The sequence below is a fragment of the Streptomyces sp. NBC_01384 genome (assembly GCF_045040035.1).
Taxonomy (GTDB): Bacteria; Actinomycetota; Actinomycetes; order Streptomycetales; family Streptomycetaceae; genus Streptomyces.
Genome location: NZ_CP109559.1, coordinates 6,588,409 through 6,646,079, shown reverse-complemented (window position 1 = coordinate 6,646,079; position 57,671 = coordinate 6,588,409). Strand labels below are relative to the sequence as shown.

The window sequence follows — 57,671 nt, the reverse complement described above, 5'->3', positions numbered from 1 at the left end:
GGTCTTCGTCATCGCCCCGCTGCTCGGCGCCTGCGGGGTACTCGGCCTGGTCGGCATCTGGTTCGCCCTGCGCTGGTATCTGCGCCGCGCGCGCACCGCGTATCTCGCCGAGGGCGCCGCCGCCTCGGAGGTCGCCGAGATCCTCGCGGCCACCGCGTCCGGTGCCCGTACGGTGGAGGCGTTCGGGCTGGGGCAACGCCGGGTCGCCGCGAGCCGGGAGGCACTGGAGACGTCCCGGCAAAAGCGGATGCGGACCCTGTACCTGCGCTCGGTGTTCTTCCCGGCCGTGGAGGTGTCGTACGTCATTCCCGTGGTCGCCGTCCTGCTGGTGGGCGGTGCCCTGCACGCGCGAGGCTCGATGAGCCTGGGGGCGGTGGTCGCCGCGACCCTGTATCTGCGCCAGCTCGCCGAGCCGCTCGACCAGATCCTGATGCAGGTCGAGCAACTGCAGAGCAGCAGCGCCTCGTTCGCCCGGGTGGAGGGGCTGGGGCAGGCACCACGGGTGGTCCCGTCCGGCTCCCCCACCCCGGTGGACGACCGGATCGACGTGACGGGCGTCCGCTACTCCTACGACCGCGGGGGCGAGGTGCTGCGGGGGGTCGATCTGACGGTGCGGCCGGGGGAACGGCTGGCGGTCGTCGGGCCCTCCGGCGCCGGGAAGACCACCCTGAGCCGACTCCTCGCGGGCGTCGACGCGCCACGGTCCGGCACGGTGACGGTCGGGCGGGTGCCGATCGCCGACCTCGATCCCGAGCAACTGCGGCGACAGGTCGTCCTCGTCACCCAGGAGCACCATGTGTTCCTCGGCAGCGTCCGCGACAACCTGCTGATCGCCGAACCGGGCGCCGGGGACTCCGAGTTGTGGACGGCCCTGGCCGCCGTCGGCGCCGACGACTGGGTCCGGGAGCTGCCGGAGGGCCTGGACACCGAGCTGGGCCCCGGGGGCCACCGGACGGACGGGTCGCGCGCCCAGCAGCTGGCCCTGGCCCGGGTGGTGCTGGCCGACCCGCACACCCTCATCCTCGACGAGGCGACCGCGCTGCTCGACCCGACGACCGCGCGCCACACCGAGCGGGCGCTGGCCGCCGTGCTCGAAGGGCGCACCGTCATCGCCATTGCGCACCGGCTGCACACCGCGCACGATGCGGACCGGGTGGCCGTGATGGAGGAGGGGCGGCTGACGGAACTCGGGACGCATGAGGAGCTGGTGACCGCCGGGGGTGCGTACGCGGCGCTGTGGCGGACGTGGCACGGGGACCGGGACTAGGAGGCGGCGAATCGGGTCGCGTCCAGCGTCGGCCACTGGTACGCCTCGTTCGCCGTTCCCGCCCCAAAGCCAACGTCATACACACTCCAGCAAACAGTCCGCATGCCGAACATGAACTCCCGGACAACGGACGAATTCCGGCCAAGTTTCTGACGCGGTCCTGACAGAGGGCGACATCTCCTGCCACTCTTCCCACGGCCACTTCACAGCAATCCCACAGCATTCCGCTGTGTCGCGGCCCTCGACCCTCCATGCAACTGGTTCCGTTCCACCCTGTTCTGCCTGTTCTGCCCGGACGGGTACCCCCCGCCCGGATCCCCACTGGCCGCGCGCGCCGTGGCCACGCAGAAGGAGTCAGTGTTGAGCAGCAGTTCCCTCCACAGACGCACCTCCCACACCACCCAGCGCCGCGTCGCGGCCGTCGCCCTCGTCGGCGTCTCCGCCCTGCTGGCCGCGGCCGTCCAGTCGGGCGCCGCGAGCGCGGCTCCCCAGAAGCCCTCCCTGGGCAAGATCGACCGCGGCTCCCTCGCCGTCCAGCTCACCCCCTCGCAGCGCGCCGAGCTGATACGCGACGCGGACGCCGCCAAGGCGGCCACCGCCAAGGACCTCGGCCTCGGAGCCAAGGAGAAGCTCGTCGTCCGTGACGTCATCAAGGACGCGGACGGCGCGGTCCACACCCGCTACGAGCGGACGTACGACGGACTTCCGGTCCTCGGCGGCGACCTGGTGGTCGACACCACCAAGGCCGGAAAGACCGAGCGCGTCATCAAGGCGACGCGGGCCACCCTCAAGGTCGCCTCGCTCACGCCCACCATCGCCGCGTCGAAGGCGGAGAAGCAGGCCCTCTCCATCGCCAAGGCCGACGGTTCGAAGAAGACCGCCGCCGACCGGGCGCCCCGCAAGGTGATCTGGGCGGCGGACGGCAAGCCGACCCTGGCGTACGAGACGGTCGTCGGCGGGTTCCAGGACGACGGCACGCCGAACCAGCTGCACGTCATCACCGACGCGGCCACCGGCAAGAAGCTCTACGAGTACCAGGGCATCGAGACCGGTATCGGCAACACCCAGTACAGCGGCCAGGTGGCGCTGACCACCACGCAGTCGGGCTCCAACTTCACGCTGACCGACGGTGCGCGCGGCGGCCACAAGACGTACAACCTGAACGGCGGTACGTCCGGCACCGGCACCCTGTTCTCGCAGACCAGCGACACCTGGGGCAACGGCACCACGTCGAACGCCGCGACCGCGGGCGCCGACGCACACTACGGCGCCGCCGAGACCTGGGACTTCTACAAGAACACCTTCGGCCGCAGCGGCATCAAGAACAACGGCGTGGGTGCGTACTCCCGGGTCCACTACGGCAACGCGTACGTCAACGCGTTCTGGGACGACACCTGCTTCTGCATGACGTACGGCGACGGCTCGGGCAACACCGACCCCCTGACCGCGCTGGACGTGGCCGGCCACGAGATGAGCCACGGCGTCACCTCCAACACCGCCGGCCTCAACTACAGCGGTGAGTCCGGCGGCCTGAACGAGGCGACCTCCGACATCTTCGGCACCGGCGTCGAGTTCTACGCCAACAACGCCTCGGACCCCGGTGACTACCTCATCGGCGAGAAGATCAACATCAACGGCAACGGCACCCCGCTGCGCTACATGGACCAGCCCAGCAAGGACGGCGGCTCGGCGGACAACTGGTCCTCCAGCGTGGGCGGCCTCGACGTCCACTACTCGTCCGGTGTCGCCAACCACTTCTTCTACCTGCTGAGCGAGGGCAGCGGCGCCAAGGTCATCAACGGCGTCAGCTACAACTCGCCGACCGCCGACGGCCTCCCGGTCACCGGCATCGGCCGCGACAAGGCCCTGCAGATCTGGTACCGGGCACTCACCACGAAGTTCACCTCGACCACCAACTACGCGGCGGCCCGCACCGGCACGCTCGCGGCGGCGGGCGAGCTGTACGGCACGACGAGCGCCGAGTACACCGCGGTCGCGAACGCGTGGGCGGCCGTGAAGGTCGGCTCGCGTCCGGGCGGTGGCGGCGGCACCGGTACGTCGTACGAGAACACGACCCACGTATCGATTCCGGACAACGGCCCCGCGGTCACCTCGTCGATCTCGGTCACCGGCCGCACCGGGAACGCGCCGTCGAACCTCCTCGTCAACGTGGACATCACCCACACCTGGCGTGGTGACCTGGTCATCGATCTGGTGGCCCCGGACGGCTCGACGTACCGCCTGAAGAACTTCAGTTCCTCCGACTCGGCGGACAACGTCCAGGAGACCTACACGGTCGATGCATCGTCCGAAGTCGCCAACGGTACTTGGCAGTTGAAGGTCCAGGACCAGGCGGCGCAGGACACCGGCACCATCAACAGCTGGAAGCTGACGTTCCCGTAGACCACGGGTGAACGCGCGGCGATGACAGGGTGCCGCCCCGGGGGTTCGACTCCCCGGGGCGGCACCCTCCTTGCTCTGCCATGACCCCTCTTTTGTTGCCGCTTGACCGTGATCGAAATCCACTCAACGAACAGCGATCTTCGTTCAACGGACGCTTTTCAGCCAAGTTTTAGTCCCCCTCCTGACATGTACGCGTCCCAGATGTCACTCTTCCACCGCACGGCTCACCCGCACCGCAACTTCACACCTTCCGTACGGCCACCCCACGCCGTCCGGTTGCCCCCACAAGAGGAGATTGCGTGACCCCCCTCTACGCGCGTCACAAGCGCACCACTCTGGCCATCGCCACCACTGTCGCGGCCGGAGCACTGCTCACCACCGGGCTGACCACCGGTGCCTCCGCCCAGACCGAGTCGGCCCCGGCGAGTAAGGCCACCCTGGCCGCCGCCCCGGCCGCGCTCTCCGCTGCCGCCCGCACGAGCCTGTTCCAGCAGGCGCAGACGGCGGCGCCCGAGACGGCGCGGCAGATAGGTCTCGGCGCCAAGGAGAAGCTGATCGTCAAGGACGTCGTCCAGGACAAGGACGGCACGACTCACACGCGCTACGAGCGCACGTACGCGGGCCTGCCGGTCCTCGGCGGCGACCTGGTCGTCCACGAGAAGGCCGGCAAGACCGAGGGCGTCACCAAGGCGACGAAGGCCACCATCAAGGTCGCCTCCCTGAAGCCGCAGGTCACCGTCGCGAAGGCGGAGAAGCAGGCGCTGACCGCCGCGAAGGCCGCGGGCTCCGCGAAGTCCCAGGCCGACGGCGCCCGCAAGGTCATCTGGGCCGGCTCCGGCAAGCCCGTCCTCGCCTACGAGACGATCGTCGGCGGCCTCCAGGACGACGGCACCCCGAACCAGCTGCACGTCATCACCGACGCCGCCACCGGCAAGAAGCTCTTCGAGTACCAGGGCATCGAGAACGCGACCGGCACCGGCAAGACCCTGTACTCGGGCACGGTCAGCCTCACCACCACGCTGTCGGGCTCGACGTACTCGCTGACCGACGCCTCCCGCGGCGGCCACAAGACGTACAACCTGAAGCACGGCACCAGCTCCGGCACCGGCACCCTGTTCACCAACACCACCAACACGTGGGGCACCGGCACCGCCTCCAGCTCCTCCACCGACGTGACCGCGGCCGCGGACGCCGCCTACGGCGCGCAGGAGACCTGGGACTTCTACAAGAACACCTTCGGCCGCAGCGGCATCAAGAACGACGGTGTCGGCGCCTACTCCCGCGTCCACTACGGCAGCTCGTACGTCAACGCGTTCTGGGACGACAGCTGCTTCTGCATGACGTACGGCGACGGCTCGGGCAACACCGACCCGCTGACCTCGCTGGACGTGGCCGGCCACGAGATGAGCCACGGCGTCACCGCCAACACCGCCGGCCTGGACTACAGCGGCGAGTCCGGCGGCCTGAACGAGGCGACCTCCGACATCTTCGGCACCGGCGTCGAGTTCTACGCCAACAACGCCTCGGACCCCGGTGACTACCTCATCGGCGAGAAGATCAACATCAACGGCGACGGCACCCCGCTGCGCTACATGGACCAGCCCAGCAAGGACGGCGGCTCGGCGGACAGCTGGTCCTCCAGCGTCGGCAACCTGGACGTGCACTACTCGTCCGGTGTCGCCAACCACTTCTTCTACCTGCTGAGCGAGGGCAGCGGCGCCAAGACCATCAACGGCGTCAGCTACAACTCACCGACGTCAAACGGCTCGACGGTCACCGGCATCGGCCGCGCCAAGGCCCTGCAGATCTGGTACAAGGCGCTGACGACGTACTTCACGTCGACGACCGACTACGCGGGGGCCCGCGCGGGCACGCTCTCGGCGGCGTCGGACCTGTACGGCTCCAGCAGCACGGAGTACAAGACGGTGGCGGCGGCCTGGTCCGCGGTCAACGTGAGCTAGTGCCCGCAGAGTCCTTCGGGCTCACTTAGGCGCCTGGGGCGGTACCCGGAGAGAAGACACTTCCGGGTACCGCCCTACGCTGTTCCCCATGGTCTCCCGGGGCAATCCCTTCACATACGAGGACGTGGGCGCGACGCGCGACGGCCGCTGCCCGCCGGGGTTCCACCCCCTGCACGTACGCACCCGCGTCGGCGAGGGCGAGGCCGCCTTCCGGACAGCCTCCGAAGCGGTCATGACCTGGGAGATGCACCGCGCGATGGGCGTGGGCATCACCGCCACCGCCGACAAGGCGGCGCCCGGAGTCGACGTGACCGTCGGCCTCGGCCCCCTCAAGGCGCCCTGCCGGGTGGTCTGGACGGTCGAGGAGTACCGCCGGGCCGGCTGGGCCTACGGCACCCTGCCCGGCCACCCCGAGTGCGGCGAGGAGTCGTTCGTGGTCGACCGCACGGGCGACGGCACGGTCTGGCTGACCGTGACCGCCTTCAGCCGTGCGGCCAAGTGGTACGCCCGCGCGGGCGGGCCGGCGACCCGGGGGCTCCAGCAGGCGTACGCGCGGCGGTGCGGGGCGGTACTGCGCCGGTTGTGCGCGGGGCTTGAACCGTAGCCCGCGCCCTCAGCGCAGCAAGACCCCGGCCTCCTCCCCCACCTCCTCCGAAGGCACCGTCACCAGGCCCAGCTCGGCGCCGGACGCAAGCAGTGGGTGCGTGGGCAGGATGCGGACCGTGTAGCCGAACGGGCCGGTACGGTCGAGGGAGAGCGGACCCTCGTACACCCAGCGGCCCTCCAGGTCAGGACCGCCCGCCGGTTTCAGCGGGACACAGACCGCGTCCGCGATGCGGTCCTGGGAGTCGACGCGGCCGGAGACCGCCTGCACCTCGACGTCCTCCGGGGCGAGGTCGGCCAGGGCGACGCGGACGCGCAGGGAGAGGGTGGTGCCGAGTTCGGCGGTCGTCGTGGCGGCGGAGGCCTCCACGTGGTCGACCGTGACCCGCGGCCAGGCCGCCCGGACGCGCGACTTCCAGCCGGCCAGTTCGCGGGCCGTGTCCGGGGAGAGGGAACGATGGGCGCGGGCGGCGGGAGCGTACAGACGCTCCACGTATTCACGCACCATCCGGCCGGCCAGCACCTTCGGGCCCAGGTGGGTCAGCGTCTGGCGGACCATCTCGATCCAGCGGTCGGGCAGGCCGCCCTGGCCCCGCTCGTAGAAGCGCGGCGCCACGCGCTGTTCGAGGAGGTCGTAGAGGGCCGCGGCCTCCAAGTCGTCGCGGCGGTCGTCGTCCTCCCCCACTACCGAACGCGTGGGGGGACCCCCATCCGTGCCGTCCGCCGTGGGAATCGCCCAGCCGAAGTCCGGCTGGAACCATTCGTCCCACCAGCCGTCCAGGACGGAGAGGTTGAGGCAGCCGTTGAGCGCCGCCTTCATCCCGGACGTGCCGCAGGCCTCCAGCGGGCGCAGGGGGTTGTTCAGCCAGATGTCACAGCCGGGATAGAGCTTCTGCGCCATCGCCATTCCGTAGTCCGGGAGGAAGACGATGCGGTGGCGTACGCGTGGGTCGTCGGCGAACCGGACCAGCTCCTGGATCAGGCGTTTGCCGCCGTCGTCCGCGGGGTGTGCCTTGCCCGCGACCACGATCTGGATCGGACGCTCGGAGTGCAGGAGGAGATCCATGAGGCGGTCGCGGTCGCGCAGCATCAGGGTCAGGCGCTTGTAGGACGGGACACGCCGCGCGAAGCCGATGGTGAGGACATCAGGGTCCAACACCCCGTCGATCCAGCCGAGCTCGGCCGTTCCGGCGCCGCGCTGGCGCCAGGAGGCGTCCAGACGTTCCCGTACCTCCAGGACCAGCTGCTCGCGCAGCACACGCCGCAGGTCCCAGATCTCCTGGTCGGCGATGTCCGCCACCGCGTCCCAGCGGTCCGAGCCGCCCACCGTCATCGCGTCCTCGGTGCGCTGCGCGCCGACCTGGCGGGCGCCGAGCCGGAAGACCTCCGGTGCCACCCAGGTCGGCGCGTGCACGCCGTTGGTGACGGAGGTGATCGGAACCTCGTCCGGGTCGAAACCCGGCCACAGGCCCGAGAACATCTCCCGGCTGACGTGCCCATGGAGCAGCGACACCCCATTGGCCCGCTGGCCGAGCCGGAGCCCCATCACGGCCATGTTGAAGACGTTCGGGTCGCCGCCCGGGTAGGTCTCCATGCCGAGGCCCAGAATCCGCTCGACGTCGATGCGCGGGAGTTCGGCGTCCTGGCCGAAGTGGTGGGCCACCAGTTCGCGGTCGAAGCGGTCGATGCCGGCGGGGACGGGGGTGTGAGTGGTGAAGACGGTACCGGCACGGACGGCTTCGAGGGCGGCCTCGAAATCCAGCCCTCCGTCGCCGTCGGCGAGTTCGGCGATCCGTTCCAGACCGAGGAAGCCGGCGTGGCCCTCGTTGGTGTGGAACACCTCGGGCTGTGCGTGGCCGGTCAGCCGGCAGTACGTCCGCACGGCGCGCACTCCGCCGATACCGAGCAACATCTCCTGCAGCAACCGGTGTTCGCTGCCACCGCCGTACAGCCGGTCGGTGACCCCACGTTCGCCGAGGTCGTTCTCCTCGACATCGGAGTCCAGCATGAGGAGCGGAACGCGACCGACCTGGGCCAGCCAGATGTGGGCCCGCAGTGCGCGTCCGCCGGGGAGGGCGAGGGAGACCTGCGCGGGGGTGCCGTCGCTCTCGCGCAGCGGGACAAGGGGCAGTTCATGGGGGTCGAGGACGGGATAGTGCTCCTGCTGCCAGCCGTCCCGGGAGAGGGACTGGCGGAAGTATCCGTGCCGGTAGAGGAGTCCTACGCCTATGAGGGGTACGCCCAGGTCGCTGGCGGCCTTGAGGTGGTCGCCGGCGAGGATGCCGAGGCCGCCGGAGTACTGGGGCAGGGCCGCGGTGATGCCGAACTCGGGTGAGAAGTAGGCGATGGCGGCGGGCAGGTCGGGAATCTGCGTCTGGGTCTGATACCAGCGCTCGCCGGTCACATAGTCGCGCAGGTCGTCGGTGGCGGCGGTGAGGCGGCGCAGGAAGCGGCGGTCGTCGGCGAGCTCGGCGAGGCGCCGGGGCGGGACGCTGCCGAGCAGGCGTACGGGGTCGCCGTCGGACGCGGTCCAGCGTTCGGGGTCGACGGACTGGAAGAGGTCGCGGGTCTCGGCATGCCAGGACCAGCGCAGGTTGCGTGCGAGGTCGCTGAGCGGGTGAAGGGCTTCGGGGAGTACGGGCCGTACGGTGAATCTGCGGATTGCCTTCACGGAGTTCCACCTTCACGAAGGACGTAGTGCGGCAGGACGTATGCGGCGGGACGTACGCGCTGAGGCACGCGGCTGAGGGACGCACATCCTTGTGCGCCCTTCGTCACCCACGACGGTAGCGGCGAGGGTGCCTCCGCAACACGGCGCATCGTTGAACTCCGGTCCGGCGGGTCGGGACGGGTGTGATCCGACCACGCGGTGCCCGCGTCCCCGGCGGCCGGGGCTACGCCCCGAATCCCCGGCCGCCCTGGATTGCCCGGCTGCGGGTGGGTGGGGGCTGATCGCGCAGTTCCCCGCGCCCCTGAAAGCCCCGCCCGTCCGGCGTTTGAGGACGGGCCGTTCAGGCCGAAGCGGGGGTCCAGGGGGCGGCGGCCACCGGCGGGGTCCAGGGACTGAGCCCCGCCGGGGTGCAGGAACGAAAACCCGCCGGGGTGCAGGGGGGCGCAGGCCCCCGGGGGGGGACGGGGGCGCAGGCCTCTGGAGGAAATCGGCCGGAGACTGGCGCAACCTTTTCGCGTGACCCCCGGCGGGTATGGCCGATTCTGCCCGCATAGGCGGCCTTGTGGGGCTTCGCACCGCACGAGAGGCTGCCAAGTGGCGTACGGGCGGCGGCGGTCGCGCACCGGTCGGCCGTGGTCGGCGTGCGCCGAGTCGAGGAGGGGAACTCACGTCATGGCACAGACGAGACAGTGGCGTCTGCGCTGGGCAGGAGGCCTCACCGCGGTCACGACGGCCGCGGTGCTTTCGGCCATCGCCCTGCCCGCGCACGCCGCCCCGGAGGGGCAGATACTCGGCGCCGGCGACCCCGGTTCCGTCAGCGGGAGTTACATCGTCACGTTCAAAGGGGGAACGAAGGCTCCGTCATCGGAGGGGAAGGGCATCGCCCAGAAGTACGGGGCGAGAATCAGCCACACGTACGGTGCGGCGCTCAACGGTTACGCGGTGAACGTGGGCGAGAAACAGGCTCGGCGGCTCGCGGGGGACTCGCGTGTGGCCTCCGTCGTCCAGGACACCCGGGTGGCACTCGATCACTTCGAGAAGAGCCCGCCGTCCTGGGGGCTGGACCGGATCGACCAGCCCGGTCTGCCGCTCGACAAGGGCTACACCTGGCCGGAGTCGGCGGGCGCGGGCGTGACGGCGTATGTGATCGACACGGGGATACGGATCACGCACAAGGACTTCGGGGGGCGGGCCGCCTACGGCTGGGATTTCGTCGGGAACGACAAGAACGCGAGCGACGGCAATGGGCACGGGACCCATGTCGCCGGCACGATCGCCGGGACGACATATGGGGTCGCCAAGAAGGCCGAGGTCGTTTCCGTGCGCGTTCTCGACAACGCCGGGTCCGGCACCACGGCGCAGGTCATCGCCGGCATCGACTGGGTGACCCGGCACGCGCACAAGCCGGCGGTCGCCAATCTGAGCCTCGGCGGCTACGCGAACGCCCAGCTGGACGCCGCCGTACGCAACTCCATCGCCTCCGGGGTGACGTACGCGGTCGCGGCGGGCAACGACGGTCTGCCCGCCGGGCTGTACTCTCCCGCCCGCGTCAAGGAGGCGCTCACGGTGGGCGCCAGCGACAAGGCGGACACCCGGGCGAGTTTCTCCAACTACGGCGCCGCGCTCGACCTGTTCGCCCCTGGTGTGGCGATCACCTCGGCGTCGTACACGAGCGACACCGGGAAGGCGACCTTCTCCGGTACGTCGATGGCGAGCCCGCACGCCGCGGGCGCGGCGGCGCTCTATCTCGCCGGCCATCCCAAGGCGACCCCGGCCCAAGTGGGAAAGGCGCTCGTGCAGCGGGCGGTGTCCGGGAAAGTCGGCGGCGCGGGGCCCGGTTCGCCGAACAAGCTGCTGCAGGTCGACAATCCGTAGCGAGGTGTCCGAACCGGCACCGGCCTCGCCCGCACGGACGAGGCCGGTCTTGTGCGCAGGTAAAGGCATGAGTAGTTAACAAAGCGCCGGATTGCCCACCCGAATAGGGTGGGAAGGCTCCCCCGGTACACCCCGCAGGCCCCACCTCCCCACACCCTCATCCGCCCACCCACGTTGACGCGGACAGGAGCGGTCATGCCCGCCACGCACCACACGTCGCCACCCCCGACGAGCACCTCCGACACACCCCCCATCCGCAAGGCCTACGCCGGTCCCCGCGCCCCGGAGAAACCCTCCGCCAAGGCCGGCGGAAGCAGCGCAAACGTCGGACGCATCCCCGTCCTCGACGTACGGCCCGTCGTCCTCCAGGGCCGCCGGCCGGCCAAGGCCGTCGTCGGCGAGGCCTTCGAGGTCACCGCCACCGTCTTCCGCGAAGGCCACGACGCGGTCGCCGCGAACGTCGTCCTGCGGGACCCGGAGGGCCGCGCCGGCCCCTGGACCCCGATGCGCGAACTCGCCCCCGGCACCGACCGCTGGGGCGCCACGGTGTCCGCCGGGAAGACCGGTCGCTGGACGTACACCGTGGAGGCGTGGAGCGATCCGGTCTCCACCTGGCGCCACCACGCGGGGATCAAGATCCCGGCGGGCATCGACAGCGAACTGGTCCTGGAGGAGGGCGCCCGGCTGTACGAACGCGCGGCCGCCGGGGTACCGAGGAGCAAGGGCAGAAGGGACGCCGTCCTCGCCGCCGCGGAGGCGTTGCGCGACTTCGACCGTCCCACCGCGGCCCGGCTCGCCGCCGCCCGCACCCCTGAGGTGGACAAGATCCTCGCCCGCCATCCGCTGCGCGAACTCGTCAGCTCGTCGGAGCCGTTGTCCCTGCTCGTGGAGCGTGAGCGGGCGCTGTACGGCTCCTGGTACGAGTTCTTTCCGCGCTCGGAGAGCGGGCATCTCGACCCGCCGGTCCACGGCACCTTCCGCAGCGCCGCCGAACGGCTTCCCGCCATCGCGCGGATGGGCTTCGATGTCGTCTATCTGCCGCCCATCCACCCCATCGGGACCACCTGTCGCAAGGGGCCCGACAACACCCTCTCCGCGGGGCCGCACGACGTCGGCGTGCCGTGGGCGATCGGCTCCCCGGAGGGCGGGCACGACGCCGTGCACCCGGATCTCGGCACGATCGACGACTTCGACGCGTTCGTGGGACGGGCGGAGCGGGAAGGGCTGGAGATCGCCCTCGACTTCGCGCTCCAGTGTTCCCCGGACCACCCATGGGTGGAGAAGCATCCGGAGTGGTTCCATCATCGGGCGGACGGCTCGATCGCGTACGCGGAGAATCCGCCCAAGAAGTACCAGGACATCTATCCGATCGCCTTCGACAAGGACATGCCCGGTCTGGTCCAGGAGACGCTGCGGGTGCTGCGGTACTGGATGAGCCACGGCGTGCGGATCTTCCGCGTCGACAACCCGCACACCAAGCCGGTGGTCTTCTGGGAGCAGGTCATCGCGGACGTCAACCGCACCGACCCGGACGTGATCTTCCTGGCAGAGGCGTTCACCCGGCCGGCGATGATGCACACGCTCGGGGCGATCGGCTTCCAGCAGTCGTACACGTACTTCACCTGGCGCAACAGCAAGCAGGAGCTGACCGAGTACCTGACCGAGCTGTCGGGGGAGGCCGCCTCTTACATGCGGCCCAATCTCTTCGTCAACACCCCTGACATCCTGCACGAGTTCCTGCAGCACGGCGGCCGGCCGGCCTTCGAGTCGCGTGCGGTGCTCGCCGCGACCCTGTCTCCGACGTGGGGTGTCTACAGCGGGTTCGAGCTCTGTGAGAACACCCCGCTGCGGAAGGGGAGCGAAGAATACCTGAACTCCGAGAAGTACCAACTGCGTCCGCGTGACTGGGAGTCGGCGGAGCGTGACGGACGTAGCATCGCGCCATTGCTGAGTGCGCTCAACACTGTCCGGCGGCGCAGTCCGGCGCTGCGCCAGTTGCGCAACCTCCACTTCCACCACACGGACAAGGAGGCGGTGATCGCCTACTCGAAGTCGGCAACCGACGCACGCGGATCGAACACGGTTGTGGTGGTGGTCAACCTCGACCCGCACCACACCCAGGAGGCGACGGTCTCGTTGGACATGCCGCAACTCGGCCTGGACTGGCACGAGTCCGTGCCGGTGCGCGACGAGCTCACCGGCGAGACCTACAACTGGGGCAGGGCCAACTATGTGCGTCTTGAGCCAGGGCATAGCCCGGCGCACATCCTCACCGTCCTGCGACCGTCCTCACCGCAGATCGGAGGGTCACCCACCATATGATCGTCAACGAGCCCGTCCCGGACACTTTCGAGGACACCCCGGCCAGGGACCGCGACCCCGATTGGTTCAAACGCGCCGTCTTCTACGAAGTCCTGGTCCGCTCCTTCCAGGACAGCAACGGCGACGGCGTCGGCGACCTCAAGGGCCTCACCGCGAAACTCGACTACCTGCAATGGCTGGGCATCGACTGCCTGTGGCTGCCGCCGTTCTTCAAGTCCCCCCTGCGGGACGGCGGCTACGACGTCTCCGACTACACCGCCGTCCTCCCCGAATTCGGTGACCTCGCCGACTTCGTCGAATTCGTCGACGCCGCCCACCAGCGCGGCATGCGCGTCATCATCGACTTCGTCATGAACCACACGAGTGACCAGCACCCGTGGTTCCAGGAATCCCGGTCGAATCCCGACGGGCCCTACGGTGACTACTACGTCTGGGCCGACGACGACAAACAGTACGAAGACGCGCGGATCATCTTCGTCGACACCGAAGCCTCCAACTGGACCTTCGACCCCGTGCGCAAGCAGTACTTCTGGCACCGCTTCTTCTCCCACCAGCCGGATCTGAACTACGAGAACCCGGCGGTGCAGGAGGAGATCATCTCCGCGCTGCGGTTCTGGCTGGACCTGGGCATCGACGGTTTCCGGCTGGACGCGGTGCCCTACCTGTACCAGGTGGAGGGGACGAACTGCGAAAACCTTCCGGCAACGCACGAGTTCCTGAAGCGGGTGCGCAAGGAGATCGACACGCACTACCCGGACACGGTGCTGCTGGCCGAGGCGAACCAGTGGCCGGAGGACGTGGTCGACTACTTCGGCGACTTCCCGTCGGGTGGCGACGAGTGCCACATGGCGTTCCATTTCCCGGTCATGCCGCGCATCTTCATGGCGGTGCGGCGGGAATCCCGCTACCCGGTGTCGGAAATCCTGTCCAAGACCCCGGCGATCCCGTCCGGCTGCCAGTGGGGCATCTTCCTGCGCAACCACGACGAGCTGACCCTCGAAATGGTCACCGACGAGGAACGCGACTACATGTACGCGGAGTACGCCAAGGACCCGCGGATGCGCGCCAACATCGGGATCCGCAGGCGGCTGGCGCCTCTCCTGGACAATGACCGCAATCAGATCGAACTGTTCACGGCGTTGCTGCTGTCGCTGCCGGGGTCGCCGATTCTGTACTACGGCGACGAGATCGGGATGGGCGACAACATCTGGCTCGGTGACCGCGACGCGGTGCGCACCCCGATGCAGTGGACGCCCGACCGCAACGCGGGCTTCTCGTCCTCCGACCCCGGCCGGCTGTTCCTGCCCACGATCATGGACCCGGTCTACGGCTATCAGGTGACAAACGTCGAGGCGTCGATGTCCTCGCCCTCGTCGCTGCTGCACTGGACCCGCCGCATGATCGAGATCCGCAAGCAGAACAAGGCCTTCGGCCTCGGCTCCTACACGGAACTCCAGTCCTCGAACCCGGCGGTCATCGCGTTCCTGCGCGAGGCCCCCTCGACCGAGGACGAAGGAGACGACCTGGTCCTCTGCGTCCACAACTTCTCCCGCTTCGCCCAGCCCACCGAACTGGACCTACGGGCCTTCAACGGCCGCCACCCGGTCGAACTCATCGGCGGGGTGCGATTCCCGGCCATCGGGGAGCTGCCGTACTTGCTCACCCTCGCGGGTCACGGCTTCTACTGGTTCCGGCTCCGCAAGGACGCCGTCTAGAACCCGGGCGGCGGGGCGGTTTCCACCGTCCCGCCCTGGGCACGCATCAGTAACACCCCGACGCCCCCGGTCTCCGGGCCCCTGGGGAAAGGACGCGACGCCATGTCGGAAGCCGCAACCCACTCTGTCACGGCCCCCGTCGCACGCCCCGAGTTGCTCGCGTCGCTCGATCCGCTGCTGCGGCAATGGCTGCCACGGCAGCGCTGGTTCGCGGGCAAGGGGCGCCCGGTGACGGGATTCTCCCTGGTGACGGCCAACGAACTGCTGCCGTCGACGGGACAGCTGGGCCTGCTCCACCTGCTGGTCCGGGCCCACCAGCCGCTCACCCCCGCCCAGGGGGCCACCACCCACCCCGGTGACTGCTACCAGCTGCTGATCGGCGTGCGCGAGGCACTCCCGCCGCACCTCGCGCCCGCGCTGATCGGACATGTGCAGGAAGGACCACTGGCGGGACACACGGTCTACGAGGCGCTGCACGACCCGCGCCCCGCCGACGTACTCCTGGAAGCCCTGCGCACCCGGGCCCGCGTGGGCGAGCTGCGCTTCGAGCGGAACCGCGGCCAGGAGATCCGGGGCGATCTGGTGCCGCGCCTGGTGACCTCGGAACAGTCCAATTCGTCCCTCGTCTACGGAGATACGTTCATCCTGAAACTGCTGCGCCGAATAGTTCCGGGGGTGAACCCCGACCTGGAGCTGCCGCTGGCCCTGTCCCGGGAGGGCTGCCCGCGGGTACCGGCGCCGACGGCGTGGATGGTCGCGGAGCTGGGCGAGGAGACGTACGTCCTCGGGGTGTTGCAGCCCTACGTCCAGGGCGCGGTGGACGGCTGGGAGCTGGCGCTGAGCGAACTGGCCAAGGACGAAGAGCACGATGGCGCCCGCCTCGATGGCAAGGGTCTTGTTGGTGAGGGTCTCGGTGGCGAGGCCTTCGGCGGCAAGGGCTTCGGTGACGAGGCGCGGGCGCTGGGCCGGGCCACCGCCGAGGTCCACACGGCGCTCGCCCGCGCGCTGCCCACGGTCACGCTGGGACGCGCGCGGATGGAACCGCTGGTGGACGGAATGGTCAAACGTCTGGAGTCGGCCGCCCAGGCGGTGCCGTCCCTGCGTCCGTACACGCCCGGCCTGCGGACCGCCTTCGAGGCGCTGGCCGACCTGGCCGCCGAGGGGCAGACCTGGACCGCCCAGCGCATCCACGGGGATCTGCACCTCGGCCAGTGCCTGCGCTCGCCCTCCGGGGAGTGGTCGCTCATAGACTTCGAGGGCGAGCCGTCGAAACCGCTCGCCGAGCGTCGCATGCCCCAGCCACCCCTGCGGGACGTGGCGGGGATGCTCCGCTCCTTCGACTACGCGGCCCACGCGCTCCCCCTGGCTCTCGGCTCCGCTCGGGCAGGGGGGACCCCCATCCCGCCGGTGCCCGGCTGGGCCGACACCTGCCGGGCCGCGTACTGCACCGGATACGCGGAGGTCGCGGGTCGCGACCCGCGCACCGATCCCGTACTCCTGCGTGCCTACGAGACGGACAAGGCGGTCTACGAAGTGCTGTACGAAGCCCGGCACCGGCCCGACTGGCTGCCGGTACCGATGGCGGCGATACGCCGGCTCGCCGCATCCGACTGACCTTCCCCACCTCACCCCGCCGAGGAGGCCCTGCCCGTGACGCCCCGCCCCCCGTCCGACGACAGTCCGAAGAAGAACGGTGCCAAGAAGACGGCGACCGAGGCAGCAGCCAAGAAAGCCACCGGCAAAAAGGCGGCGGCCAAGAAGACGACGGCCAAGAAGTCCGCAGCGCAGAAGCCTGCCGGGAGCAAGGCCACGAAGGGCGCGAAGAAGGCTGCTGAGCCGCGGGGTTCCGTGCCGGAGGTCGCCGTGCCGGAGGTCGCCGACCCCGCCGCCGTCGAGGGCCTTCCCGTCTTCGCCGGCGTCGAACCCGGTGACCGGGAGCGGCTGCTCTCCGGCACGCACCACGATCCGCACGGGGTGCTGGGCGCCCATCCGGTGCCGGGCGGGGTGGCCTTCCGGGCCTTCCGGCCGTACGCGCTCGCAGTGACCGTCGTGACGGACGACCTGCGGGCCGAGCTGCGCGACGACGGGGACGGGTTCTTCTCGGGGCTGGTGCCGCTGCGCGCGGTCCCGGCGTCGTACCGGCTGCTCGTGACGTACGAGGGGACGGTCCAGGACACCGAGGACGCGTACCGCTTCCTGCCCGCGCTCGGCGAGTTCGACCTGCACCTGCTCGGCGAGGGCCGCCACGAGGAACTGTGGCGGGCCCTGGGCGCGGAGCCGATGGTGCACCAGGGTGTGACCGGCACCCGCTTCACGGTCTGGGCCCCGAACGCGCGTGGCGTCCGCCTCGCCGGCACCTTCAACTTCTGGGACGGTACGGGGTATCCGATGCGGTCGCTCGGCTCCTCCGGGGTGTGGGAACTGTTCGTGCCCGCGATCGGCGAGGGCGAGCTCTACAAGTTCGAGATCACCCGCCCGGACGGCTCCCGTACCCTGCGGGCCGACCCGATGGCCCGGCGCACCGAGGTACCGCCGCGCACGTCGTCCGTGGTGCACTCCTCGCACCACTCATGGCGGGACGAGGAGTGGATGGCGCGGCGGGGGGACCGTCCGGTGCACGAGGCGCCGTTCTCGGTGTACGAGGTGCATCTGCCGTCCTGGCGCCCCGGGCTGACGTATCGGCAGTTGGCCGAGCAGCTTCCCGCCTACGTCTGTGACCTGGGCTTCACGCATGTGGAGCTGATGCCGGTGGCCGAGCATCCCTTCGGCGGGTCGTGGGGCTACCAGGTCACCGGCTTCTACGCCCCGACCGCGCGGCTGGGCACCCCCGACGACTTCAAATACCTCGTCGACGCCCTGCACCGGGCCGGGATCGGGGTCCTCATGGACTGGGTGCCGGCCCACTTCCCGCGCGACGACTGGGCGCTGGCGGAGTTCGACGGGCGTCCGCTGTACGAGCACGCCGACCCCCAGCGAGCCGCGCACCCCGACTGGGGCACGCTGGAATTCGACTTCGGGCGCCGCGAGGTACGCAACTTCCTGGTCGCCAACGCGGTGTACTGGTGCCAGGAGTTCCACATCGACGGGCTGCGCGTGGACGCCGTCGCCTCGATGCTCTACCTCGACTACTCACGCGAGCCGGGCCAGTGGACACCCAACGAACACGGCGGCCGGGAGAACCTCGACGCCGTCGCCTTCCTGCAGGAGATGAACGCCACCGTCTACCGCCGCGCGCCGGGTGTGGTGACCATCGCCGAGGAGTCGACGGCCTGGGACGGCGTCACCCGGGCCACCCACCACACCGGTCCCGGTGGCTTCGGCGGGCTGGGCTTCGGGCTGAAGTGGAACATGGGATGGATGCACGACTCGCTGGGATACGTGGCCCACGAGCCGATCCACCGCAAGTACCACCACAACGAGATGACGTTCTCGATGGTGTACGCCTACAGCGAGAACTACGTCCTGCCCATCTCCCACGACGAGGTCGTCCACGGCAAACGCTCCCTGGTGTCGAAGATGCCGGGCGACTGGTGGCAACAACGCGCCACCACCCGCGCCTACCTCGCCTTCATGTGGGCCCACCCCGGCAAACAACTCCTCTTCATGGGACAGGAATTCGCCCAGGGCGCCGAATGGTCCGAGACACACGGCCCGGACTGGTGGCTGCTGGACCCCGCCTACGCAGCCGAACCCGACCACCGGGGTGTACGCGACCTGGTCCGCGACCTCAACACCGTCTACCGCGACGAACCCGCCCTCTGGCAGCGCGACACCGACCCCGCCGGCTTCACCTGGACCGCCGGGGACGCCGCCGACGACAACGTCCTCGCCTTCCTCCGCCACGACGCCGACGGCACACCCCTCCTCGCCGTCTCGCACTTCTCACCCGTGGTCCGGCACGACTACCGGCTCGGTGTCCCCGAGGACATCCCCGCCTGGCACGAAATCCTCAACACCGACGCCGCGCGCTACGGCGGCAGCGACGTCCGCAACCCCCACCCCGTCAAACCCGAACCCCACCCCGCCCACGGCCGCCCCGCCAGCCTGCGGCTGACCCTGCCCCCACTCGCCACCATCTGGCTCCGCCCCGCCTGACCACGCGGCGGAGCCACACCATGTCACAGCCCCGCGCCCCCAGGTGCCGGTCACCGGGCTCGGGGGTCAGACCGCGTGCGTCCGCAGTGCCTCCGGCAGCTCCCCCGCGTACACGATCCCCAGCGCCTGCGTGGCCCGCGTCAGCGCGACATACAGGTCGCTCGTCCCGTACCGCGCCGGTTCGACCACCAGGACGGAGTCGAACTCCAGGCCCTTGGCCTGACGGGGATCGAGGAGGACGACCGCGCGGGTCAGGTCGGGTTCCTCGCCCGCCGTCACGCCGTCCAGGCGGGCGGCGAGCGAGGTGTGCAGTTCGCGGGGTGCGATCACCGCGAGCCGCCCCTCGGTGGGGGTGAGTTCGGCGACGGCCTTCGCGACGGTGCCGGGCAGGTCCTCCCCGGCGGGGCGCGCCCAGGGCCGTACCCCTGTCGACCGCACGGAACGCGGCGGCTCGAAGTCCGGGTGCTCGGCGCGCAGTACGCCCGCGGCCACGTCCATGATCTCGGCCGGGGTGCGGTAGTTGACGGCGAGCCGCGTGTGCTCCCAGCGGTCCTCCACGTAGGGAGAAAGAATCTCCTTCCACGATCCGACGCCCGCCGCCTCCGCCGTCTGCGCGGGGTCGCCGACCAGCGTCATCGAACGGGTCGGGCTGCGCCGCATCAGCAGGCGCCAGGCCATCGGCGAGAGTTCCTGTGCCTCGTCGACGATGATGTGGCCGAACGCCCAGGTCCGGTCGGCGCCCGCCCGCTCGGCGGCGCTGCGGTGGTCCTCCTCCTCGTGCCGTTCGGCCATCCGCTCGGCGTCGATGATGTTGTGCGCGGACAGAACCTCGGAGTCCTCCTCGTCCTTGTCCTCGAACTCGTAGGTACGGGAGGCGTAGGACACGTCCAACACGCCCTGTGCGTACGCCACTTGGGCTCGGCGTTCCTGGTCGGCCAGGGCCCGGGCCACCCGGTCGTCCTCGCCGAGCAGTTCGGCGGCCTCGTCGAGGAGGGGGACGTCGGCGGTGGTCCAGGCCCGGGTGACCGGGCGGCGGATCGCGGCCGCGTCCTCGTCCGAGACGTATCCGTCCGGGTCCGCGAGGAAGTCGGCGACCAGGCGCTGCGGGGTCAGTCGCGGCCACAACTGGCCGATGGCCGACCAGACCTCGGGGTTCTCGGCCAGGTCGTCGCGGATCTGCGTGATGTCGCTCGCGTCGAGCAGGTTCGTGCCGTCGAAGGGATCGGTGCCGATGCGCTCGGCCAGCATGTCGGTGAGCGTGTTGAGGATGTGGCCCTCGAAGTACTCGCGGGCCACGTTGTGCGGCAGCTTCGCCTCGCGGGTGCGCTCACGGGCGACCTGGACGAGCCCCGCGTCGAGCATCAGGATGTCCCGGTCGTGCTCGATCGCGATGACCGGGTCGGGCAGCACCTGCCGGTCGCGGACCACGGCGGCGAGCACCTCGGCCATGTCGGCACGGCCCTTCACCGCCGCGGCCCGCGGGGTGTCGATGGCCGTCGCCTTCACGCCGGGGAACAGTTCGCCGACGGTCGCGAGCAGCACGCCCGTCTCGCCGAGCGAGGGCAGCACCTCGCCGATGTAACCGAGGAATGCCGGGTTCGGGCCGACGATGAGGACGGCGCGCTTGGCGAGCAGTTCCCGGTACTCGTAGAGGAGGTACGCGGCGCGGTGCAGTGCCACGGCGGTCTTGCCGGTGCCGGGGCCGCCCTCCACCACCAGCACGCCCTTGTACGGGGCGCGGATGATCTGGTCCTGCTCGGCCTGGATGGTCTGCACGATGTCGCTCATGCGGCCGGTGCGCGCCGAGTTGAGCGCGGCCAGCAGTACGGCGTCGCCGGTCGGGTCCTCGTGGCCGGTGCGTTCCTGGTCGCCGAGGTCGAGGATCTCGTCGTGCAGGTCGGTCACCCGGCGGCCGTCGGTGGTGATGTGCCGGCGGCGGCGCAGGTCCATCGGTGTGTGGCCGGTGGCGAGGTAGAAGGGGCGGGCGACCGGGGCCCGCCAGTCGATGAGGATGGGGGTGTGCTCGGTGTCGTCGGCGCGGATGCCGATGCGGCCGATGTGGTGGCTGACGCCGGAGGTGAGATCGATCCGGCCGAAGCAGAGCGAGCCGTCCACGGCGTTCAGCGCGGCGAGCAGGCCTGAGCGCTCGGCGACGAGTACGTCCCGTTCGAGCCTGGCCTGCATGGGCGTGTTGCCCTGCGCGAGCGCGTCGCCGACGGAGGCTTCGGTGTCGCCCCGCAGCACGTCCACGCGCGCGTACAACCCGTCGATGAATTCCTGCTCGTGCCGCAATTCATCATCGGGAAATTCTGCGTTTGCGCCCCTGTTTGACAATTCCACTCCCGCCCGGATATACTGTGCTCAGTGAACTTCTTCGCGACCATATTCCCTCGAAGTCGCGAACCACTCAATATACGCAAGGAAATCCCCCGAGCGCAATTGCTCGGGGGATTTCCTGTGTCATCAGCGCCTGCGACGAGCAGTTACAGCACGTCGGACAGTTCCTCCAGCAGCCGCCGCTTGGGCCGGGCGCCCACCATCGACCTCACCGGCTCGCCGCCGCGGAACACCATGAACGTGGGCATCGACAGCACCCGGTAGGCGTTCGTCGTCAGCGGGTTCGTGTCCACGTCCAGCTGGACCACCTTGAGCCGCTCGCCCTCCTCCGCCGCGAGGGCGCTCAGTACCGGCCCCATCTGCCGGCACGGCGGGCACCAGTCGGCCGTGAACTCCACCAGCACGGGCAGCTCCGCGCCGATCACCTCCGTCTCGAAGTCCGCGTCCGTCACCGAAGCCACGCCTGCCACCTTCATCACCGCGTCCGCCCTCCCAGTTCGCATACGGGGTCCGGGCCGCCCGGAACCTCCGCCTCGGCCGCCAGCTCCTCACGCGCCCGCTCGGCCCGCGCCAACTGCGCGCCGACCTCGGCCCGTACGGCCCGCAACTCACCGATCAGCGCGTCGAGCTCGCCCAGCTTGCGCCGGTAGACTGCGAGCGAGGCCGGACAGGAGTCCCCCTCCGGGTGCCCCGCCCGCAGGCACTCCACGAAGGGCCGCGTCTCCTCCAGGTCGAACCCGAAGTCCTGCAGCGTCCTGATCTGCCGCAGCAGCTTCAGGTCGTGCTCGTCGTACGTCCGGTACCCGTTCTCGCCCCGCCGCGCGGGCAACAGTCCCCGCGACTCGTAGTAGCGCAGAGTCCGCGTGGTGGTCCCGGCCCTCGCCGCCAGCTCGCCGATTCGCATGCGTTGACGGTATTCCTTGACGCCGACGTCAACGCAAACAGTTCCGCAGCACTTCGAAGCGCTCCGGAGCGCTCCGGAGCGCTCCGAAGCACCCCGTTCGCATTCCCCAACGCACCGTCAGGCGACACCGCTACTCGGGCTCCCCGAGCGTCCGGACCTTCGTGCGGCCAAACCAAAGACGAGACCACCGACCATGAACCAGGGATTCCACAGCAGCAGCGTCCACAGCCGCTGTTCCGGGCTTACGTCTATTTCCGAGCCCGCAGCGTCGGTCAGCAGCAGCACCTCGAGGGCGATGCCACGTATTAGCAGCACAGCGCAGACACACCACCCCAGGGCCTTGACCACTCGTCCTGCCAGACCATGAGGCCGCGGCCTGGCGAGAAGCCATCCCAGCACACCGCCGACAAGGCACAGCAATCCCACGCCCCACAAGCCCACCGCCACGAACCACCCGGGGCGTTCCTCGGCCAGGGGCCCCGCCGAGACACTGAGGCCCCAACTGCCGCCCAGCGCCCAGTAAAAATGGAGCACGGCGAAAGCGACCGCCCAGGCACACGCGATGCATCCCCATAACCCCGGCGTTGTCCTGTCATGCGGATCTTCATACATAGCGAGGAGCATGTCACTGCTGCGGCACGCCGCCACCAACGTCGCGAGAAACCAGCACGCCCACCTTCCAGTCGGCCACAACGTGCGACCGAACACATCGGACTTGGACGTCGACATGAACGACTCGCTGCTGGGCGCCACCGCCCAGGCCCTGCTGTGGATGTCGGTCGCCCCGGCGTACCTCGACGAGGTCGCGCGCACGCTCGCCGGCCATGCCGAACTGGCCTTCGTGGCCGCGACCACCGGCCCGACCAACCTGGTCGCCCAGGCCCTGTGTCCCGACCCGGCCGCCCTGCACACCTATCTGACCCGCCGCCTGGGCGCGCTGGAGGCGATCCGTACGCTGGAGACGGCCCCTGTCCTGCGCACCCTCAAGGCGGCGGGCCCCGTGATCAGAAACAGCGGCGGTAGGCGCTGACGCCGCGTAGGGCGCCGTCAGACGTGGGCCACCACGCCCGCCGACTCCTCCACCTCCAGCAGCGACGCGCTGTGCCGCTCCTCGTCGAACGCCTTGCGCCCGCCGCGCAGCCCGAAGAGACGTTTGGCGAGGGCGATGTAGAGGACGGCGAGGATGTTGAGGACGAGGGTGACGATCTTCAGATAGCTGACGTGGTCGGTGAGTTCGTAGATCTCCAGGGGCAGGAAGGCGGCGGTGGCGACCACTGTCAGGTACTCCGCCCAGCGCTTGGCGTACCAGAGGCCGCCCGCCTCGACGAGTTCGATCAGCGCGTACGCCAGCAGCAGCGCGGCCACCAGGACCAGCGTGGAGTGCTTGTAGCCGAAGGACTTCTGGATGGTGCCGACGACCGGTGAGTGGTCGAGGTCGTAGTGGAAGTGCTTGAAGACCGGCCGGAAGACGTTGAGGTTCTCGTCGAAGAGCCGGCGTACCGAGTCCTGGCTGTTGCTGAACTTCCACACCGCCGCCGCGACCAGCACGATGAACACCCCGCGCACGGCCCGCTCGACCGCCAGGAAGCGCAGGATGAACAGATCACGCAGCACCTTGCCGCGCGGCACCAGCGGCGCCTCGTCCGCCGGACCCGATCCATGCGGTTCGCCCAGCGCGAAGTCGCCGCAGCGCAGACAGCGCCAGGCCTCGCCGAGGCTTGTCCCGGCGCGCAGCCGCTCGCGCAGTTCCGGCTCGTCGGGCACGTACGTCACATGGCCGCGCCGCGCGCATGTCCGCCGGTCCCAGTCGATCTTCATACTCCGTGCCCTCCGCAGAACCCGCCGCCCTGCCGTGCCGGTCAGTCCGGCGCGGCACGGTAGTGCATGTTCTACGAGACGGGGGCCCGAGGGTCACGGTTCCGAGGGTCCCGAAGGCTCACGCCTTTCCTCAGGTCGCCTCTCGCGCCACCGAACTGGTGACCAAGCTGAGCGATTGAGTTTTTGAGCTTCTTCGTCGCACTTCTTCGGCAATACGTCGCGCTTCTTCGGCAATACACCGAGCGGCCAGGTCTACGGGGGGAGAACCTGGCCGCTCGGCGGCTTGAGGGGGCGCCCCGCAAGGGGCGCGGGGCTGTGTCATCATGCGGCTCCGCCGCGTGGGCGCGACCGGCCACAGCGAACCCGCGGTTTACGCACGGCGCCCAGCGGGGCGCTTACGCCTTCGCGAGCTCCTTCTCCCCGCCCTGCTCGGGCACCTCCGCACCGACGACATCGGCGTCATCGGCGTCATCGTCATCGCTGTCCAACAGCGTCGTCTCGTCGAACGGCAGCTCACCGGCCAGAACCCGGTTCACCCGCTCCTTGTCGACCTCACCCGTCCAGGTACCGATGAGGAGCGTCGCGACCGCGTTGCCCGCGAAGTTGGTGACCGCACGCGCCTCGCTCATGAACCGGTCGATACCGATGATCAGACCGACACCGTCGACCAGCGCGGGCTTGTGCGACTGCAGACCGCTGGCCAGGACGGCGATACCGGAGCCGGAGACACCCGCCGCGCCCTTCGAGGCGATCATCATGAAGAGCAGCAGACCGATCTGCTGACCGATGCTCATCGGCTGGTCCATCGCGTCGGCGATGAACAGCGAGGCCATGGTCAGGTAGATCATCGTGCCGTCGAGGTTGAAGGAGTAGCCGGTCGGCACGGTGATGCCGACGACCGGGCGGCTGACACCCAAGTGTTCCATCTTGGCGATGAGCCGCGGCAGCGCGGACTCGGACGACGAGGTGGAGACGATCAGGATGAACTCCCGGCCGAGGTACTTCAGCAGCTGGAAGAGGTTGACCTTGGCGACCAGCTTCGTCAGCGTGCCGAGCACGATGACGATGAACAGCGCACAGGTGATGTAGAAGCCGAGCATGATCGTGCCCAGCGCCTTCAGCGCGTCCATGCCGGTCTCGCCGACGACGGCCGCCATGGCACCGAAGGCGCCGACGGGCGCGGCCCACATGATCATGCCGAGGATGCGGAAGACCAGCTTCTGGATGTGCTCGACCCCGCGCAGCACCGGCTCACCCGTACGGCCCATGGCCTGCAGCGCGAACCCCACGAGCAGGGCGATGAGCAGCGTCTGGAGCACCGAGCCCTCGGTGAAGGCCGAGACGAAGGTGGTCGGGATGATCCCGAGGAGGAAGTCGACAGGACCCTCGGCGGCGGCCTTGGCCTGCGTGTGTCCGACGCCCTTCACGGCCTCGGTCAGGTGCATGCCGCTGCCCGGGTGGATGATGTTGCCCACGACCAGGCCGATGGCCAGCGCCACGAACGACATGCCGATGAAGTAGCCGAGCGCGAGCCCGCCGACCTTGCCGACCTGGGCGGCCTTCCGTACCGAGCCGACGCCGAGCACGATCGTGCAGAAGATGATCGGGGAGATCATCATCTTGATGAGGCTCACGAAGCCCGTGCCGATCGGCTTGAGCTCCTTGGCGAAGTCCGGCGCGGCGAACCCGACGCCGATGCCGAGCAGAACCGCGATGATCACCGCGATGTAGAGATAGTGGGTGCGGTCCCGCTTGGCGGCGGGTGCGGCAGGTGCCGTTTGGCTGCTGGCCACGGCTGCCCTCCTTGACGACGTCATCGGCATCATCCGGCGTGCGGCTCACGTCCGGCGGAACCCGGTGTGCGGCTCACTCCGGGGGATCCGACCGGGAGCCTGACTCCCTGGCCGGAACCGGGAGGCGTGCTCCCGGGGGTGTGGTGACTATCTCCCGCCCTGTGAGGGCGGTCACCCTTCCGTTCATTTAGTTCACGTTTGTAAGGAGAGGCAGACTGACGACATGCGCTTCCCCCCTGTCCCGCGACCCCGCAGCCTGGCCGGCCAGCTCTTCGCCATGCAGGCCGTGCTCATCGCGGTGCTCGTCGCCGGGTACGCGCTGTTCACGTACGTCAGCGACCGCAGCCAGGCGGAGGACGCGGCGGGCCGCCAGGCCATGGCCGTCGCCCGTTCGGTCGCCGACGCCCCGTCCGTCCGCACCGCCATCCGCACCACGAACCCCACGAAGGACCTCCAGCCGTACGCCCTCCAGGTGCAGCGGGACACCGGCGTCGACTTCGTGACGATCATGAACCCGCAGGGCATCCGCTGGACCCACCCCGACGAGACGCTGATAGGCAAGCACTTCCTCGGCCACATCGGCCCCGCCCTGAACGGCAGGTCCTTCACGGAGACGTACACCGGCAGCCTGGGCGCGTCCGTCCGCGCCGTCACCCCGATCCTGGACAACGGCCACATCGTCGGCCTGGTCAGCGCGGGCATCAAGGTCGAGGCGATCACCCAGCGCGTACAGGACCAGGTGACGGCGCTGGTAGGTGTCGCGGGCACCGCCCTCGCGCTCGGCGGCATCGGTACGTACGTCATCAACGCCCGGCTGCGCCGCTCCACCCACGGGATGAACGCGGCCGAGCTCAGCCGTATGCACGACTACCACCAGGCCGCGCTGCACGCCGTACGCGAGGGGCTGCTGATGCTGGACGGGCAGTACAGGGTGGCGCTGATGAACGACGGCGGGCGGGAGCTGCTGGGGGTGACGGACGAGGTGGTCGGCCGTTCCGTGGCCGAGCTCGGCCTGCCCGCGCCGCTCACGGGCGCGCTGCTGTCGGCGGAGCCACGGGTGGACGAGGTGCACCTGACGGCCTCGCGCGTGCTGGTCGTGAACACCTCCCCGGTGTCCGGCGGCGAGCGCCGCGGCACGGTGGTCACCCTGCGCGATGTGACCGAACTCCAGTCCCTGATGGGCGAGTTGGACTCCGAGCGCGGCTTCACCCAGGCGCTGCGCTCACAGGCGCACGAGGCCGCGAACCGACTCCACACCGTCGTCTCGCTGATCGAACTGGGCCGCGCGGAGGAGGCGGTCGAGTTCGCCACGGCCGAACTCGAACTGGCGCAGGCACTCACCGACGAGGTGATCTCGGCGGTCAGCGAACCGGTCATCGCCGCCCTGCTGCTGGGCAAGGCGGCGCAGGCGAACGAGCGGGGCGTGGAGCTGGTGGTGTCGGAGGAGAGCGGCATCGACGACGATCTGCTGTCGACCGGCCTTCCGGCCCGTGACCTGGTGACCGTGCTGGGCAATCTGATCGACAACGCGATGGACGCGGCGCAGGGCACGGTCGGTGCGCGGGTGACCGTCACGGCCTTCACGGACGACTCCGGGCTGGTGCTGCGGGTCGCCGACACCGGCGCCGGGGTGGACCCGGCCCACGCGGAGGCGGTCTTCCAGCGCGGCTGGTCCACCAAACCGGCGGGACCCGGCGGCCGGGGCCTCGGTCTGGCTCTCGTACGCCAGGCCGTGAGCCGTCACGACGGCACGCTGACGGTGGCGGAGGCGGCCGGGGGCGGGGCGGAGTTCGAGGTACGGCTGCCATTGCCTACGGTGGCTTCGGACACCCCTGCCCCATCCGTGTCGGGGGCTGCCGAAGGATCGGCCCCGGCCACCGCCGAAGGGGCCCCCGCCGAGCCCGAGTCCGCCCAGCACGCCTTGCCTGGAGGCGACGTATGACCGCCGACCCCGCCGACCCCATCCGCGTACTCGTCGTCGAGGACGACCCGGTCGCCGCCGACGCGCACGTCATGTACGTCGGCCGGGTGCCCGGCTTCACGGCGGTCGGCAAGGCGCACACGGGCGCGGAGGCGCGCCGCGCCCTGGACCGTACGCCGGTGGACCTGCTGCTGCTCGACCTGCACCTGCCCGACGTGCACGGACTGCAGCTCGCCCGCTCCCTGCGCGCCGCCGGCTACCACGCGGACGTGATCGCGGTGACGTCCGCGCGGGACCTCGCGGTCGTACGGGAAGGGGTCTCGCTCGGCGTCGTCCAGTACGTCCTGAAGCCCTTCACCTTCGCCACCCTGCGCGACCGCCTGGTCCGGTACGCCGAGTTCCACGCGGCGGTGGGCGAGGCGAGCGGCCAGGACGAGGTGGACCGCGCCCTGGCCACCCTGCGCGCCCCGGGTCCGGCGGCGCTCCCCAAGGGTCTGAGCGCACCGACGCTGGAACGGGTCACCCGGGCGCTGCGGGACCGCGCCGAGGGCCTGACGGCGGCCGGGGTCGCGGAGTCGGTCGGCATCTCCCGGATCACGGCCCGGCGCTACCTGGAGCACCTGGTGGACTCGGGCCGGGCGGCGCGGGCCCCGCAGTACGGGCAGGTGGGGCGGCCGGAGTTGCAGTACCGGTGGGTGAAGGCCTGACCGGAGGCCGCGGGATCAGCGGCGACTCCCCGCGTACGACACGATCTGGCTCCCCAGCCCTACCACCGCAAGCCCTTCGACCACCGAGAGCACGAGCAGCCCCAGCCCTGCGACCTCGCCGCCGCTCCAGTACACGACGAGCCCGGCGAGCGGCACGAGGCAGAAGGCGAGCAGGTCGACCACGCACTGGACGGCTTTGCGTGATGCCCGGCGGGTATCGCCGCGATGGGCCGGCGCCCCAAGCCGAGGGTCTCCAACGCTGGAACAACAGCCGCCCCGCCCCACGCCTCACCCCCTCCCGACCCCCACCCCCGCAAACTGGGTCTTCAAAGTTGAGCGGTGCAGTCCTCTGCCGGCGCCTGCCTGGGTGCACCTCGACCACGAGAATGTGACACTTCAGCGCCGAGTGTCACATCCCTGCGAGTCACACGCCGGGCTCCGGCGCTCCTCGCACACCGCTCAACTTCGAGGACCCCGCAAACTCCCGAGCCCCCCACCCAGGCAACACCGCCCACATCCGCGTCCCACCCCCGGGTTCCCGAGCCTCCCCAAACCCCCACTCCCCACCACAAACCCGCACCACGCACCCCAACACCCGCAGCGCCGCCCGCCTCCGCGCATCGCAAGCCGCCGCCAGCCGCGGATGACCGTGCCGAGGATGCCCGTCGAAGAGGACCACCCTCAACGCCCCCTCCCGATAACGCAGCGACACATACACCTCGACATCCGGAGTGAACCGACAAGCACAAGCCGCCAGTTCAGCCACCACTTGAACCGCCGCCTCCGCCATCTCCTCCAGCTCATGCGTCTGTAGAACCACCCGCGTCGCCGCCCGCGCAACCCGCGAACTCGCCGCCCCGGCGGGCAACGTGAAGCTGTACGCGAGCGTGTCCGGGGTCGGCGGCGCCGACACCCCCATGTCGGTCGAGAGGGGACAGGCCGAAGCGGCCAACGATGCGGACATGACGAACTCCCTTGATCTACAGCGGTCTTGACGCGTGCGTACGGCCCAACCAGTGGCCTGTCTCCCTGGCACGACCCCGCCCCTCCCAGGGGAGGAGAACGCAGGCAGGCTCGCGCGATGCACTTCCGACGACGTCGGGCCGTAAGCGACTAGTCACTGACTGTAGAGCATGGTCGGAGTACATGTACTACTCTTTGAGGAAGATCCCGGTGGACCGATCACACACCCCGACGGCAGACTGACCCCGCCACACATCCGACCGGGAGGGGACACATGCCGCCCAGGAGCACGCCGACAGAGCGGCAGCGGCGACTCGGCGCGGAGTTGCGCAGGATGCGCGCCGCAGCCGGGATGACGACGGAGCACGCCGCCGGACTGCTCGGCGTCCCCCGCACGAACGTGCCCAACATGGAGTCGGGCCGCTCCGGCATCAGCGCCGACCGCGTCCGCACCCTGGCAAGCAACTACGGATGCACGGACGAGGAGTTCGTCGAGGCGCTGGCCACCATGACCGCCGGGCGCGAGAAGGGCTGGTGGGAGGCGTACCGGGGTCAACTCCCCGACGGCTTGCTTGATATCGCCGAGATGGAATGGCACGCGCGGCGAATGCGGATCGCGGTCACCGTGCACCTGCCGGGGCTGCTCCAGACCGAGGAACACGCCCGCGCCGTCTTTGAAGCCGTAATCCCACCCCTGCCCCAGTCCGACGTCGACGCACGCGTCGCCCACCGCGTCGACCGGCAACAGGTACTCGACCGCCCCGAGCCCCCACACCTCGACGTGATCCTCCACGAGGCCGCCCTCCGCATGGAGTTCGGCGGACCGGCCGTCGCGCGACGGCAACTGGAGCACCTGCTGCACATGTCCGAGCGCGAGACCGTGACCGTACGCGTCATCCCGTTCAAGGCGGGCAGCTTCCCCGGCGCCGGGCAGTCCGTCGTCTTCGCCGAGTCGACCGTCCCTCGCCTCGACACCGTGGAACTGGACAGCACACATGGCCCGGAGTTCATCGACACCGAGGCACAGTTGCACAAGTACCGGGCCCAGCTCGACGCCGCCGAGTCCGTGGCCCTCGCCCCCACGGCCTCAGTCGACTTCATCCGTACCCTCGCCGACGATCTCTAGGAGAACCCGTGCCCGACATCACCTGGGAAGACCCCTACTGCGGTGAAGGCGCCAACTGCTTCCGCATAGGCACCGACCAAAACAACAACGCCTACATCGCCATCGCCGGCCAAGAAGACCAGTACGTCACCGACACCCTCGAAGCCCTCCGTACCCTCATCCAGGACATCAAGGCCGGAAAGGCCGACCACCTCCTCTAGTACTCCAGCCGGACTTCTAGATTTTCCCTGGTCAACGGCCTGGCGGCAGGGAGTTCAGCGGGTGCGCGGCGGGTGCGGGACGGTCTTGCCGGGGCCGTCCCGAAAGCCGCTGCATCGGCCCTGGGCGGGCATGGCCGGCCTGTTCGGCCAGCCGCCAGCAATTCTTCCGTTCGATACCCGACAGCAGCCCGAGCGCGAAGGCGCGGGCGGTCGCGCGCGGCTCCACCTGCCGGAACCGGCCCGCGATCCGGGCCATGGCCTGGTCGAACATCGCTCGCCAACGGGCTGCGTCTACGCTGCGGCCCGCGGCCACGCACGATCTTCAGGAGTCCACACAACCCCCGATGATCCCGCGGTGGCCGTTCCCATTCTCACGCGGACCCAGCGCAAGATCGCGAGGTCACAACTCGGCTGGAGGCCCCGTGCCCCGGGATTTCCGTTTGACAGGAGGATGCCGGAGGTTTCCGCTTGATGGGAGGGCGCCGGCGCGCTGCGCTGCGCCTGTGTGTCGAACCGAAAGAGGCCGTTATGCAAACGGATCCGTCGCACTCGACTTCCGCACAGGTGGAGGGCGGTTCGGTTGTGGGGCTGTGGCGCTACCCGGTGAAGTCGATGCTGGGGGAGGAATTGAACGCGTCCGAGATCACGGAGTGCGGGCTGGTCGGGGATCGGCAATTCGCCATTGTCGATGCAGCGACGGGAAAGGTTGCGGGCGCGAAGAATCCGCACAAATGGGGCAATTTCTTCGATTTTCGCGCCGCGTACGTGGAGCCTCCGCGGGCGGGATCGAAGTTGCCTGTCGTCCGACTGACCTTGCCCGACGGGACTGCCGTGACGAGCAACCAGCCCCACCTGGCGCAGATCCTCTCCAAAGCACTCGGCCGGGAGGTCACGCTTGTGAGGGCGCGGGGCGAGGGAGAGTTGTCGGGCGCGACGGCCGAGGAGTACTGGCCGGACGTGGAGGGTCTCGACCACAGAGACACCGTGACCGAGTGGGAACTGCCGACGGGGACGTTTTTCGATCTCGCCGTCGTGCACTTGGTGACGACGGCGACGATCGACCGGCTGCGCGTGCTGTATCCCGAGGGGCGGTTCGAGGTTCGGCGGTTTCGGCCGAACATTGTCGTGGCAACCGACCCGGACGAGCAGGGCTTCGTGGAGAACGACTGGATCGGTCGCACGGTGGCGATCGGTGGCGAGGTCCGCTTGCGGATCACCGGCCCCTGCCCTCGCTGCGTCATGACCACGCTGCCGCAGGGCGACCTGCCGCGGGACGTCGGCATCCTGCGTACGGCAGCGCAGCACAATCAGGCGAATGTGGGGATCTACGCCGACGTTATCGCGGGCGGCGCAATCCGGCGTGGCGATCACGTCACGCTCGCGTGATTCGGATATGAATCACCGTAAATCCGGAGGAAGCGAACATGGGAGTGCGATCGGCTTCGCTCTACGAGCGGCTGGGTGGCATTTACAGCATTGCCACCGTCGTTGACGATTTCATCGATCGGATCATGGTTGACGATCGACTGAACGTGAATCCTCGCGTCGACGAGGCGCACCATCGCGTGTTGCCGCCGGGGTTCAAGTACCTGGTGACGGAAATGGTCGGTGAAGCGGCCGAGGGGCCGCAGCGATACTCGGGGCGCACGATGGAAGAAACCCATCGTGACCTGCTGATCACGGGCGACGAGTGGGAGGCGTTCATCGACGACCTCAACCAGACGCTCGACAAGTTTGAGGTGGCGCAGCAGGAACGGTCGGAGTTGCTCGCCATCGTCGAGAGCACCCGGGACGCCATCGTTGTCGGACCGGCGTCCTGAGCCGGAGGAAGCACCGGCCCTCGCCGCTGACGCCGAACCGACGCGGTACACCCAGCCTGCGGCGCCGACCCGATACGCCTGTGCGCCCCGGAGGTCCGCCACCTCCCCGGGGCACTGCTGAACCCGCCGAGCGCGTCCCCGAGCAGATGCCTTCACCGCCCCGGCCGCCGACCACTGCGGCCCTCTCGGCAAGCTCGTCAACAACCGGCTCGGCCTCCCGGCGACGACCGGAAATGCCTTCACCATGTCCGCGTACTACACCTTCAAGACCTACGACCAGCTCCCACCCCGCTGACCCGGCTCACCCACTTCTCACCCACCTGAGAAGGAACTCATCAGCCACACCTTGGTGTGACCATGCCGCTTAACTAGCTTTTACCCGCATGAGCCGCAGACCTCTCGCCGCCCTCTCGGTCACCGCCCTCGTCGCCGGCGGCCTCTGGTTCGCCGTGGCGCCGCAGGACCGGGCAGCCGCGACCGAATCAACCACCAGCGGCATCAACGCCCCCTACCTCTACCTCGGTTGGGGCAATCCCCCGTCCCCCACCAGAGTCATGTCGGCCACCGGCGCCACCCAGTTCACCCTCGCCTTCGTCCTCTCCGACGGCACCTGCACCCCGAAGTGGGACGGCGAGCGGGGGCTCAAGAACGGGACCGACGCGGCCGCCATCAAGGCCATCCGCAAGGCCGGCGGCGACGTCACCGTCTCCTTCGGCGGAGCCGGCGGCGCCAAGCTGGGCGAGAAGTGCTCGACATCCACCGCCCTCGCCGCCGCCTACCAGAAAGTCATCGACGCCTACGCCCTCCACTCCATCGACATCGACCTCGAATCCACCGAGTTCACCCGCGCCACCGTGCGCAAGCGCGTCGTCGGCGCCCTCAAGACCGTCAAGAAGAACAACCCCGGCCTCAAGGTGTACGTCACCTTCACCACCGGAACCGACGGACCAGGCACGAACGGCACCGACCTCATCCGCCGCGCCGCCGCCGCGCACCTCACCGTCGACGCCTGGACCGTCATGCCGTTCGACTTCGAACAAGGCACGACCGACACCGACATGCCCGCGGCCACCGAGTCATCCGTGAACGCCCTCAAGGACATCGTCGCCCACGCCTACGACGTGTCCTCCTCCACCGCCTACCGCCACACCGGCTTCTCCGCCATGAACGGCACCACCGACTCCACCGGCGAGACGGTCACCGTCGCCGGCTTCAGGAAGATGCTGACGTACGCCACGAAACACCACCTCGCCCGCGTCTCCGTCTGGTCCGTGAACCGCGACCGCGCCTGCGCCGAGGCCACCACCGACGCCGACGCCTGCAGCGGCATCGCCCAGACGGCGTACGCCTTCACGAAGGCGCTGGCGGGCTACACCGGCTGACCAGGGCCGGGGATGGGACGGGACGGGACGGGACAAGGATGGGACAGGACCGGAACGGACGGAAACGGATAGGGCCGCAAGGGCAAACCCGCATGTTCCCACAATCCGTGATTGTGGCCGAACAGGCCGTAGTCACCACTGTCCCGACCCCATACTTTGTGCGCGTGCACCGACCGCAGGCCCATCGGCCCACCCCGCCCTTCAACGCCCCGGCCGCCCGCAGGCTGAGGGCCGCGCTCGGCATGAGACCTGAGCACGTCGCGTACGGAATGAGAGCCTCGTACGGGCTGCCGTACGTCACCCCCGACCTCGTCACCGCCTGGGAACGCGGGACGGTCAGCCCCAGCGGACCCGAACTCACCGCGCTCGCCAGCGTGTTGTGGTGCTCGCCGGGTGAACTCGTCGGCGCGCCGCGCACCTTGCGCGAGCACCGCGTCTCGCGCGGCCTCGCCCAGGAGGACATCGCCCGTGCTGTCGGCCTCGAACTCCTGGCGTACCAGCGGATGGAGGAGGCCGACGAGTGGCGGGGCAACGACCGACAGTCGGCCCTGCTCGCCGACGCGCTCGAGTTGTCCCTGCGGGACTTCGTCACCGTCACGGGGCGCGACGGCAAGCTCGCCGAACTGCTGCGCGGCGCGGTGACGACGCGCCGGCAGGCGTACGTCCGTCCGGTCGGGAAGATGATCCCGCTGGACCGGCGCCTCCTGGAGGACGTCCTCCAGGAGATGCACACGGAGTACCAGGGGCAGACGGCCGCCACGCTCAGCTGGGGCGGCGGAGCGGCCACCGCCGACGCCGACGACTCCGGCCGCGACTTCCTCGACCGGATCGTCGATCATTTCTGGTCAATGGTCCAGAGAAACACGTACTGAGCCCCGGGCACGTACCGCGCCGGGGCGCCCCCGTGGGTCCGGGGCGCCCGCCCACACGTACGGCTCAGAACACCGACTCCGCCTCGTCCATCCGGTCCTTCGGCACCGTCTTCAGCTCCGTGACCGCCTCCGCCAGCGGCACCATCAGCACGTCCGTCCCCCGCAGCGCCGTCATCCGCCCGAAGTCACCCCGGTGCGCGGCCTCCACCGCATGCCATCCGAACCGCGTGGCGAGCACCCGGTCGTACGCGGTCGGCGTGCCACCGCGCTGCACATGGCCGAGAATGACCGGCTTGGCCTCCTTGCCGAGGCGCCGCTCCAGCTCGTACGCCAGCGCCGTACCGATGCCCTGGAAGCGCTCGTGGCCGAACTGGTCGATCTCGCCGTGGCCGTAGTCCATGGTGCCCTCGGCGGGGTGCGCGCCCTCGGCGACGCAGATGACCGCGAACTTCTTGCCGCGGGCGAAGCGCTCCTCGACCATCGCCACCACGTCGGCCGGGTCGAAGGGGCGCTCGGGCAGGCAGATGCCGTGGGCGCCGGCCGCCATGCCGGACTCCAGGGCGATCCAGCCCGCGTGCCGGCCCATGACCTCGACGACCATCACGCGCTGGTGGGACTCGGCGGTGGTCTTGAGGCGGTCCATGGCCTCCGTGGCCACGCCCACCGCCGTGTCGAAGCCGAAGGTGCGGTCCGTCGAGGAGATGTCGTTGTCGATCGTCTTCGGGACGCCGACCACCGGCAGACCCGCGTCCGACAGCATCCGGGCGGCGGTCAGCGTGCCCTCGCCGCCGATCGGGATCAGCGCGTCGATGCCGAACTCGCGGGCCATGTCCTGCGCGTTCTCGCAGGCCTCGCGGAGCCGGTCGCGCTGCAGTCGCGAGGAGCCGAGGATGGTGCCGCCACGGGCCAGAATGCCGCTGACCGCGTTGAGGTCGAGGGTGCGGTAGCGGCCGTCGAGCAAGCCCGCGTAGCCGTCCTCGAAGCCGATGACCTCGTCCCCGAAGTTGGTGACCGCTCGGTGCACGACCGACCGGATCACTGCGTTCAGGCCCGGGCAGTCGCCGCCTGCGGTGAGAACTCCGATACGCATCGTGCTGTGTCTCCTGCTCGCTGCTGGTTCGTGTGAGCCGGTCCGATTGTTTCACGGCGCGGAGGGCTCCGCCGATTCCCCCCACCCGGATCCGTCCGCCCTCCCGACCCCCGCTCCGGTCTCACCGGGGTGTCACCAGGGTGCCACCAGGGCGTTTGCCCTGACGGGCGCCTTAACCATCCTCAGAGGTATTGTCAAGAGGGTTCTGCTCACCCTGGTGGGCTATTTTGCCCAGCCCAAAAGATCCGGCACACCTCACCACACCTCAAGCCTCACCACACCTCAAGCCATGGATGGAGACCACGCGTGACCCGCAGCGTCTACGTGACCGGGATCGACCGCGGAGACGGCCGCCAGGTCGTCGAACTGGGGGTCATGGAGCTCCTGACTCGCCAGGTCGACCGGGTGGGTGTGTTCCGTCCGCTCGTCCACGACGGCCCGGACCGGCTCTTCGAACTGCTGCGCGCCCGCTACCGGCTGACCCAGGACCCGGCGACCGTCTACGGCATGGACTACCACGAGGCGTCCGCGCTCCAGGCCGAGCAGGGGGCGGACGAGCTGGTCTCCACCCTCGTCGACCGTTTTCATCGCGTCGCCCGTGACTACGACGTCGTCCTCGTCCTCGGCACCGACTTCGCCGACACCCAGTTCCCGGACGAGCTGGCGCTGAACGCCCGGCTGGCGAACGAGTTCGGCGCCTCCGTGATCCCGGTCGTCGGCGGCCGGGGGCAGACCGCCGAGTCCGTACGCGCCGAGACCCGCAACGCCTACCGCGCGTACGACGGGCTCGGCTGCGACGTGCTCGCCATGGTCGTGAACCGGGTGGCCCCGATCGACCGCGCCGACATCAGCGAGCGGCTCGACTCCCGCCTCCCCGTGCCCTGTTACATCCTCCCGGACGAGCCCGCGCTCTCCGCGCCCACCGTCGCGCAGATCACCCACGCACTCGGCGGCAAGGTGCTCCTCGGCGACGACGCGGGGCTGGCCCGGGACGCGCTCGACTTCGTCTTCGGCGGCGCGATGCTGCCGAACTTCCTGAACGCCCTGACCCCCGGCTGCCTCGTCGTCACCCCGGGCGACCGCGCCGACCTGGTCGTCGGTTCGCTCGCCGCGCACAGCGCGGGCACCCCGCCCATAGCCGGCGTCCTGCTCACCCTGAACGAGCGGCCCAGCGACGAGGTCCTCACCCTCGCCGCCCGCCTCGCCCCCGGCACCCCGGTGATCTCGGTGGCCGGGAACTCCTTCCCCACCGCGGCCGAACTCTTCACCCTGGAGGGGAAGTTGAACGCCGCCACGCCGCGCAAGGCGGAGACCGCCCTCGGCCTCTTCGAGCGGCACGTGGACACGAGTGACCTGCTGAAGCGCGTCTCCGCGCCGAGCAGTGACCGCGTGACGCCCATGATGTTCGAGCACAAACTCCTCGAACAGGCCCGCTCCGACAAGCGCCGCGTCGTGCTCCCCGAGGGCACCGAGGCCCGCGTCCTGCACGCCACCGAGGTGCTGCTGCGCCGGGGCGTGTGCGACCTGACACTGCTCGGCCCTGTCGACCAGATCCGCAAGAAGGCCGCCGACCTCGGCATCGACCTGGGCGGCTGCCAGCTGATCGACCCGGCGACCTCCCCGCTGCGCGACCGCTTCGCCGAGAAGTACGCCGCCCTGCGCGCCCACAAGGGCGTCACCGTCGAGCTGGCGTACGACGTCGTCGCCGACGTGAACTACTTCGGCACCCTGATGGTCCAGGAGGGCCTCGCCGACGGCATGGTCTCCGGCTCCGTGCACTCCACCGCCGCCACCATCCGGCCCGCCTTCGAGATCATCAAGACCAAGCCGGACACCAAGATCGTCTCGTCCGTCTTCTTCATGTGCCTCGCCGACAAGGTCCTCGTCTACGGCGACTGCGCCGTCAACCCCGACCCGAACGCCGAGCAGCTCTGCGACATCGCCATCCAGTCGGCCGCCACCGCCGAACAGTTCGGCGTCGAGCCGCGGATCGCGATGCTGTCGTACTCGACGGGTACGTCCGGGTCGGGCGCCGACGTCGACAAGGTGCGCGAGGCCACCGACCTGGTGCGGCTGCGGCGCGACGACCTGAAGATCGAGGGGCCGATCCAGTACGACGCCGCGGTCGAGCCGACCGTCGCGGCGACCAAGCTGCCGGACTCCGAGGTCGCCGGGCAGGCGTCCGTGCTGATCTTCCCCGACCTCAACACCGGCAACAACACCTACAAGGCCGTACAGCGCTCGGCCGGCGCCATCGCCGTCGGCCCGGTCCTGCAGGGCCTGCGCAAGCCCGTCAACGACCTGTCCCGCGGCGCGCTGGTACAGGACATCGTCAACACGGTCGCGATCACGGCGATCCAGGCCCAGACTCCGAACAAGGCATGACCTCCACCGTCCTCCACCCAGAAGGCACCTCCGCAGTGACCGCCACCCGCGTCCTCGTCCTCAACTCCGGCTCCTCGTCGGTGAAGTACCAGCTGCTCGACATGCACGACAGCAGCCGCCTCGCCATGGGCCTCGTCGAGCGCATCGGCGAGGGCACCTCGCGTCTGAAGCACACGGCGCTCACCACGGGCGAGACCCGCGAGACGAACGGCCCCATCGCCGACCACGCCGCCGCCCTCAAGACCGTCGCCGAGGAACTGGCCAAGGACGGGCTCGGCCTGGACTCCCCCGAGCTGGCCGCGATCGGCCACCGGGTGGTGCACGGCGGCAAGTCCTTCACCGCCCCGACCGTCGTCGACGACGCCGTCCTCGCCGAGATCGAGCGGCTGATCCCGGTCGCCCCGCTGCACAACCCGGCGAACCTCATCGGCATCCGTACCGCCCAGGCACTGCGCCCCGACCTCCCCCAGGTCGCCGTCTTCGACACCGCCTTCCACACGACGATGCCGGAGTCGGCGGCGCGCTACGCGATCGACGTGAAGACCGCCGACGAGCACCGCATCCGGCGGTACGGGTTCCACGGCACCTCGCACGCGTATGTGTCCCGGGAGACCGCGAGGCTGCTGGGCAAGGCGCCCGAAGACGTGAACGTCATCGTGCTGCACCTCGGCAACGGCGCCTCCGCCTCCGCCGTACGAAGCGGCCGCTGCGTGGACACCTCCATGGGGCTCACGCCGCTGGAGGGACTGGTCATGGGCACGCGGTCGGGCGACATGGACCCCGCGGTCATCTTCCATTTGACGCGTGTTGGCGGGATGTCCACGGACGAGATCGACACTTTGCTCAACAAGAAGAGCGGCCTGATCGGTCTGTGCGGCGACAACGACATGCGGGAAATCCGTCGCCGTGTCGACGAGGGTGACGAGCAGGCGCGGCTCGCCTTCGACATCTACATCCACCGCCTGAAGAAGTACATCGGCGCCTACTACGCGGTACTGGGCCGGGTGGACGCGATCGCCTTCACCGCCGGAGTGGGCGAGAACGCCGCCCCGGTGCGCGAGGCCGCGGTCGCCGGTCTGGAGGAACTCGGCCTGGCGGTCGACGCCGGCCTGAACGCGGTTCGAGGGGACGGGCCCCGGCTCGTCTCCCCCGAGGGCGCGCGGGTCGCGGTCGCCGTGGTGCCGACCGACGAGGAACTGGAGATCGCCACGCAGACCTACGCACTCGTGGGCGCGTCCCACGACCTCACCTGAGAGGCACCACGCCACCTCGTCCGGGCGGCACCGTGCCGCCTCACCTGAGCGGCAGCGCGCCCCTTTGTATCTTCCGCCAGACTGAATATTCCGTAGCGAAACAAACCGATAGGATCGCCCTATGCGCCGTTCGAAAATCGTCTGTACTCTCGGCCCCGCGGTCGACTCCCACGAGCAGCTGGTCGCGCTGATCGAAGCCGGCATGAACGTGGCCCGCTTCAACTTCAGCCACGGCACGCACGCCGAGCACCAGGGCCGCTACGAGCGGGTCCGGGCCGCCGCCGCCGAGACCGGCAAGGCCATCGGTGTCCTCGCCGACCTGCAGGGCCCCAAGATCCGCCTGGAGACCTTCGCCGAGGGACCCGTCGAGCTGGAGCGTGGTGACGAGTTCGTCATCACCATCGAGGACGTGCCCGGCAACAAGCACATCTGCGGCACGACCTACAAGGGCCTGCCGGGTGACGTCTCCAAGGGCGACCCGATCCTCATCAACGACGGCAACGTCGAGCTGAAGGTCGTCGAGGTCGACGGTTCCCAGGTCAAGACGGTCGTCATCGAGGGCGGTGTGATCTCGGACCACAAGGGCATCAACCTGCCCGGCACCGCCGTGAACGTGCCGGCGCTGTCCGAGAAGGACATCGACGACCTGCGCTTCGCCCTGAAGATGGGCTGCGACATGGTGGCCCTGTCCTTCGTGCGCGACGCGCACGACGTGAACGACGTGCACAAGGTGATGGACGAGGAGGGCCGCCGGGTCCCCGTCATCGCCAAGGTGGAGAAGCCGCAGGCCGTCGCCAACATGGACGCCGTCGTCGCGGCGTTCGACGCCGTCATGGTGGCCCGTGGTGACCTGGCCGTCGAGTACCCGCTGGAGAAGGTCCCGATGGTGCAGAAGCGCCTCGTGGAGCTCTGCCGCCGCAACGCCAAGCCGGTGATCGTCGCGACCCAGATGATGGAGTCGATGATCACCAACTCCCGCCCGACCCGCGCCGAGGCCTCCGACGTCGCCAACGCGATCCTCGACGGCGCCGACGCGGTCATGTTGTCGGCCGAGTCGAGCGTGGGCGCGTACCCGATCGAGACGGTCAAGACGATGTCGAAGATCGTCGTGGCGGCCGAGGAAGAACTCCTCTCCAAGGGCCTGCAGCCGCTCGTCCCCGGCAAGAAGCCGCGCACGCAGGGCGGTTCGGTCGCCCGCGCCGCCTGCGAGATCGCCGACTTCCTCGGCGGCAAGGGCCTGGTCGCCTTCACCAAGTCCGGCGACACCGCCCGCCGCCTGTCCCGCTACCGCGCGGCCCAGCCCATCCTGGCCTTCACCACGGACGAGGGCACCCGCAACCAGCTCGCGCTGAGCTGGGGCGTCGAGTCCCACGTCGTGCCGTTCGTGAACAGCACCGACGAGATGGTCGACCTCGTCGACCAGGAGCTCCAGAAGCTCCGCCGCTTCGACGACGGCGACGTCGTCATCATGACCGCCGGCTCGCCCCCCGGCGTCCCCGGCACCACCAACATGGTCCGGGTGCACCACCTGGGCGAAAGCGGCCGCACCGTCTGACCCACGGTCCCCGTGCCCGTACGCCGCTGAGGGCGCCTCCTGTGACAGGGGGCGCCCTCAGTGTGTTGCGGCTCCCGGACGGGTCTTGTGTGTGACCGGCCGTCAGCCGGTCGTGTACTGGTGCAGCCCGGGTACGGTCAGCGTTCCGCCGAACTGACCGGCCTGTACGACCTTCACCTTGGTGAAGTAGATCGTCGGGATGTTCAACGGCGGGGGGTTGTCCGGGGTGAACGTGACCGGGAGCAGACCGAGCAGGTTGCCCGAGATGCTCTCCGTGTACATGATCGTCTTGCCGTCGGTGATGGTGGACTTCGAGCCGCTGGCCGCCTGCACGTGGTACGTCTTGCCGGTCAGCTTGTCGTTCACCGTCTGGTGCAGATCGCCAATTTCCGTGCCGTCGGAGATGACGTACTTCAGGACCTTCTTGACGGTGCCGCCGGCGGTGCGCACCTTGACGATGCCCTGGTAGTCGGCGCCCTTGAGCAGCAGCGAACTGGCGTTCAGATACCAGGGGTCGTCGGGCAGGGCGATCGCGTTGTCGACACCGCCCGTCTCGTCCGTGGCGGCCGGACAGTTCGCCGGGTCCACGCTGGAGCTCGCGGACGGGCTGGGCGACGAGGTGGCCGCGTCCGTGACCGCCTTCGTGGTGACCTCGGCCGCCTTGGACGCCGTGTCGGTCGTGTCCTTGACGGTGTTCTTGACCGTGTCGGTGACCTTGTCGGTGGTGTCCTTGACCGTGTCGGACGTGCCGCTCGTACCCGTGCTGCCCGTGGTCGCACTCGCCGAGGCGGACGCGGAGGCGGTCGCAGTGGGGGTGGCCGTGGCACTCGCCGTGGAGTCGCTGCCGCCCGTCAAGATGCCCGTGATCGCGTTGCCGATGGCACCCAGCACGTCGCCACCACCGCTGCTCGCGGACGCCGACGGGGTCGCCGTGGCCTGCTGACCGCTGCTGCTCTGGGCCGATTTGCTCGCGGAGGTCGCGGACGGCGTCGGAGTGGACCCGGCCTTGTCGTCGGAACCTGAATCCGACGAAGAGGTCGTGCCCGAGGACGCGGTGGCCGCAGGGGTCGGCTCCGTCGTGTCGGTGGACGCGGAGGCGCTCGCCGAGGAAGAGGAAGACGGAGAGGAAGAGGAGGAAGAGGAGGGTGACGGGCTGGCCGACGCGCCCTTGCCGTCAACGGCCTCGACGCACGCCTGGTACTCCTCCGCCGTCATGGTCTTGGACGACGCGTGGTCGTCGGCGCGTGCGAGCGTCGGCGTGAACCCCATACCCATGAGGACCGCGGTCGGCATCGCCGCGAGGGCCACGGCCTTTCCCGCGGGCACATGGAACCTGGTGAACAGCGGCTTCCTCGGGGCCGCGTGCCGCGGGCCGGTTCTCACACGGAACTCGTCCTCGTCAGTCCCGTGGATCGCCTCGTCAGCCGGCACTGTGCCTCCCGTTCGCCCCGTTCACCGGGCTCGTTCCTGACAGGTCCTTCGGCTCGCCCGGCTCGTCGGCGTCCGTGGTGAACACCGCACCCTCGCTGTAAGAGGCCGCAGAGGTAGTGGTATCACCCTCGGGGGCCGCCTCCTGCGGAGCGCCACCCGCCTCCGCACCGGCGTCCTTCGACTGCTCCTCCGGCGGCACACCCGGCATCCACGACACCGCCATCGCACCGCCGATGAGGGCGAGCAGGAACCCCATGAGGAAGCCGCCGAAGTTGGAGACGGGGAGGGACACCAGCCCCAGCAGGATCGCCGCGACGCCCGCGAAGGTGCGGACGTGCTTCTGGAACCACAGGCTGATGCCCAGGACAACCAGCAGCACACCGATGATCAGCGACCCGGCGCCCGCGGTGGTGGACATCGCCAGCGTCAAGTGACCGATCTGCAGATGCGCGTACGGGAAGTACATGATCGGAAAGCCACCGAGCAGGATGAACAGGCCGGCCCAGAACGGGCGATTGCCCCGCCAGGCGCGGAACTGCAGCCTCCGGCGGGTGAACTGGCCGGGTGCGGCAGGAGTCTCGGCGCTCATGGAAAACAGCTCCCTGGTGCGGCGTTGCTGTGGTGGTGAGTTGTGAAGCGTGTGAAGGCGGAGCCTTCCTAGAGGACGGGCGGGGGCGCCACCGGCTCCCCCGCCCGTCACCGAGTGCCTAGTAGCACTCGCTGCCGTTCGCCGACAGCGACATGTGCAGACCGGGCAGCGTGAAGGTTCCGGCGGTGGTCGCCCACGCCGTCTGCTTCACGTCGTACAGGTCCGCCGACGTGGCCTGCTGGGCGAAACCGTACGGGTTCGCCTGCTGCTGCTTGACCTCGTCGGCCTTGACCTTGGGGCCCTTGGTGATACTGCCGGCACCCACACCGATGTCCATGCCGTTGAAGACGGCCTTGGACGTGCCGAGGTCCTCGACGTCGATGTACAGGTTCGAGGCCGTGACCTGCTTGCTCTCGTCCTGGCTGTCGCCTGCCTTCAGCGTCAGGGTGACGGACCCGAGCAGCGGGATGTTCGGCGTGACGACGGACTGGCACATGTTCTGGATGCGGGCATCCGTGAACGCCGACACCGCGACGGGGTGAAGCGTCTGCTTACCGGCGAGGGTGTACCCCGAGTCGACCGCGCCGTACTGCGAGAAACCCTCACCGTGCAGGTAGTCCGCACTGACCTTGAACGACTGCCCCGACACACTGAACGACGCGGCGAGAGCGCCCTGCGCGAGGGCGACACCTATCGCTGCCGTGGCGGCCACGCTGGGCACCATGACCACAGCGAACCGCTTCCATCTGGTCCCGCCACGCACCTGGGACTCCATATTTCCTCCTTCTCGGACGTACATCTCCTGGCCCTGACTGCCCCGTATCAGCGGCTCAGCCGGGCAGGGATGGGAGAAGTGCTACGTCCTCGGGAAGGAGAGCGCCCGTACTTCCCGGGCGCCAACTGCGCCCGAACTCACCGGCGATCACCCCCGAGCGACAACCACTGGTCGCGCCTGACACACATCACGCACAACCTGCTGGACAGGCTCCGCCGAGCGGCAGAGACCCCCCTGTCCAAGAGGCGGCTCCAATGCCGCCGCCCCTACCCGGTGGGGACCCAGAAAACCCCTTGACCCGATTGGCTGTCGGGGTAGGGGGGAATGGACCGAGCGTCGCCGATCGTGGTGCATTCTCGCCGCCCGCACAAGGGGGTTCGTTACTGGCTAGTAACGGGCGGATAACCGAACAACGACCCACCGGTATCGGTCGGCAACTCAGGGTGGCACCAAGGGCGACGGCAAAGCGGCCGATCCCTGGGCAGAATCCGACAGATCAACGCCTCTGACTTACTCCAAGTAACAGCGGCCGCGTTTACCAAGATTTGGTAAAGCGCGGCCACTTGCCGCCCTCTCGGCAAATCTTTCACCTGGGCAACACAAGCCCCGGCGTTTAGGGACAGGTCAGAACCCCCGCCGGATCCCCGTCCGGATCACCCGTCAGAACAGGGCTCTGGCCAGCGCCCTGCGTGCCGCGGTCACCCGCGGGTCGTCGGCGCCGACCACCTCGAAGAGCTCCAGCAGCCGCAGCCGTACGGCATCACGGTCGTCACCCGCCGTGCGCTGCACCGTCTCGATGAGCCGCCCGAACGCGTCTTCGACATGCCCGCCCACCAGGTCCAGGTCCGCCGCCGCGATCTGCACCTGTACGTCCTTGGGCTTCTCGGCGGCGTCCTTGCGCACCTGGAGCGGGTCGGCACCCTGCACCCGCTGCAGCAACTCGGCCTGGGCGAGGCCGAGCTTGGCCTCCGTGTTGCCCGGGTCGTCACTCAGCACGTTCTTGTACGCCTGCACGGCACCGCCGAAGTCACCCGCGTCCAGTGCCTGTACGGCGGCCTCAAGGAGCGCGTCGTACGGGCCGGCCGGCACCTCGGGCGCCGCCTGGGCGCCGCCGGGCTCGGCGTCGGGGTCGACGGCCAGACCGGTGAGGCCGAAGCGCTGCTCGGCGACCTGGACGAGCTGGTCGAGGGTCTCCCGGATCTGGGCCTCACCGGCCGCCCCCTGGAAGAGCGGCAGCGCCTGCCCCGCGACAACGGCGAACACCGCCGGGATCCCCTGGATCCCGAACTGCTGCATCAGCATCTGGTTGGCGTCGACGTCGATCTTGGCAAGGACGAACCGTCCGTTGTACTCGACGGCCAACCGCTCGAGCACCGGGCTCAGCTGCTTGCAGGGCTCGCACCACTCGGCCCAGAAGTCGATGACGACGGGAACCTCGGTGGACCGCTGCAGTACATCGCGCTCGAACCCCGCCTCGTCGACATCGATGACGAGGCTGGCGGGAGACACGGCCCCGCCTCCGCCGCCCTGCCTGGCCGCTTCGGCGCGCGCCTGCTCCGCCTTCGCCTTGGCCTCCTGGGCCGCCTTCACCGCGGCGAGGTCGACGACTCCGCTCATGGACATGTTCCGTGGCTGCATGAGTACATCCTCCCCCTTCCTCGCGCACGTGTGAAAAACGCTGTGAAAGCCGGTCCGCTTTACGACGCGACCCGACTCGATCCGTGCTGTCGGGCGCCGGGTCCCCACCTGGCGCCAGTGGTTGTCGCCCGCCCACGAGTCACCGCGTACGAGCTTTCGCTACGACTCGTAGCGTAACTGCCCCGGGGCTCCCCTGTCCGCCATCCCCCGGTGATCTCCCTCACGGCTTCACACAACCGCCTGATGTGCTCGGTGGGGGCGGCGGATAGGGTCCTGACATGCAGAGTCGCACTTCCGCCCCCCGTACGGGGCGCCCGCGCAGCGCCGCCGCGGACGCCGCGATCCTGGAGGCGACGCGCGCGGCGCTGGTCGAACTGGGCTGGTCCAAACTGACGTTGGGGGACGTGGCGACCCGGGCCGGGGTCGCCAAGACGACCCTCTACCGTCGCTGGGCGGGCAAGAACGAGCTCGTGGTCGACGCGGTGGCCGTCCTCTTCGACGAACTGGAGCTCCCCGACCGCGGCAGCCTCGCCGCCGACATCGAGGGCGTGGTCCTCCAGTTCGCGGCACTCCTGAACCGCCCGGAGACCAAGACGGCCCTGATGGCGGTCGTCGCCGAGTCCACCCGCGACGAACCGCTGCGCGAACGCATCCGCACGTCCATCGTCGACCGTCAAAAACGCCTCGTCCTGGAGGGCCGGGCCCGCGCCACCGCCCGCGGCGAGCTCCCGCCGGAGCCCGACCCCGACACCGCCGCCCGCACCGCGGACCTCATCTTCGACGTCGTCGCGGGCGCGGTGGTGCACCGCACCCTGGTCAGCGCGGAACCGGCGGACGAGGAGTGGGTCCGCGCGTTCACCAGGGTCCTGCTGCTGGGTTTGACGGGCGCGACGAACGAGCCCTGATCCGGACCGCAGCCGAAGAACGCACCCGGGGTCCGGGGCACAACCCCAGGGGGTCAGAAACCCGCCGGTTCCGTGTACACCCCCCACTCCTCCCGGAGGGCATCGCAGATCTCTCCCAGCGTCGCCTCGGCCCGCACCGCGTCCAGCATCGGCGTGATCATGTTGGACCCGTCCCGCGCGGCGGCGAGCATCGCGTCCAGGCAGGCGCGCACCCGCGCCTCCTCACGACCGCCCTTGCGCACCGCGAGCTCCCGCACCTGCTCCCGCTCCACCTCATGGCTGACCCGCAGGATCTCCAGGTCCCCGGTGACGGAGCCGTGGTGGACATTGACCCCCACCACCCTCTTGTCGCCCTTCTCCAACGACCGCTGGTACTGGAACGCCGACTCGGCGATCTCCCCGGTGAACCAGCCGTCCTCGATCCCCCGCAGGATGCCGGAGGTGATCGGCCCGATCGGGTGCTGCCCGTCGGGATGCGCCCGCAGCCCCCGCTCCCTGATCTGCTCGAAGATCTTCTCCGCGTCGGCCTCGATCCGGTCGGTCAGCTGCTCGACGTACCAGGAACCGCCCAGCGGATCGGCCACGTTGGCGACGCCGGTCTCCTCCATCAGTACCTGCTGGGTACGCAGAGCGATCTCGGCCGCCTGCTCGCTCGGCAGCGCCAGCGTCTCGTCCAGCGCGTTCGTGTGCAGCGAGTTCGTCCCGCCCAGCACCGCCGCGAGCGCCTCCACCGCCGTACGCACGACGTTGTTGTACGGCTGCTGCGCCGTGAGCGAGACACCGGCGGTCTGGGTGTGGAAGCGCAGCCACTGCGCCTTCTCCGACTTCGCCCCGTACACGTCCCGCATCCACCGCGCCCAGATCCGCCGCGCCGCGCGGAACTTGGCGATCTCCTCGAAGAAGTCGACGTGCGCGTCGAAGAAGAAGGAGAGACCGGGAGCGAAGACGTCCACGTCGAGCCCGCGCGAGAGTCCCAGCTCCACGTACCCGAACCCGTCGGCCAGCGTGTACGCGAGCTCCTGGGCGGCCGTGGAGCCCGCCTCCCGGATGTGGTACCCGGAGACGGACAGCGGCTTGTACGCGGGGATCTTCGCGGCGCAGTGCTCCATCAGGTCGCCGATGAGGCGCAGGTGCGGCTCGGGCTGGAAGAGCCACTCCTTCTGCGCGATGTACTCCTTGAAGATGTCGGTCTGCAGCGTGCCGTTCAGGACGGACGGGTCGATGCCCTGCCGCTCCGCCGCCACCAAGTACATGCAGAAGACCGGGACCGCCGGCCCGCTGATCGTCATCGACGTCGTGACGTCACCCAGCGGGATGTCCTTGAAGAGGACCTCCATGTCGGCCGCCGAGTCGATCGCGACCCCGCAGTGCCCGACCTCGCCGAGGGAGCGCGGGTCGTCGGAGTCGCGCCCCATGAGGGTCGGCATGTCGAAGGCGACCGACAGTCCGCCGCCGCCCGCGGCGAGGATCATCTTGTAGCGCTCGTTCGTCTGCTCGGCGTTCCCGAACCCGGCGAACTGGCGGATCGTCCACGTACGCCCTCGATAGCCGGTCGGGTACAGCCCACGGGTGAAGGGGTACTCGCCGGGCCATCCGATCCGCTCGAAGCCGTCGTACCTGTCCCCCGGCCGCGGCCCGTACACCGGGTCCACGGGGTCACCGGAGAGCGTGGTGAAGTCGGCCTCACGCTTGCGCGAGGTGTCGTACCGGGCCTGCCAGCGTCGGCGGCCCTCTTCGATGGCGTCAGCGTCCATACCCTCGAATTTACTAGGACGTCCTAGTAAATGTCGATGCCCGACGCGCAGCGGCTGATGTGATTGACCGCCACGGACCACTCCCGTGGCGGTACGGGTCACACCTTGACGACCGCGGGAGAGTCCTCCGCGATCTTGGACTCCAGCTCCTGAGTGACCTTGCGCTCCACGAAGAACGCGGCCGTCGGAACGGTCCCCGCGAGCAGCACCCACAGCTGCTTGCCGACCGGCCACTTCGCCTTGGAGCCCAGGTCGAAGGCGAAGACCAGGTAGACGACGTACAGCCAGCCGTGCGCGATTCCGACGATGCGGGTGAAGTCCCCGGCACCGTTCATGTCGAGCACGTACTTGGCGATCACACCGAGGGTCAGCAGGACCAGCAGCACACCGGTGACGTAGGCCATCACGCGGTAGCGGGTCAGCACGCTCTTCTTCATGCGTACGAGCGTAACGACCCCTTTTGCACGATCTTCAGGCACCCCTGGGTCTGGGCCTACTCCTCGTCGAAGTCACTCGCGGCGATGCGCAGGGGCCGCAGCATCGCGAAGATCTCCGCGCACTCCTCGGCGTCGTAGACCCCGAGCCCGAAGTCCATCGCCATCAGGTCGCGGGTCGCCGCGTCGCAGACCTCGCGGCCCTTCTCGGTGATGGAGGCGAGCGTGCCGCGCCCGTCGTTGGGGTTGGGCCGCTTGTCGACGAGCCCGGACCTCACCAGGCGGTCCACGGTGTTCGTGACGGACGTCGGGTGCACCATGAGCCGCTCGCCGATCTTGGACATCGGGAGCTCGCCGGCCTTGGAGAAGGTGAGCAGGACCAGTGCCTCGTAGCGTGCGAAGGTCAGTCCGTACGGCTTGACGACCGCGTCGACCTCGGCGAGCAGGATCTGGTGTGCGCGCATGATCGAGGTGATCGCGGCCATGGACGGCACGGATCCCCAGCGCTGCTTCCAGTGTTCGTCGGCGCGGGCGATGGGATCGAAGGCAAGGCTGAGCGGCTTCGGCACGGCACAAAACCTTACCCGCCGGTCACATCGTGGTCAGCCCCGTCTCGCCTTTCGGTCCCGGCCCCCAGGGGGACCCGCGCCCCTTACGGACGCTGTTGGCACATCCGGTGCGGCCGGGTAGGCGGCCGCGGGAATGTGACACTCGCCGCCCAAGTGTCACATTCTCCGGGCCACACCCCCATGGCCCCCGGGGCACCGGCCAGACCGCCCACCACGCCGACCGGGATTCGCCAACAGGTTCGCCCCGGGGTCAGCCGCGAGGTGTGCGGCGTAGGTGGTGGCGGACGGCTCGTTGGGCTACGGGGCCGAGGGTGTCGAGGGCGGTGACCAGGGCCGCCAGTTGCTCCAGGGCGTCGAGGGCGGCCCGGGAACCCGCGGGGTCGACCCCCTCGTACAGCTCGATGCCGACGAACGACGCGGTGACGGCCCGCGCCAGCCCGGCCGGATCGGTGAACTCTCCGAAGGGGGTCGGCGCGAGCACCCGCACCAGGACCTGTTCGATCTCCGTGATCCACAGATCCAGCCCCGCCGTGGTGGCGGGAGCGAGACGCGCGTCCGTCTGCGCGCCGGCGAGCAGCTGGCCGAGCACGGCGACGTGCCCCTCCTCCCGCTCCACCTCGTGCATCTCCCGCCCGAACGCGAGGAGTTCGGCCAGCGACCCGACCTCGGCCAGACGTTCCCGGTAGATCGCGACCCGCTGCTCGGCCCCGTACCGGACCGCGGCCGACAGCAACTCGTCGACGGAACCGAAGTGGTAGAAGACAAGGGCCTGGTTGACCCCGGCGGTCGCGGCGATCGTACGGGCCGAGGTCTTCGCGATCCCCTGCTCGGCGAGCGTCCGCAGCGCGCCCTCCAGGAGCTTCGTCCTGGTCGCCTCGCTCACGCGCGCGCCTCCTCGCGGACGGGCCGCAGCCCGGGCCGGACCCCGCGTGCACGGACGTCGGTGTACGTCGTCCGGAAGGTGCCCTCGTAGCCGAAGAGCGGGCCGAAGTGGCGGTTCACGACCCGGACTTGGATGCGGAAGCGGCCCGTGGAGTCGTCGAAGGACTCGCGCACCTCGGCGTCGGCGCCGATGAGTTCGGGGACGCGCACGTCCACCGGGCCCTCCCGGAAGCGGTGTTCGCCGGAGCGGATCAGCAGGGAACCGTCGGGCTCGGCGCGGAAGTGCAGGTCGCTGGCGAGGTGCTGGTGGGTGCCCAGGTAGTCCAGGACACGGTCGCCCCTGGGGCTCAGCACCATCTGGGCGTCGAAGCGGCGGGAGCGGCCAGGCAGGTCGAAGGTGCGCACGAACGTCACCGTCTCACGGCCGAAGGTGTCGGCGTACGGCACGTTCTCGATCATGAAGGGGACGTTGCGTCCCGCGCGCGGGACGAGGATGTGGCGGGTGCCGCCGAGAGCCAGGAACGGCTTCACGAAGCCCCTCCCGTGCCAGACGCGCTCCATGACGCCGTGGCCGGTGCACGCCTCCCCGCCTGCCAGGCCCACGGAGAAGCGCCGCCGCAGCTCGGGGTGGAGGCGTTCGAAGTCGGCGCCCATCGCGGTGCGGAAGATGGAGGGCGTCACCGCTGCTCCAGGGTGACGAGGACACGCGGGGCACGGACCTGCGCGAGAGGGGTGCGCAGACAGCGGCGGGCGGCCGGGGTGCCGGGTCCCGGGGGCGCGAAGAGGGCCAGGAGGACGGCGAGGACGGCCAGTACCGGCGTCGAGTAGAGGGCGAGCGGCACCAGCGGGCCCGCCATGTCCACGAGCGCGCCGCACACCATCCCCGAACAGGCGGCCAGGAGGACGAGAGCCCGGACGGCCGACTCGGCGAGCCAGTGACGCAGCGCCCGCTCCGGTGTGATCCCCCGCTCCAGCCAGAGCCGCAGCCGGTCGAAGGACCAGGCGGTGGCCCAGCCGATGAGGGGGCGGAAGAGGAGCCGGTCGGCCACGGCTCCGAAGCGGCCCCAGCGCGGGCGGTAGTCGTACCCGGTGAGGAAGCGGACGCCGTCGGCGACGGGGACGTAGCGCCAGTAGCCGCTGCCCTCGGCGAGCAGGGAGAGCGGGTGCGGGGAGGCGAAGCGCAGGGCGGAGGTGCGGGTGCCGTCGGGACGCTCCTTCTCCCCGGCGGAGACGCCCGTCCCGGTGACGGTCAGGAAGGGCAGCACGCGCGTGGCGTAACGGAAACGCTGGGGCTCGCCCTCAATGGGCGGGAGGTGGTCGATGGAGGTGAATCTCAGGTCCCAGCGCTGGTGCTGGGCGGGGTCCTGCGTCCGTGTCCACAGGTCGTCGAGATCGCCTCGTATATGTACCTCTACGTAGAGCCCCACTGCCGAACCCCCAGATCACTGACCCTTTTTGAGCGATCGCTCAATCGGCCGTTCCTGAGATTAGCGGGGTTTGAGCGATCGCTCAAACAACCGGGAGCGAAAAACCCCGGCCCACTGGGCCGGGGTTTCGGGGCCTTCCTACCGAAGTCCTACGCGGACAGGTGCCGCTCCACCGTCTCCACCTTGGAGGTCAGACCGTCCGTCACCCCGGGGCGGATGTCCGCCTTCAGGACGACGGAGACGCGCGGCGCCCGTGCCTCGACGGCGGCGACGGCGCGCTTGACCACGTCCATCACCTGGTCCCACTCCCCCTCGATGGAGGTGAACATGGCGTCGGTGCGGTTCGGCAGCCCCGATTCACGGACGACCCGGACGGCGTCGGCGACGTACTCCCCCACATCCTCGCCGACACCCAGGGGCGTCACGGAAAAGGCGACGATCATGAGGACTTCACGACTCCCTCGCGGCGGGCACGGGTGGCGATGACCGCGTCCTCGCTCTCCCGCCGGAGCTTGCGCTCGGCGAAGAAGCCGCCGGTGGGCAGCACGGAGAGGACGAAGTAGAGGAGCCCGGTGCCGGCGCTCCACTTGGTGCGGTTCCAGGCGTCGGCCCAGAAGATCACGTACAGGATGAAGAGGACGCCGTGGATGGAGCCCATGACGGGCACCGCGTTGAAGTCCGTGGTCCGCTTCAGCACCGAGCAGAGGAGCAGCAGCAGGAAGGAGACGGCCTCGGGGGCCGAGACCAGGCGGAGGCGGCGGAGGGCGGTGGCGGTCTTTAGGTCCACGGGTCACCTTCGGTGGGAGATTCGCTTTCGGCGGGACGCCGCTTTGTGAACGTAAGCACAAACGTCCCCCATTGTGGCACCCGGACCCGGGCGCCCCCGTCCCGGGGTGCGGGACCGGTGTGCCCGCTTGGCCCCTAAGGGTCCGTTCAGGGGTGAGATCCGCCATGGACCCTGTCCGCGCTCCCACCCGGCCGCTACCTTCACCACGTGGCGATGTTCCGACTTCAAGGCAGCAAGATGCTGGCCGTCGACATGACCGGGGACGCCGTGAAGGCGAAGAACGGCTCGATGGTCGCGTACGACGGTCAGATGGCGTTCAAGAAGCTGAGCGGCGGTGGTGAGGGGATCCGTGGGATGGTGACGCGGCGCATCACCGGCGAGCAGATGACGGTGATGGAGGTGAAGGGGCACGGGACCTGCTGGTTCGCGGACCGGGCCTCCGAGATCAACCTGGTGAACCTCCAGGGGGACAAGCTGTACGTCGAGTCGAGCAATCTGCTGGCGACCGACGCGGGCCTCAGGACGGGCACGTCCTTCACGGGGCTGCGCGGCGCCTCGCAGGGCAACGGGCTGTTCACGACCACCGTCGAGGGCCACGGCCAGGCGGCGATCATGTCCGACGGCCCGGCGGTGGTGCTGCGCGTCAGTTCCCAGTACCCACTGACGGTCGACCCGGGGGCGTACATCGCGCACCAGGGCAATGTCCGGCAGTCCTTCCAGGCCGGCGTGACGTTCCGCACGTTCATGGGCGAGGGCGGCGGTGAGGCCTTCCAGATCCGTTTCGAGGGCGACGGACTGGTCTACGTACAGCCCAGTGAGCGCAACACGATCGCGGGGGACCTGTGACATGCCGTTCCGCGAAGTGAACTCCAAGATGATCGAGGCGACGGTCCTGCCCGGGCAGCGCCTGTTCAGTCAGCGCGGCGCGATGCTCGCCTACAAGGGCGAGGTCTCCTTCACGCCCAACGTTCAGGGCGGCCAGGGCGGGATCATGTCGATGATCGGCCGCCGGGTCGCCAATGAGGCCACCCCGCTGATGACCGTCGAGGGCAGCGGCACGGTCTTCTTCGGGCACGGCGGCCATCACATCCAGGTGATCAACCTCTCGGGCGACACCCTGTACGTCGAGGCGGACCGGCTGCTGGCCTTCGACGGCACCCTCCAGCAGGGCACGATGTTCCTCGGCTCGCAGGGCGGGGTCATGGGCATGGTCCGCGGCCAGGTGACGGGCCAGGGGCTCTTCACGACCACCCTCAAGGGGCACGGCGCGGTGGCCGTGATGGCGCACGGGGGCGTGATCGAGGTCCCCATCTCCCCGCAGCGCCCGGTCCATGTCGACCCGCAGGCGTACGTGGCGCACCACGGTGACGTGCGCAACAAGCTGTCCACGGCGCTCGGCTGGCGCGACATGGTGGGCCGCGGCTCGGGCGAGGCGTTCCAGCTGGAGCTGAGCGGCAGTGGTGCGGTGTACGTCCAGGCCTCGGAGGAGAAGTTGTGAGCCCTTACGGAACTCCCGGCGGCGGGTATCCGGGCGGCGGGACTCCGGGCGGCCCGGTGATCCACGACCCGATGACCCTGCCCGTCGACGACAACGTCAACAAGTACACCTTCTGCGTGGAGCTCAAGGGGAGCCAGTGGTTCCTGCAGAAGGGCAAGATGATCGCCTACTACGGGTCGATGGAATTCAACGGCATCGGGCACGGCCGCCTCGACCGTCTGGTCCGTACGTCGTTCCATTCGCCTCTGCACGCGAGCGACTGGGTGGTGGCGGAGGGCTCGGGCAAGATGCTCCTCGCCGACCGGGCCTTCGACGTGAATTCGTATGACTTGGACGACGGCAACCTGACCATTCGCTCGGGCAACTTGCTCGCTTTTCAGCCAAGTCTCGCGCTCAAGCAGTCGATCGTGCCGGGCTTTCTGACATTGATCGGAACCGGCAAGTTCGTCGCGGCCTCCAACGGTCCGGTGGTGTTCATGGAACCTCCCATCCGGGTGGATCCGCAAGCGCTTGTCGGCTGGGCCGACTGCCCGTCCCCGTGCCATCACTACGACCACGGGTACATGACGGGCCTCATGGGCGGTCTACGTGCACTGACAGGCCTCGGCGGGGCCTCCGGAGAGGAGCACCAGTTCGAGTTCGTGGGGGCCGGCACCGTGCTGCTCCAGTCCACGGAAGTACTCATGGCCGAGCAGGCCACGGGGGCGGTTCCGCACGAGCCGGGAGTGCCCGGCGGCGGCGGGGTACCAGGTCACCAGGGGCAGCACGGTCAGCAGGCCGGCGCACCGCGTCTTCCCGGACAGCTCGGGGACCTCCAGCGTCGCTTCGGTCTGTGAGCGGTAGTCTGCGGAGTGTGACATCGAACGCGTGCACGCAGTCACACCACCCTCACTAGTTCGCTTTTCAACATCTTAGGTAGACTTCACTTATGGAGACCGAGACGGCCACGCGCTGGCTGACCGATGCGGAGCAGTGCGCCTGGCGCACCCACCTGGAGGTCAACAGGCTGTTGACGTACCAGCTCGAAAGGGACCTGCAGCCATTCGGGCTGACGATGAACGATTACGAGATCCTGGTGAACCTCTCCGAGTCGGAGGGCTTCCGGCTGCGGATGAGCGACCTCGCGGCCGCCACCCTCCAGTCGAAGAGCCGGCTCTCGCACCAGATCACCCGCATGGAGAACGCGGACCTGGTCCGGCGCGAGAACTGCGAGTCCGACCGCCGGGGACTGTTCGCCGTCCTCACCGACCACGGCATGGAGACGATGAAGAAGGTCGCCCCGCACCACGTGTCGTCCGTGCGCAGGCACTTCATGGACCTGCTCTCCCCCGAGGCCCTGGAAGACCTGCACAAGTCACTGCTGCCGATCGCGGAGCATCTGCGGGGGCAGCGCGGTAAGCCGTAGCGCTCCGCCGGGTGCGACAGGGGCCGTAGGGGCCGCGGGCTTGTTCTACGCGCTCTACGCGCGCGAGCCGTCCGTGGCTGGTCGCGCCGACGCGGCGGAGCCGCACATGTCATCGACCCGCGCCCCTGTGGGGCGCGGGTCGGCCTGCCGCACGGAGAGGAGACCCGCCGCCACCGCCACGGTCCCCGAGAGCGCGAAGCACAGGCCCACGGACAAGTGACCCACCAGGACTGCGACCCCCGCGGCACCGCCCGAACTCCCCGCGTTCACCGCGGTGTTGACCCAGGCTCCGGCCTGGGTGCGGTGGCCGGGCGGGGCCGCCTCGTCGGCGAGCGGCGCCGTTCATCAGGCCGCCCAGGGCGCTGTCCAGCGACAGCGCGGCGAGCACCCAGGACTTCGCCCCACACGGCGCGCGTCGTGGGCCCGAGGGGCGGTGTGCGGACGCCCGCGGCGACGGCGAGGGCGCCGAGTGCGGGGGCCGGTGCTCCGGGCCGCCAGGCCGCCGCCGCGTGGGCGCGAGCGGCCCCCACCCGTCCGCAGCCGGCAAAGGGCCTCGGGGGCTGGGGACGGAGCGCCCGGACAGGGGGCGGCGGGGGCGGGAAACCCCCGGCTCAGGCCTCCGTCAGTCCCTCCACCAGGGAATCCGCCGCCCGGTACGGATCCAGCTCCCCCGCCACGATCCGCTCCGCGAGCGCGCCGAGGTGCCGGTCGCCATGCAGGTCGCCGATCCGTTCCCGCAGGGCCGTCACCGCGATCGTCTCGACCTCGTGGGAGGCCCGGGCGAGGCGGCGCTCGGCGAGTACGCCGTGTTCCTCCATCCAGGCGCGGTGCTTCTCCAGGGCCTCGACGACCTCGTCGATGCCCTCGCCGCGCGCGGCGACCGTCTTGACGATCGGCGGGCGCCAGTCACCGGGGCCACGGGAATCGCCGAGTCCGAGCATGTGGTTCAGTTCGCGGACGGTCGCGTCGGCGCCGTCCCGGTCGGCCTTGTTGACCACGTACACATCGCCGATCTCCAGGATTCCGGCCTTCGCCGCCTGGATGCCGTCGCCCATGCCGGGGGCCAGCAACACCACGGACGTATCGGCCTGCGAGGCGATCTCGACCTCCGACTGGCCCACGCCGACCGTCTCGACCAGGATCACGTCACAGCCCGCCGCGTCCAGGACCCGGATCGCCTGGGGGGCGGCCCAGGCCAGACCGCCCAGGTGACCGCGGGTCGCCATCGAGCGGATGTAGACGCCGGGGTCGGAGGCGTGCTCGGACATCCGGACGCGGTCGCCGAGCAGCGCGCCTCCGGAGAAGGGCGAGGACGGGTCGACGGCCAGGACGCCGACCCGCTTGCCCTGCCGTCGGTACGCCGTCACCAGCGCCGAGGTCGAGGTCGACTTGCCGACGCCCGGAGAGCCGGTGAGCCCGACGACGTAGGCCCCGCCCGCCAGCGGCGCCAGCGTCGCCATGACCTCGCGGAGCTGCGGAGACGCCCCCTCCACCAGGGAGATCAGCCGGGCCACGGCCCGCGGCCGGCCTTCCCTGGCCTGGGCCACCAGCGAGGAGACGTCCTGCATCACAGCTCCGTTCAGAGTCGTACGACGGTCACGACAGTCACGACGGTTCCGAGTGTTACGGCGGTTCCGGCGGTCACTTATCGGAAGTGTCAGGCCTTGGATACCCGCACGATCAGTGCGTCACCCTGCCCACCGCCACCGCACAGCGCCGCCGCACCGATCCCGCCGCCGCGCCGCTTCAGCTCCAGTGCCAGGTGCAGGACGAGGCGGGCGCCGGACATCCCGATCGGGTGACCGAGGGCGATGGCGCCACCGTTGACGTTCACCTTTTCGGTGGATACCCCGAGGTCCTTCATTGACTGCACGGCGACCGCGGCGAACGCCTCGTTGATCTCGATGAGGTCGAGGTCCGAGACGTCCAGGCCCTCCTTCTTCAGGGCGTGCAGGATCGCGTTCGACGGCTGGGACTGGAGGGAGTTGTCGGGACCCGCGACGTTGCCGTGCGCGCCGATCTCCGCGATCCACTCCAGGCCCAGTTCCAGCGCCTTGGCCTTGCTCATCACGACCACGGCCGCCGCACCGTCCGAGATCTGCGAGGAGGTGCCCGCCGTGATCGTGCCGTCCCGGGTGAAGGCGGGACGCAGCTTCGCCAGCGACTCCACCGTGGTCTCGGCGCGGATGCCCTCGTCCTTGGTGAAGACGACGGGCTCGCCCTTGCGCTGCGGAATCTCCACGGGCGTGATCTCCGCCTCGAAGATGCCGTTCTTCTGGGCGGCGGCCGCACGCTGGTGCGAGAGCGCGGCCACTTCGTCCTGCTCGGGGCGGGCGATGCCCAGGCGCGTGTTGTGCTTCTCCGTCGACTCGCCCATGGCGATGTTCTCGAAGGGGTCGGTCAGACCGTCGTGCGCCATGGCGTCGAGCATCTCGATCGCGCCGTACTTGAAGCCCTCGCGGGACTTCGGGAGGAGGTGGGGGGCGTTCGTCATGGACTCCTGGCCGCCCGCGACCACGATGTCGAATTCGCCCGCTCG

Annotated in this window: 50 protein-coding genes (2 of these 50 only partly in view); 26 read left to right on the top strand and 24 right to left on the bottom strand. The window is 69.6% G+C overall.

Going from position 1 to position 57,671, the window contains the following annotated elements; all coding sequences use genetic code 11:
* From OG747_RS30530 to OG747_RS30515, 4 genes are all read left to right on the top strand, one after another.
* Positions 1–1,267, top strand: the 3' portion of a protein-coding gene (locus OG747_RS30530; RefSeq protein ID WP_405882581.1) for an ABC transporter ATP-binding protein. It extends 479 nt beyond the left edge of the window; only the last 1,267 of its 1,746 coding nucleotides appear in the window; its start codon lies beyond the left edge, outside the window; its stop codon occupies positions 1,265–1,267.
* A gap of 360 nt (positions 1,268–1,627) precedes the next feature.
* Positions 1,628–3,670 (top strand): M4 family metallopeptidase, encoded by a 2,043-nt coding sequence (locus OG747_RS30525; protein ID WP_405882580.1) that lies wholly within the window; start codon positions 1,628–1,630, stop codon positions 3,668–3,670.
* A gap of 299 nt (positions 3,671–3,969) precedes the next feature.
* The gene (locus OG747_RS30520; RefSeq protein ID WP_405882579.1) at positions 3,970–5,631 is read left to right on the top strand and encodes a M4 family metallopeptidase; all 1,662 of its coding nucleotides are present in this window, start codon (positions 3,970–3,972) and stop codon (positions 5,629–5,631) included.
* Between the two features lie 88 nt (positions 5,632–5,719).
* Entirely contained in the window at positions 5,720–6,235 is a 516-nt protein-coding gene (locus OG747_RS30515; RefSeq protein ID WP_405882578.1) for a DUF1990 family protein, read from the top strand.
* A gap of 9 nt (positions 6,236–6,244) precedes the next feature.
* Here OG747_RS30515 and glgP read toward each other — a convergent pair whose 3' ends face one another.
* Complete coding sequence (glgP, locus tag OG747_RS30510; protein ID WP_405882577.1) at positions 6,245–8,905, bottom strand: alpha-glucan family phosphorylase; 2,661 nt, start codon at positions 8,903–8,905, stop codon at positions 6,245–6,247.
* Positions 8,906–9,577: 672 nt separating this feature from the next.
* Here glgP and OG747_RS30505 point away from each other — a divergent pair.
* The 5 genes from OG747_RS30505 (at position 9,578) to glgB (ending at position 18,912) form a co-directional block, all read left to right on the top strand.
* Complete coding sequence (locus tag OG747_RS30505; protein ID WP_405882576.1) at positions 9,578–10,780, top strand: S8 family peptidase; 1,203 nt, start codon at positions 9,578–9,580, stop codon at positions 10,778–10,780.
* A 195-nt stretch (positions 10,781–10,975) separates the two neighbouring features.
* Entirely contained in the window at positions 10,976–13,102 is a 2,127-nt protein-coding gene (locus OG747_RS30500) for an alpha-1,4-glucan--maltose-1-phosphate maltosyltransferase (RefSeq protein ID WP_405882575.1), read from the top strand.
* Positions 13,099–14,817 (top strand): maltose alpha-D-glucosyltransferase, encoded by a 1,719-nt coding sequence (gene treS, locus OG747_RS30495; RefSeq protein WP_405882574.1) that lies wholly within the window; start codon positions 13,099–13,101, stop codon positions 14,815–14,817. The genes OG747_RS30500 and treS overlap by 4 nt, the downstream gene beginning before the upstream one ends.
* A 102-nt stretch (positions 14,818–14,919) precedes the next feature.
* Positions 14,920–16,431 carry a maltokinase N-terminal cap-like domain-containing protein gene (locus tag OG747_RS30490; RefSeq protein WP_405882573.1) on the top strand — a complete coding sequence of 504 codons (1,512 nt, stop codon included), beginning with the start codon at positions 14,920–14,922 and terminating at the stop codon, positions 16,429–16,431.
* A gap of 36 nt (positions 16,432–16,467) precedes the next feature.
* Positions 16,468–18,912, top strand: coding sequence for a 1,4-alpha-glucan branching enzyme (gene glgB, locus OG747_RS30485; RefSeq protein WP_405882572.1), 2,445 nt, complete (start codon positions 16,468–16,470; stop codon positions 18,910–18,912).
* Positions 18,913–18,978: 66 nt separating this feature from the next.
* Here glgB and OG747_RS30480 read toward each other — a convergent pair whose 3' ends face one another.
* From OG747_RS30480 to OG747_RS30465, 4 genes are all read right to left on the bottom strand, one after another.
* Positions 18,979–21,204 (bottom strand): HelD family protein, encoded by a 2,226-nt coding sequence (locus tag OG747_RS30480; protein WP_405882571.1) that lies wholly within the window; start codon positions 21,202–21,204, stop codon positions 18,979–18,981.
* 191 nt (positions 21,205–21,395) lie between these two features.
* Positions 21,396–21,710, bottom strand: coding sequence for a thioredoxin family protein (locus OG747_RS30475; RefSeq protein ID WP_405882570.1), 315 nt, complete (start codon positions 21,708–21,710; stop codon positions 21,396–21,398).
* Between the two features lie 14 nt (positions 21,711–21,724).
* Positions 21,725–22,153, bottom strand: a complete 429-nt coding sequence (locus tag OG747_RS30470) for a MerR family transcriptional regulator (protein WP_405882569.1) — start codon at positions 22,151–22,153, stop codon at positions 21,725–21,727.
* Positions 22,154–22,270: 117 nt separating this feature from the next.
* On the bottom strand, positions 22,271–22,765 hold the full coding sequence (locus OG747_RS30465) for a DUF3995 domain-containing protein (protein WP_405882568.1): 495 nt from the start codon (positions 22,763–22,765) through the stop codon (positions 22,271–22,273).
* Positions 22,766–22,775: 10 nt separating this feature from the next.
* Here OG747_RS30465 and OG747_RS30460 point away from each other — a divergent pair, with 10 nt between their 5' ends.
* A complete protein-coding gene (locus tag OG747_RS30460) occupies positions 22,776–23,183 on the top strand; it encodes an Lrp/AsnC family transcriptional regulator (protein WP_405882567.1) in 408 nt (135 codons plus the stop codon).
* A gap of 17 nt (positions 23,184–23,200) precedes the next feature.
* Here OG747_RS30460 and OG747_RS30455 read toward each other — a convergent pair whose 3' ends face one another.
* Both OG747_RS30455 and OG747_RS30450 read right to left on the bottom strand, forming a co-directional pair.
* Positions 23,201–23,971, bottom strand: a complete 771-nt coding sequence (locus OG747_RS30455) for a DUF2127 domain-containing protein (protein WP_405882566.1) — start codon at positions 23,969–23,971, stop codon at positions 23,201–23,203.
* 395 nt (positions 23,972–24,366) lie between these two features.
* Complete coding sequence (locus OG747_RS30450) at positions 24,367–25,797, bottom strand: cation:dicarboxylate symporter family transporter (protein WP_405882565.1); 1,431 nt, start codon at positions 25,795–25,797, stop codon at positions 24,367–24,369.
* A gap of 190 nt (positions 25,798–25,987) precedes the next feature.
* On the opposite strand from OG747_RS30450, the gene OG747_RS30445 reads away from it, so the two are divergent.
* Together OG747_RS30445 and OG747_RS30440 are read left to right on the top strand one after the other, a co-directional pair.
* A complete protein-coding gene (locus OG747_RS30445) occupies positions 25,988–27,706 on the top strand; it encodes an ATP-binding protein (RefSeq protein WP_405882564.1) in 1,719 nt (572 codons plus the stop codon).
* On the top strand, positions 27,703–28,392 hold the full coding sequence (locus tag OG747_RS30440) for a response regulator (protein ID WP_405882563.1): 690 nt from the start codon (positions 27,703–27,705) through the stop codon (positions 28,390–28,392). The genes OG747_RS30445 and OG747_RS30440 overlap by 4 nt, the downstream gene beginning before the upstream one ends.
* A gap of 15 nt (positions 28,393–28,407) precedes the next feature.
* Here OG747_RS30440 and OG747_RS30435 read toward each other — a convergent pair whose 3' ends face one another.
* Complete coding sequence (locus OG747_RS30435) at positions 28,408–28,575, bottom strand: hypothetical protein (RefSeq protein ID WP_405882562.1); 168 nt, start codon at positions 28,573–28,575, stop codon at positions 28,408–28,410.
* A 1,054-nt stretch (positions 28,576–29,629) separates the two neighbouring features.
* Between OG747_RS30435 and OG747_RS30430 the strand changes: the two genes are divergently transcribed.
* Together OG747_RS30430 and OG747_RS30425 are read left to right on the top strand one after the other, a co-directional pair.
* Positions 29,630–30,481, top strand: a complete 852-nt coding sequence (locus tag OG747_RS30430) for a helix-turn-helix domain-containing protein (protein ID WP_405882561.1) — start codon at positions 29,630–29,632, stop codon at positions 30,479–30,481.
* Between the two features lie 8 nt (positions 30,482–30,489).
* Positions 30,490–30,681: a hypothetical protein gene (locus OG747_RS30425; protein WP_405882560.1), complete on the top strand. Its 192-nt coding sequence runs from the start codon at positions 30,490–30,492 to the stop codon at positions 30,679–30,681.
* A gap of 31 nt (positions 30,682–30,712) precedes the next feature.
* On the opposite strand, the gene OG747_RS30420 is transcribed toward OG747_RS30425, so the two are convergent.
* Entirely contained in the window at positions 30,713–30,952 is a 240-nt protein-coding gene (locus OG747_RS30420; RefSeq protein ID WP_405882559.1) for a hypothetical protein, read from the bottom strand.
* 257 nt (positions 30,953–31,209) lie between these two features.
* On the opposite strand from OG747_RS30420, the gene OG747_RS30415 reads away from it, so the two are divergent.
* From OG747_RS30415 to OG747_RS30400, 4 genes are all read left to right on the top strand, one after another.
* Positions 31,210–32,067 carry an MOSC domain-containing protein gene (locus OG747_RS30415; RefSeq protein ID WP_405882558.1) on the top strand — a complete coding sequence of 286 codons (858 nt, stop codon included), beginning with the start codon at positions 31,210–31,212 and terminating at the stop codon, positions 32,065–32,067.
* 38 nt (positions 32,068–32,105) lie between these two features.
* Entirely contained in the window at positions 32,106–32,501 is a 396-nt protein-coding gene (locus OG747_RS30410) for a group 1 truncated hemoglobin (protein WP_405882557.1), read from the top strand.
* Between the two features lie 383 nt (positions 32,502–32,884).
* The gene (locus OG747_RS30405; RefSeq protein ID WP_405882556.1) at positions 32,885–33,883 is read left to right on the top strand and encodes a chitinase; all 999 of its coding nucleotides are present in this window, start codon (positions 32,885–32,887) and stop codon (positions 33,881–33,883) included.
* 158 nt (positions 33,884–34,041) lie between these two features.
* Positions 34,042–34,755: a helix-turn-helix domain-containing protein gene (locus OG747_RS30400; protein WP_405882555.1), complete on the top strand. Its 714-nt coding sequence runs from the start codon at positions 34,042–34,044 to the stop codon at positions 34,753–34,755.
* 64 nt (positions 34,756–34,819) lie between these two features.
* Here the strand turns inward: OG747_RS30400 and OG747_RS30395 are convergent, their stop codons facing one another.
* Positions 34,820–35,845, bottom strand: a complete 1,026-nt coding sequence (locus tag OG747_RS30395; protein WP_405882554.1) for an ATP-dependent 6-phosphofructokinase — start codon at positions 35,843–35,845, stop codon at positions 34,820–34,822.
* 306 nt (positions 35,846–36,151) lie between these two features.
* Between OG747_RS30395 and pta the strand changes: the two genes are divergently transcribed.
* The 3 genes from pta (at position 36,152) to pyk (ending at position 41,038) form a co-directional block, all read left to right on the top strand.
* Entirely contained in the window at positions 36,152–38,230 is a 2,079-nt protein-coding gene (gene pta, locus OG747_RS30390; protein WP_405882553.1) for a phosphate acetyltransferase, read from the top strand.
* A gap of 35 nt (positions 38,231–38,265) precedes the next feature.
* A complete protein-coding gene (locus OG747_RS30385) occupies positions 38,266–39,483 on the top strand; it encodes an acetate kinase (RefSeq protein WP_405885760.1) in 1,218 nt (405 codons plus the stop codon).
* Between the two features lie 121 nt (positions 39,484–39,604).
* Positions 39,605–41,038 carry a pyruvate kinase gene (gene pyk / locus OG747_RS30380; RefSeq protein ID WP_405882552.1) on the top strand — a complete coding sequence of 478 codons (1,434 nt, stop codon included), beginning with the start codon at positions 39,605–39,607 and terminating at the stop codon, positions 41,036–41,038.
* Positions 41,039–41,140: 102 nt separating this feature from the next.
* On the opposite strand, the gene OG747_RS30375 is transcribed toward pyk, so the two are convergent.
* From OG747_RS30375 to OG747_RS30360, 4 genes are all read right to left on the bottom strand, one after another.
* Positions 41,141–42,469, bottom strand: a complete 1,329-nt coding sequence (locus OG747_RS30375) for a hypothetical protein (RefSeq protein WP_405882551.1) — start codon at positions 42,467–42,469, stop codon at positions 41,141–41,143.
* Positions 42,459–43,058 (bottom strand): DUF6114 domain-containing protein, encoded by a 600-nt coding sequence (locus OG747_RS30370; protein WP_405882550.1) that lies wholly within the window; start codon positions 43,056–43,058, stop codon positions 42,459–42,461. Before OG747_RS30370 ends, OG747_RS30375 begins: the two co-directional genes overlap by 11 nt.
* 118 nt (positions 43,059–43,176) lie before the next feature.
* On the bottom strand, positions 43,177–43,833 hold the full coding sequence (locus OG747_RS30365; RefSeq protein WP_405882549.1) for a DUF6230 family protein: 657 nt from the start codon (positions 43,831–43,833) through the stop codon (positions 43,177–43,179).
* A 660-nt stretch (positions 43,834–44,493) separates the two neighbouring features.
* Complete coding sequence (locus OG747_RS30360) at positions 44,494–45,471, bottom strand: tetratricopeptide repeat protein (protein WP_405882548.1); 978 nt, start codon at positions 45,469–45,471, stop codon at positions 44,494–44,496.
* 278 nt (positions 45,472–45,749) lie between these two features.
* On the opposite strand from OG747_RS30360, the gene OG747_RS30355 reads away from it, so the two are divergent.
* A complete protein-coding gene (locus OG747_RS30355) occupies positions 45,750–46,376 on the top strand; it encodes a TetR/AcrR family transcriptional regulator (RefSeq protein ID WP_405882547.1) in 627 nt (208 codons plus the stop codon).
* Between the two features lie 53 nt (positions 46,377–46,429).
* Here the strand turns inward: OG747_RS30355 and OG747_RS30350 are convergent, their stop codons facing one another.
* The 8 genes from OG747_RS30350 to OG747_RS30315 form a co-directional block, all read right to left on the bottom strand.
* Positions 46,430–48,130, bottom strand: coding sequence for a methylmalonyl-CoA mutase (locus tag OG747_RS30350; protein WP_405882546.1), 1,701 nt, complete (start codon positions 48,128–48,130; stop codon positions 46,430–46,432).
* A 98-nt stretch (positions 48,131–48,228) separates the two neighbouring features.
* The gene (locus OG747_RS30345) at positions 48,229–48,567 is read right to left on the bottom strand and encodes a DUF3817 domain-containing protein (protein WP_405882545.1); all 339 of its coding nucleotides are present in this window, start codon (positions 48,565–48,567) and stop codon (positions 48,229–48,231) included.
* A 56-nt stretch (positions 48,568–48,623) separates the two neighbouring features.
* Positions 48,624–49,133 carry a MarR family winged helix-turn-helix transcriptional regulator gene (locus OG747_RS30340; RefSeq protein WP_405882544.1) on the bottom strand — a complete coding sequence of 170 codons (510 nt, stop codon included), beginning with the start codon at positions 49,131–49,133 and terminating at the stop codon, positions 48,624–48,626.
* 250 nt (positions 49,134–49,383) lie between these two features.
* Positions 49,384–50,016: a TetR/AcrR family transcriptional regulator gene (locus OG747_RS30335; protein ID WP_405882543.1), complete on the bottom strand. Its 633-nt coding sequence runs from the start codon at positions 50,014–50,016 to the stop codon at positions 49,384–49,386.
* Positions 50,013–50,669 carry a DUF4166 domain-containing protein gene (locus OG747_RS30330; protein ID WP_405885758.1) on the bottom strand — a complete coding sequence of 219 codons (657 nt, stop codon included), beginning with the start codon at positions 50,667–50,669 and terminating at the stop codon, positions 50,013–50,015. The genes OG747_RS30335 and OG747_RS30330 overlap by 4 nt, the downstream gene beginning before the upstream one ends.
* 23 nt (positions 50,670–50,692) lie before the next feature.
* Positions 50,693–51,442 (bottom strand): hypothetical protein, encoded by a 750-nt coding sequence (locus OG747_RS30325; protein ID WP_405882542.1) that lies wholly within the window; start codon positions 51,440–51,442, stop codon positions 50,693–50,695.
* A gap of 149 nt (positions 51,443–51,591) precedes the next feature.
* The gene (locus OG747_RS30320; protein ID WP_089513041.1) at positions 51,592–51,885 is read right to left on the bottom strand and encodes an MTH1187 family thiamine-binding protein; all 294 of its coding nucleotides are present in this window, start codon (positions 51,883–51,885) and stop codon (positions 51,592–51,594) included.
* Positions 51,882–52,229, bottom strand: a complete 348-nt coding sequence (locus OG747_RS30315) for a DUF3817 domain-containing protein (protein ID WP_405882541.1) — start codon at positions 52,227–52,229, stop codon at positions 51,882–51,884. The genes OG747_RS30320 and OG747_RS30315 overlap by 4 nt, the downstream gene beginning before the upstream one ends.
* Before the next feature lie 213 nt (positions 52,230–52,442).
* Here OG747_RS30315 and OG747_RS30310 point away from each other — a divergent pair, with 213 nt between their 5' ends.
* The 4 genes from OG747_RS30310 to OG747_RS30295 all read left to right on the top strand — a co-directional run bounded on the left by OG747_RS30310 (position 52,443) and on the right by OG747_RS30295 (position 55,132).
* Complete coding sequence (locus OG747_RS30310) at positions 52,443–53,075, top strand: AIM24 family protein (RefSeq protein ID WP_405882540.1); 633 nt, start codon at positions 52,443–52,445, stop codon at positions 53,073–53,075.
* Position 53,076: 1 nt separating this feature from the next.
* Positions 53,077–53,727: an AIM24 family protein gene (locus OG747_RS30305; protein WP_075028947.1), complete on the top strand. Its 651-nt coding sequence runs from the start codon at positions 53,077–53,079 to the stop codon at positions 53,725–53,727.
* Entirely contained in the window at positions 53,724–54,563 is an 840-nt protein-coding gene (locus tag OG747_RS30300; protein ID WP_405882539.1) for an AIM24 family protein, read from the top strand. Before OG747_RS30305 ends, OG747_RS30300 begins: the two co-directional genes overlap by 4 nt.
* Positions 54,564–54,655: 92 nt before the next feature.
* Entirely contained in the window at positions 54,656–55,132 is a 477-nt protein-coding gene (locus tag OG747_RS30295; RefSeq protein ID WP_405882538.1) for a MarR family winged helix-turn-helix transcriptional regulator, read from the top strand.
* A 611-nt stretch (positions 55,133–55,743) separates the two neighbouring features.
* Here OG747_RS30295 and meaB read toward each other — a convergent pair.
* On the bottom strand, positions 55,744–56,700 hold the full coding sequence (meaB, locus tag OG747_RS30290) for a methylmalonyl Co-A mutase-associated GTPase MeaB (RefSeq protein WP_405882537.1): 957 nt from the start codon (positions 56,698–56,700) through the stop codon (positions 55,744–55,746).
* 89 nt (positions 56,701–56,789) lie between these two features.
* Positions 56,790–57,671: the 3' portion of an acetyl-CoA C-acetyltransferase gene (locus OG747_RS30285; protein WP_405882536.1), read on the bottom strand. Its footprint extends 321 nt past the window's final position; the window shows 882 of its 1,203 coding nt (coding positions 322–1,203); its start codon lies beyond the right edge, outside the window — the gene reads right to left on this strand; it ends in the stop codon at positions 56,790–56,792.

Coding starts and splice junctions, on each gene's coding strand:
- OG747_RS30345 (WP_405882545.1), bottom strand. CDS start 48,567: ATGAAGAAGAGCGTGCTGACCCGCTACCGCGTGATGGCCTACGTCACC.
- OG747_RS30395 (WP_405882554.1), bottom strand. CDS start 35,845: ATGCGTATCGGAGTTCTCACCGCAGGCGGCGACTGCCCGGGCCTGAAC.
- OG747_RS30360 (WP_405882548.1), bottom strand. CDS start 45,471: ATGCAGCCACGGAACATGTCCATGAGCGGAGTCGTCGACCTCGCCGCG.
- OG747_RS30295 (WP_405882538.1), top strand. CDS start 54,656: ATGGAGACCGAGACGGCCACGCGCTGGCTGACCGATGCGGAGCAGTGC.
- OG747_RS30470 (WP_405882569.1), bottom strand. CDS start 22,153: ATGCGAATCGGCGAGCTGGCGGCGAGGGCCGGGACCACCACGCGGACT.
- OG747_RS30355 (WP_405882547.1), top strand. CDS start 45,750: ATGCAGAGTCGCACTTCCGCCCCCCGTACGGGGCGCCCGCGCAGCGCC.
- OG747_RS30310 (WP_405882540.1), top strand. CDS start 52,443: ATGTTCCGACTTCAAGGCAGCAAGATGCTGGCCGTCGACATGACCGGG.
- OG747_RS30420 (WP_405882559.1), bottom strand. CDS start 30,952: ATGTTCGACCAGGCCATGGCCCGGATCGCGGGCCGGTTCCGGCAGGTG.
- OG747_RS30405 (WP_405882556.1), top strand. CDS start 32,885: ATGAGCCGCAGACCTCTCGCCGCCCTCTCGGTCACCGCCCTCGTCGCC.
- treS (WP_405882574.1), top strand. CDS start 13,099: ATGATCGTCAACGAGCCCGTCCCGGACACTTTCGAGGACACCCCGGCC.
- OG747_RS30305 (WP_075028947.1), top strand. CDS start 53,077: ATGCCGTTCCGCGAAGTGAACTCCAAGATGATCGAGGCGACGGTCCTG.
- pyk (WP_405882552.1), top strand. CDS start 39,605: ATGCGCCGTTCGAAAATCGTCTGTACTCTCGGCCCCGCGGTCGACTCC.
- OG747_RS30445 (WP_405882564.1), top strand. CDS start 25,988: ATGCGCTTCCCCCCTGTCCCGCGACCCCGCAGCCTGGCCGGCCAGCTC.
- OG747_RS30410 (WP_405882557.1), top strand. CDS start 32,106: ATGGGAGTGCGATCGGCTTCGCTCTACGAGCGGCTGGGTGGCATTTAC.
- OG747_RS30505 (WP_405882576.1), top strand. CDS start 9,578: ATGGCACAGACGAGACAGTGGCGTCTGCGCTGGGCAGGAGGCCTCACC.
- OG747_RS30350 (WP_405882546.1), bottom strand. CDS start 48,130: ATGGACGCTGACGCCATCGAAGAGGGCCGCCGACGCTGGCAGGCCCGG.
- OG747_RS30500 (WP_405882575.1), top strand. CDS start 10,976: ATGCCCGCCACGCACCACACGTCGCCACCCCCGACGAGCACCTCCGAC.
- OG747_RS30320 (WP_089513041.1), bottom strand. CDS start 51,885: ATGATCGTCGCCTTTTCCGTGACGCCCCTGGGTGTCGGCGAGGATGTG.
- OG747_RS30465 (WP_405882568.1), bottom strand. CDS start 22,765: ATGTATGAAGATCCGCATGACAGGACAACGCCGGGGTTATGGGGATGC.
- OG747_RS30330 (WP_405885758.1), bottom strand. CDS start 50,669: ATGGGCGCCGACTTCGAACGCCTCCACCCCGAGCTGCGGCGGCGCTTC.
- OG747_RS30365 (WP_405882549.1), bottom strand. CDS start 43,833: ATGGAGTCCCAGGTGCGTGGCGGGACCAGATGGAAGCGGTTCGCTGTG.
- OG747_RS30440 (WP_405882563.1), top strand. CDS start 27,703: ATGACCGCCGACCCCGCCGACCCCATCCGCGTACTCGTCGTCGAGGAC.
- OG747_RS30490 (WP_405882573.1), top strand. CDS start 14,920: ATGTCGGAAGCCGCAACCCACTCTGTCACGGCCCCCGTCGCACGCCCC.
- OG747_RS30415 (WP_405882558.1), top strand. CDS start 31,210: ATGCAAACGGATCCGTCGCACTCGACTTCCGCACAGGTGGAGGGCGGT.
- OG747_RS30515 (WP_405882578.1), top strand. CDS start 5,720: ATGGTCTCCCGGGGCAATCCCTTCACATACGAGGACGTGGGCGCGACG.
- OG747_RS30370 (WP_405882550.1), bottom strand. CDS start 43,058: ATGAGCGCCGAGACTCCTGCCGCACCCGGCCAGTTCACCCGCCGGAGG.
- OG747_RS30455 (WP_405882566.1), bottom strand. CDS start 23,971: ATGAAGATCGACTGGGACCGGCGGACATGCGCGCGGCGCGGCCATGTG.
- OG747_RS30450 (WP_405882565.1), bottom strand. CDS start 25,797: ATGATGCCGATGACGTCGTCAAGGAGGGCAGCCGTGGCCAGCAGCCAA.
- OG747_RS30430 (WP_405882561.1), top strand. CDS start 29,630: ATGCCGCCCAGGAGCACGCCGACAGAGCGGCAGCGGCGACTCGGCGCG.
- OG747_RS30460 (WP_405882567.1), top strand. CDS start 22,776: ATGTCACTGCTGCGGCACGCCGCCACCAACGTCGCGAGAAACCAGCAC.
- meaB (WP_405882537.1), bottom strand. CDS start 56,700: ATGCAGGACGTCTCCTCGCTGGTGGCCCAGGCCAGGGAAGGCCGGCCG.